Genomic DNA, 55,123 nt, shown 5'->3' on the forward strand with positions numbered 1-55,123 from the left:
ATCCGCACCCGGCGCCGCGGCAGCCGGTGCCCGCACCGCCGCCGTGAGCCTGCTCGGGCCCGCCGAACCGGCCGAAAGTGCTCGCCGCACCGAGGAACGGTCCGAGGCGCCCGCGGCTCCCAAACGCATCCCGGCTCCGGTTCCACTGCGCGGCACCGGAGACCTGGTGGTTCTGGTGGGCCTGGGCGACGACCCGCTCGACACGGCCCTGGACATGTCCATCGCCGCGGGCGGCGCGGACGTGCGCACCGCGGGCGAGCTCAGCGCCTACGGCCACCTGCACCTGGACGGGCGCCAAAGCGCGACGGCGGCCCGCGCCCACGCCGTGGAAACCGAACAAACGGTCATTGCGGCCTTCGGCCTCGGCAAGGGCCGGCACGCGCTGGCGCGGCTCCAGGCCCTCGCGGCCCTTTCCCCGGACCAGGTCTGGGTGGTGGTGGATGCCGGCCGGAAAACCGCGGACACTGCCCGCTGGATCAACCTGGTCCGGTCGCGGCTGGAGATCGACGCCATGGCCGTCGTTGGCGCCGCCTACACTTCCTCGCCGGAGACCGTCGAGGCACTGAACATCCCGGTGGGATGGATCGACGGGAGGCCGGCCGGTCACCCGCTTCCATGGGCCGCCGCAGACGGCAGCGAAGGGTAGATTGAGAGCATGCTGGTACTCACACGCAAGCCGGGCGAACAGATCATGATCGGCGACGGCATCGTCATCACTGTTCTGGAGGGCCGCGGCGACGGCGTCCGGATCGGCATCGAGGCACCCCGCGGTGTCCCGATCCAGCGCCGTGAAGTCATCGAGGCGATCGCCGCGGCGAACCTCGCGGCCGCCCAAGCGGGAGCCGACGACGGGTCCGGCACCGAGGACGCGCTGCGCGGCCTGCTCGCGCCGGCTCCCGCACCCGCCACGGCGGTTCCGTCAGCACCGGTTCCCGCCACACCGGTACAGTCCAACCCAGCCACACCGGCATCCGATGCCGAACCCGTTGCCGGCGCCAACGGCTAGAGCGAGTTCGCGTCGTCCCCGAGGTACTGGGCCATCAGCGGCTGTGCGGCGCGCCGGGTGATGGTCAGGGCACGTTCGATGTTGGCGGCCAGCGTCAGCTGGTCGAGCATCGCCTCGGAGCTCGCGGCCGCCGGCGGTTCAAGCCCCAGGAGAGCAGTTTCGTTAGTGGCGGAGGCAGCGGCGAGCCGCCGGAGCAGGGCCCGCAACCCGTCGAGGTGATCTTGCAGGACCGCGGGCCACGCGCCGGGCGGCGCGGCGGCGATCAGCTCTACTAAGGTGGCCTGCGCCGGGAGGCCCCACTCACCGGCCACGGCCGCGGATTCGACGTTGCGGGCCAGCGCCTCGAAGCGGAGCCGGTCCAGCACGGCTTCGATTTCGGACGAGGTGAAATTCAGCCAGGCGAGGTTGCCGGCGGCCAGATGGAGGCGCTGCGTTTCGAGCCGGAACAACAGCAGCTCAAGCTGCCGGCGTTCCTGCCACAGCGCCGCCGAAAGATCCCCCGCACCCATGGGCCCCATTCCCTTGCCATCCCGGCCGTATGACGGCTTTCCGCATTTTCGGCCAAGCTTTTTCCTGAGGGTACACGCAGATTCCGGATCAGGTGATAGGTTTCGATCTGGGTGCTGCACCCGACCGTCGAAGACCGACTCCCATGGGGGGAGCACGGGGCCGTTTGGGGATGCGGCTTCCGCTGTTTTACAGCTCCTGAACCGGTCTCATGGGGGGACACACTATTGAATCGCGTGGAACGCAACGAGATGGTCACTCAGCACCTTCCGCTGGTTGGCTACCTCGTCTCAGATTTGTGCTCGAAGGCGTCCCACCTCTCGCGCGATGACCTGGCGTCGGCTGGTGCCGTAGCCCTGATTACCTCGGCCGATTCCTTCGACCCCGAGCTCGGGGTTCCCTTCGGCGCGTTCGCCCGCCGCCGCATCCTCGGCGCATTTGCCGACGAGATGCGTGCCTCTGACTGGGCGACGCGCTCGGCACGCCGCCGGATCAAAGAGACCATGTCGGTTCAGGAGACCCTGGCCTCCGCCCTCGGACGGACCCCCACCGTCGACGAGATCGCCGCGGCCCTCGGTGTCCAGCAAAGCGTCGTGGAGGCAGCGCTCGCGGATGCCTCGCGCACCCTCACCCCGCTGGACGACGCCGTCGTCGATACCCTGGCCGCCGAAACGCTGTCCCCGGAGAGCTCGGTCCTGGCCGACGAGCGGCTCCAGTACCTGCGCGCCGCCGTGAAGTCGCTGCCCGAGCGGATGCGCTACGTGGTGGAGGAGATCTACTTCGGCGACCGGACCGTCAAGGACCTCGCCGCGGAACTCGGCTCCACCCACGCCGCCGTCTCCCAGCAGCGCGCCGAAGCCATCCGGCTGATGCGCGACGGTCTCACCGCGCACTACGCCGACGACCCGGACCGCGGCTTCGAGCCCGAATCCCGGATCACGCCTCGGCGCCGCAACGACTACCTGGCCCAGCTGTCCGAGGCCACCGCCGGCGGGATCACGCGGGCGATATTCCCGCAGGGACCCGCGCTGAATCAGGCCGTTTAGACCCCGAATCCAGCTTAGTAAGTTCACTTACTAAGCTAATCGTGAAAACCCTCCCTGCCGTCTCCTGCCTGCGGTAGCGTCTGTGGCATCAGCCCGTCCAGACGCTCCACCAAGGAGGATTCATGAAAGCAACACCCACCCTCGCAGGCAATATGCAGGCCGTGCTCGTGGACCTGATCGAACTGCACGTCCAGGGCAAGCAGGCGCACTGGAACATCGTCGGCACCAACTTCCGCGACCTGCACCTGCAGCTCGACGAGATCATCGACGCCGCCCGCACCTTCGCGGACGAGATGGCCGAGCGCATGCGGGCCCTGCATGCCCTCCCGGACGGCCGCAGCTCGACGGTGTCGAAGACCACCGCCCTGCCCGAGTTTCCCACCGGCCTGATCAACACCAAGGACGCGATCGAGAAGATCGTGGCCGCGCTGGAGGCCGCGGTCGGCACCATGCGCAAGGTGCACGACGAGGTGGACGAGGAGGACCCCACCACCGCGGACCTGCTGCACGCCTTCATCGCCAAGCTCGAGCAGTTCGCCTGGCTGGTCAACGCCGAAACCATGCGGGCCACGGCCTCCGTCACGACGCCGGACGCCGGCAACTAAACCGGAACACACACGGAGCAGCGTCCGGCCCCGGGAGTCCGGCGTCGGACGCTGCCGTTTTTTGGGCTGGCGCCGGGCCGCTGGTGTCCTCTGGGGCGTCCGAGTCAGTGGGCGTGGGTCAATGGGCCCGGTCAGTGCGCCCGCGGCACCCGGCGGAGGACGACGGCGGCTAGCACGGCGGCGCCGGCCATCAGGACCAGCGCAATCGCCGCGGTGATGTGGACACCCGAATCGAACGCCGCGCGCGCGGCGGTCATCACGGCGTCGGCCAGGGGCCCGGGCAGCGTCCCGGCCAGCTCCGCCGCCCCGGCCAGGGTTTCCCGGGCCTGGCCCACGGCGGCCGCGTCGGCCTGGGGGAGGCCGGCCGGCAGGACCAGATTCCGCTGGTAGGACGCGGTCAGGATGGAGCCCAGCACGGCCGTGCCCAGCAGCGACCCGACCTCATACCCGGTCTCCGAGATCGCCGACGCGGCGCCCGACTTTGCGGCCGGGGCGGCGCCGAGGATCAGGTCGTTGGAGATGGTCTCGGCCGCCCCCACACCCAGGCACAGCACCAGGAGTGCCGCCAGCAGCATAGCGGGCCCGGAACTGTGGCCACCGAAGGCCACCAGCGCGTACCCGGCGGCGCTGAACAGCAGGCCGCCGGCGACGACGAACCCGGGCCGGACCTTCCGCACCAGCGGGACCACCAGCAGCCCGGCCGTCACGGTCGCGGCCAGCGCGGGCACCATCGCCAGCCCGGACTCGGACGGTGTCTGTCCCTCCAGGAGCTGGAGGTGCTGGGCAAGGAAGAGGATGAAGCCGTTGTAGGAGAACAACGCCAGGACGTTGGCCGTGATGGCCGTGCTGAACACGGGATTGCCGAACAGGCCCAGATCCAGCAGGGGAGCGGTGGTTGCGCCCGCGGCAAGCCTGCGCTGCCGCCGGACAAAGGCGTACCCCATGACCAGCCCCGCGCCGAGGGCCGCCAGCGGCACCGGGCCCGCACCCTCCACGGCCAGCATCTTGATGCCGTAGACGGTCGGCGCCATGGCCAGCATGGACAGCGCGATGCTGGGCAGATCCACCGGCCCGGGGTTCGGGTCCCGGGATTCGGGGATGAAGGAGGGCCCGAGCAGCAGCAAGGGCACGATGATGGGAACCGCCATCAGCAATACCGCGCCCCACCAGAGGTGCTCCACCAGCCAGCCGCCCAGCACCGGACCCAGGGCCGCGCCGCCGGAGAAGCCCGCTGCCCAGATGGCCACCGCCAGGCGACGCCGGTTCGGTTCCGGGAAGATGTTCCGGATCAGCGACAGCGTGGAGGGCATCAGCATGGCCCCGAAGAACCCCAGAGCCGCACGGCCGGCCACCAGCCACTCGGGGCCGGGGGCGAATGCCGTCGCGGCGGACACTGCCGCGAAGCCGGCTGCGCCGGTGAAAAGCAGCCGCCGGCGGCCGATCCGGTCCCCGAGGCTGCCCATCGCAACCAGCAGGCCTGCGAGCACCAGCGGGTACACATCGACCATCCAGAGCAGCTGGACGCCGGTGGCATTCAGGTCCCGGGCGATCGCGGGCAGGGCAAAGGTCAGTGCGGTGTTGTCGACCGCCACCAGGAGGACCGGGAACATCAGCAGCGACAACGCCAGCCAGTCCCGCCACGGCGCCCGGGAGCGCGTCGCGGGATGCCCGGCATCAGGAAGCAAGGTCTTCATCCGAATAACTGTACCGTCTGGACGGTATAGTTAAGAAATCCGGCGCCCACCGGGCATGATGGGAGCCATGCCCAGGAAACCCGTCGCCCGCGAGGCCGTCCTCGACGCCTTCGAATCTTTGCTCATTGCCGAGGGGGAGCGGGCCGCCACCCTCGACGCGGTGGCAAAGCGGGCCGGGGTCTCCAAGGGCGGCTTGCTGTACCACTTCCCGAACAAGGAGGCCATGATCGCGGTCCTCCTGGAACGGCTGGACCGGCTGCTGGCCGAGGACCTGGCCGCCATGGCCGCGGCGCCGGAGGGCGCCGCCGCCTACTTCATTAGGTCTTCGGTCTGGGCTGATACCGCCCTGGACCGGGTCTTCGTCGCGGCCACCCGGCTCGCCGAGGTGGCGCACGCCGAGACCCTGCGCCGCATGGCCGGTGTGCAGGCCAGTTGGCTGGAACTGCTCGCCGCCGACGTCGGGCCCGGAATGGCCAAGGCTGTGCTCTACATGGGGGACGGGCTGTATTTCAACGCCATGCTGGCCCGCAGTGCGGGTGCCACGCCGCTGGCGGTGGACGACGACGTCGAGAGCCTCCTCGCCGCCGTCGACCGCCTCCGCCCCTAAGGACGCTCCCTCACGTCCGGCACCTCTCCAGTGGACGATCCCTCACGTCCGGCGTCACTCAACGGGACGCTCCCTCACGTCCGGCGGCACTCCAGCGGATGCTCTCTCACGTCCGGCGTCACTCCAGCGGACGCTCCCTCAGATTTGGTGCTTCTCCGGCGGTCGCTCCCTCACGTCCGGCGTCACTCCGGCCGACGCTCCCTCACGTCCGGCGTTCATTTGAGGGACGCACCCGCAAGTCGGGTGAGCGGGCTTTCTGGAATTAACCTCCGAACCTGAGGGAGCGTCGTGGAAATGTAAGCCGGAGGTGAGGGAGGGTCGCGGGAAACCGCGCCGAAAGTGAGGGAGCGTCGGGCGGGGAGAAATGAAGTTTGCGGAGGCGGGCTCCGGCGTAGGACAATGAATGCTGTGACCATGGTCACGAGCAACTGAATATGCCTTTGATCTGCGGCGGGAGAGTCCTGCCAGTAGTACACGCAGGCGCCGTAGGAGCAAATCCTCCCCAGGAATCTCTCAGGCCCATGTACCGCCGCGGCGAGGCCACTCTGGAAAGCAGCGCGCCACAAGTCCCCCGGGATGCCGCGCTCACCGACGGTGCAAGCGGGACCCCGCCAAGGGTCCCGCGGAAACTCTCAGGTCCAATACAGAGCGGGGAGGAACCCGAATCACTGCGGCGTACCCTGCGCCGCCTTAGTTATGGAGTTCCTTGTGACCGTTACCTCAGCCTCCACGTCCTTCGTCGACAGGCATATCGGCGCCCGCCGCCAGGCCGACGTCGAGACCATGCTCAAGGCCGTCGGCTACGACACCGTTGACGCGCTCGTTGACACCGCCGTTCCCAAGGACATCCGTCAGGACTCCGGCCTGGCACTGACCGCCGCGCTGAGCGAGGTGGAGGTCCTGGCCGAGCTGCGCAAGCTCGCCGCCAAGAATAAGACCGCCGTGCAGATGATCGGCCAGGGCTACTACGACACCGTCACCCCGGCCGTCATCCGCCGCAACATCCTCGAAGCCCCGGCCTGGTACACCGCCTACACCCCGTACCAGCCCGAGATCTCCCAGGGCCGGCTCGAGGCCCTGCTGAACTTCCAGACCATGGTCCAGGACCTGGTGGGCCTGCCGATCGCCAACGCCTCGCTGCTGGACGAAGCAACCGCCGTCGCCGAGGCCGTGCTGATGATGCGCCGGGCCAACAAAAATAAGGACGCCCGCGACGGCAAGACCGTCATGGACGCCGACTGCCTGCCCCAGACCATCGCGATCGTCAAGGGCCGCGCCGAGGCCCTCGGCTTCGAGGTTGAGGTCGCCGACCTGTCCAAGGGTCTCCCGGAGGGTGCCATCAACGGCATCGTGCTGCAGCAGCCCGGCGCCTCCGGCCGCGTCCTCGACCACTCCGCCGTGATCGCCGAGGCCAAGGAACGCGGCGCGCTCGTCACCGTCGCCGCTGACCTGCTGTCCCTGACCCTGATCACCCCTCCCGGCGAGCAGGGCGCGGACATCGCCGTCGGCTCCGCCCAGCGCTTCGGCGTACCGCTGTTCTTCGGCGGCCCGCACGCGGCCTACATGGCAGTCCAGAAGGGCCTGGAGCGCTCCATGCCCGGCCGCCTGGTAGGCGTCTCCAAGGACTCCGCCGGCATCCCCGCCTACCGCCTGGCCCTGCAGACCCGCGAACAGCACATCCGCCGCGAGAAGGCCACCTCCAACATCTGCACCGCGCAGGCGCTGCTGGCCATCGTCGCCTCGTTCTACGCCGTCTACCACGGCCCCGACGGGCTCAAGGCCATCGCCGAGACCGTCCACGGCCACGCCCGGACCATCGCCGCATCGCTGAAGGCCGCCGGCCTGGACGTGCTGCAGACCTCGTTCTTCGACACCGTCACCGTCTCGGTGCCGGGGAAGGCCGCCGAGATCATCGCCGCCGCCGACGCCAAGGGCATCAACCTGCGTTCCATCGACGCCGATACTGTCGGCATCTCCGCCGATGAGGCCACGACGACGGCGATCGTCGCCGACGTCGTCGCCGCCTTCGGCGCGAGCGTGGCCGACCCTGCCTCAGGCACGGATACTGCCTTCGCCCTGGACTCCGCCGTCGAACGCAGCTCCGACTACCTCCAGCACCCGGTCTTCAACACCCACCGCTCCGAGACCCAGCTGCTGCGCTACATCCGCCGTCTCTCGGACCGCGACCTGGCCCTGGACCGCACCATGATCCCGCTGGGCTCCTGCACCATGAAGCTGAACGCCACGGCCGAGATGGAAGCCATCTCCTGGCCGGAATTCGCCTCCATCCACCCGTTCGCCCCGGAATCCCAGACCGCCGGCTGGCGCGAACTGATCGATGACCTCGAAGCGCAGCTGACCGAGATCACCGGCTACGACCAGGTCTCCATCCAGCCGAACGCCGGATCCCAGGGCGAGCTCGCCGGCCTGCTGGCCATCCGCGGCTACCACCTCTCCCGCGGCGACGAGCAGCGCAACGTCTGCCTCATCCCGGCCTCCGCGCACGGCACCAACGCCGCCTCCGCGGTGCTCGCCGGCATGAAGGTCATCGTCGTCGCCACCGACTCCGACGGCACCATCGACCACGCCGACCTGCAGGCCAAGATCGAGCAGCACAAGGACGCCCTGTCCTGCATCATGATCACCTACCCGTCCACGCACGGGGTGTACGACGCCGACGTCCGCGAGGTCTGCGACGCGATCCACGCCGCCGGCGGGCAGGTCTACATCGACGGCGCCAACCTCAACGCCCTCGTCGGCCTCGCCCAGCCGGGCCAGTTCGGCGGGGACGTCTCGCACCTGAACCTGCACAAGACCTTCTGCATCCCGCACGGCGGCGGCGGACCCGGCGTCGGCCCGGTCGCCGCCAAGGCCCACCTGGCACCGTTCATGCCCGGCAACGCGGCGGATCCGGCCAACGGCGCTGACAACACCCCGATCTCCGCCTCCCGCTACGGCTCCGCCGGCGTCCTGCCCATCTCCTGGGCCTACGTGAAGCTCATGGGCGGCGAGGGCCTGACCGAGGCCACGAAGTCGGCGCTGCTCGCGGCCAACTACATCGCGGCCCGCCTGAACGACTCCTTCCCGGTGCTCTACACCGGCGAGGGCGGCCTGGTGGCGCACGAGTGCATCCTGGACCTGCGCGAACTCACCGCCAAGACCGGCGTCACCGCCGAGGACGTCGCCAAGCGCCTGATCGACTACGGCTTCCACGCCCCCACCCTGGCGTTCCCCGTGGCCGGCACCCTGATGGTCGAACCCACCGAATCCGAGGATCTCGGCGAGATCGACCGGTTCATCACCGCGATGATCGCGATCCGCGCCGAGATCGACCAGGTCGCCCACGGCGACTTCACCGTCGAGCACAGCCCGCTGCGCAACGCCCCGCACACCGCGGCCGCGACCATCAGCACGGACTGGGACCGTTCCTACTCCCGCGAGCAGGCCGTCTTCCCGGTCCACACGCTCAAGCAGGACAAGTACTTCCCGCCGGTCGGCCGGATCGACGGCGCCGCCGGGGACCGCAACCTGATCTGCTCCTGCCCGCCGCTGTCCGAATTCGAAAACTGAGGCCACCGATGACTGAGAACTACACCGCCCTGTACGAAGAGCACAAGAAGCTCGGCGCCTCCTTCACCGACTTCGGCGGCTGGCAGATGCCGCTGAAGTACGGCTCCGAGCTCGCCGAACACCACGCCGTCCGCGCCTCCGCGGGCCTGTTCGACCTCTCCCACATGGGCGAGGTCTGGGTCACCGGCCCCGAGGCCGCGGCCTTCCTCGACTACGCCCTGGTTGGCAAGATCTCCGCCATGGCCGTCGGCAAGGCAAAGTACTCGCTGATCTGCAACGAAGACGGCGGCATCATCGACGACCTCATCACCTACCGCCGCCCGGCGGGGGCCGACGGTACGGACGCCTTCCTCGTGGTGCCCAACGCCGGCAACGCCAAGGTCGTCGCCGCGGCCCTGGCGGAGCGGGCCGGTTCTGCCCGGGAGGGCGGCTTCGACGTCACGGTCCGGGACGCGTCCGCCGAGATCTCGCTGGTCGCGGTCCAGGGCCCCAAGGCCGAAGCCATCCTGCTCCGCCTGGTTCCCGCCGCCCAGCACGAACTCGTCACCGGCCTGAAGTACTACGCCGCCGTCGAGGTGCCCTTCATGGTTGCCGGCGCCGGCAAGGACCTGCTGCTCGCCCGTACCGGTTACACCGGCGAGGACGGCTTCGAGATCTTCGTGGACAACGACGACGCCGCCGCCCTCTGGCAGGCGTTGATCGCCATCGCCGAGGAGGGGGAACTGACTCCGGCCGGGCTCGCCTCCCGTGACTCCCTGCGGCTGGAGGCCGGCATGCCGCTCTACGGCAACGAACTCTCGCTCCAGGGCGATCCCTTCGCCGCCGGCCTCGGCCCCGTCGTCGCCCTCTCCAAGGAGGCCGACTTCGTCGGCAAGGCCGCGCTCGCCGCCAAGAAGGACGCGGGCGCCGGCACCACCACCGGCCGCCGCCTCGTCGGGCTCAAGGGCCTCGGCCGCCGCGCCGGACGCAGCCACTACCCGGTCCTCAAGGACGGCGCCGTCGTCGGCGAAGTCACCTCCGGCCAGCCCTCACCCACCCTGGGCTACCCGGTGGCCATGGCCTACGTCGACGTCGCTTACACCGAACCCGGCACCGCCCTGGACATCGACCTGCGCGGCAAGCCCGAACCGTTCGAGGTCGTCGCTCTGCCGTTCTACAAGCGCCAGAAGTAACACTCCGTGGGCGCGCCCTCCAGGGGTGCGCCCACACGTTAGGCTTTTTACCCTCTAAACTTAGGAATTTTTCATGGCAAAAGTAGCTCCTGAACTGCAGTACTCCGACGAGCACGAGTGGGTTGCCCGGGAGGACGGCACCGACGTCGTCTCCATCGGCATCTCCGCCGTCGCGACCGACGCCCTCGGCGACATCGTCTACGTCGACCTGCCCGAGGTCGGCTCCACGGTCACCGCCGGGGAGACCTGCGGCGAGGTCGAGTCGACCAAGTCCGTGTCCGACCTGTACGCCCCCGTCACCGGCGAGGTCACCGAGACCAACTCCGCCGTCGTCGACGACCCGGCCCTGATCAACAGCGACCCGTACGGCGCCGGCTGGCTCTTCAAGGTCGCCGCCGTCTCCGACGGACCGCTCCTCTCCGCCCAGGACTACGCCTCCAAGAACGGCGGCGAACTGTGAGCGCGGCCGCAGGCACCCACACCGCAGCGTTTGAACAGGTTGTCTCCCCGTCCCTGGACGCGGACCTCTCGGAGCTGGACCCGGAGATCGCCGCGAAGATCGACGCCGAACTCGCCCGCCAGCGCGACGGCCTGGAGATGATCGCCTCCGAGAACCACACCGCCCGCGCGGTCATGCAGGCGCAGGGCTCGGTCCTGACGAACAAGTACGCCGAAGGCTACCCGGGCAAGCGCTACTACGGCGGCTGCGAGCACGTCGACGTGATCGAGCAGCTCGCCATCGACCGCGTGAAGGCCCTGTTCGGCGCCGAATTCGCGAACGTCCAGCCGCACTCCGGCGCCCAGGCCAACGCCTCCGTCATGCACGCCCTGATCCGTCCGGGCGACACCATCATGGGCCTGAACCTGGCCCACGGCGGCCACCTGACCCACGGCATGAAGATCAACTTCTCCGGCCGGCTTTACAACGTCATCCCGTACCAGGTGCGCGAGGACGACCACCGGATCGACATGGCCGAGGTCGAGCGCCTGGCGCACGAGCACAAGCCGCAGCTGATCGTCGCCGGCTGGTCCGCCTACGCCCGCCAGCTCGACTTCGCGGAATTCCGCCGGATCGCCGACGCCGTCGGCGCCTACCTGATGGTGGACATGGCGCACTTCGCCGGCCTCGTCGCCGCCGGGCTGCACCCCTCCCCGGTGCCGCACGCGCATGTCACGACGTCGACCACGCACAAGACCCTCGCCGGTCCGCGCGGCGGCATCATCCTCTCCAACGACGCCGACATCGCCAAGAAGATCAACTCGGCCGTGTTCCCGGGCCAGCAGGGCGGGCCGCTGGAGCACGTCATCGCCGGCAAAGCCGTCGCCTTCAAGGTCGCCGCGTCCGCCGAGTTCAAGGAGCGCCAGGAACGCGTCCTGGCCGGCGCCCGGATCCTCGCCGACCGTCTCACCCGCGACGACGTCGCCGCCAAGGGCATCTCCGTGGTCTCCGGCGGCACCGACGTGCACCTGGTCCTGGTGGACCTGCGCGACTGCGAACTCAACGGCCAGGAAGCCGAGGACCGGCTCGCCGCGATCGACATCACCGTCAACCGCAACGCCGTACCGTTCGACCCGCGCCCGCCAATGGTCACCTCCGGGCTGCGGATCGGCACCCCGGCCCTGGCCACCCGCGGCTTCGGCGAGGCGGCCTTCACCGAGGTGGCGGACATCATCGCCGAGGCCCTCATGGCCGACGCCGACGCCGACCTCTCCGGGCTCCGCGATCGGGTCCAGGCCCTCGCCGCCGCCCACCCGCTCTACCCGTCGGTCACGAACCTGGGCTAACTCGCCCCTCGTTCTCCGTCCCCCGGTGCAGGCTGCCGTTGCTGGCTCCCGTGCCTGCTTCCGTGGTCGGCTCCGGGGCCGGCGGACCGGACTTTTCACGCGTGCTCGCTCGTACCTCGCTTAGACGCACGCTTTCGAAAAGCCCGGCTCCGCCGCCCCCTCGGGGGACGCTTGCCGTTGGCATCACTCAAATGGGCGTCCGGGACCACAGCGCAAAGGTGACGGGCCAAGGGAGGGTGACGGGCATCCGGCAGCATGCGTCAAAGCGACGAAGGAGCAGCATGCAGAGGATGTCCGGTGCACTCCCACCCAAGCCGGCCCGACGGCGAAGCTCACTTAAGCAGTGTTTAGTTAGGATTTAGTAATGGCTGTAGGCGTCTTTGATCTGTTCTCGATTGGGATCGGGCCCTCGAGTTCGCACACCGTGGGGCCGATGCGGGCCGCTGCGGTGTTTGCCGAGGAGCTGAAGGCGTCGGGCGACCTTGAGCGGGTGGCTTCGCTGCGGGTGGATCTGTACGGTTCGCTGGCCGCGACCGGGCACGGGCACGGCACCATGACCGCCATCCTGCTGGGCCTCGAGGGCTACCACCCCGAGAAGATCCTCCCCGACGAGGTCGAGGAGCGGCTCGCCGCGATCGCCGGGACCGGGACGCTGCAGCTGGCCGGCGCCGTCGACCTTCCCTACGGGGTCAAGGACATGGTCCTCCGCCCCCTCACGGTACTGCCCCGGCACACCAACGGGATGACGTTCACCGTCTCCGACGCCGACGGCGGCGTCCTGCACCAGGCGACCTTCTTCTCCGTCGGCGGCGGCTTCATCGTCCGCGAGGGCGAGGAAGAGGCGGCGCAGCAGGAACTCGACGAATCCAAGAAGGAACTGCCCCTGCCGTTCCGCACCGCCGCGGAACTGCTCGAGCACTGCCGGAACACCTCCCTGCGGATCAGCGACGTGATGCTGGTCAACGAGGAGGACAGCCGCACCGCCGAGGACATCCGCGCCGGCCTGCTGCACATCTACTCTGTCATGGAGGAATGCGTGGCCGTCAGCCTCAAGCGCAAGGGCCTGCTGCCGGGGGGCCTGAACGTCCGTCGTCGCGCCCCGGACTGGCACGAACGGCTGATGAAGGAAAGCTGCGAGGAAGACCCCGACTTCCGGGACCCGAAGTACTGGCAGGAATGGGTGAACCTGATCGCCCTGGCCGTCAACGAGGAAAACGCCTCGGGCGGCCGCGTCGTCACCGCACCCACCAACGGCGCCGCCGGGATCATCCCCGCCGTGCTCTACTACGCGCTACACTTCGCCCCCGGCATGGACAAGGCCACCCAGCAGGACCGGGACGAGACGGTGGTGAAGTTCCTGCTCGCCGCGGGTGCCATCGGTGTCCTCTACAAGGAACAGGCCTCCATTTCCGGGGCCGAGGTCGGCTGCCAGGGCGAGGTCGGGTCGGCGTCGTCGATGGCCGCCGCCGGCCTCGCCGAGGTCATGGGCGGCACCCCGCAGCAGGTGGAGAACGCCGCGGAAATCGCGATGGAACACAACCTCGGCCTGACCTGCGACCCGATCGGCGGACTAGTGCAGATCCCGTGCATCGAACGCAACGCGATCGCGGCCGCCAAGGCCATCAACGCCGCCAAAATGGCGCTCTGGGGCGACGGGTCGCACCGGGTCTCCCTCGACGAGGTAATCGTGACCATGCGCGAGACCGGTAAGGACATGAGCTCCAAATACAAGGAAACCGCCATGGGCGGCCTCGCCGTCAACGTGGTGGAGTGCTGAGGCGCCCGCTCAGTTGGTGACGGCCGCCCACAGGTTCAGCGTCGAGGCGAAGACCACCCACGCCAGGTAGGGGACCAGCAGCAACCCGGCCGGGCGGCTGATCCACCGGAAGCGGACCAGCGTTGCGGCCAGGACCACGGCCAGCGCCACGATGATGGCCAGGGCAATCCACAGCGCCGGCGTGCCCAAGGCCGGGTAGAGGGCGAAGAAGGCCGGCGTCCACAGCAGGTTCAGCACCAGCTGGACGGCGTACAAGGTCAGCGCCCGGCGGGTGCCCTCGGCGCGGGTGCGCCACACCAGCCACGCCGCCACCGCCATGGCGGTGTAGAGCAGCGTCCAGACCGGTCCGAATACCCAGTTCGGCGGCGACCACGGGGCCTTGTCCGCCCCGGCATACCAGCCGTCAACGTTGCTGGCGGAGGCCAGCCCGCCGAGTCCGGCCACCAGCGCGGAAGCGGCGAGCAGAACGAGCAGGCCCAGCACCTGGGCGCCGGCTCCGCGGTGCGCCGACGCGCCCGGGCCGGCCGGGCGGGAGGCGCCTAGTTCCGGCTGTGGTTGCATGCCTTCAGCCTAGCCCGGGCGCCGGTGGCGGCCACAGGGTCGGCGCCCCGGCCACCCGTGACGCCGATAGACTTGGTGGTGCATGCCAGCCATGCCGCCGAAGCTCGTCCCGCAAAGATTGGATACCGCACCCTTGCGAGAATTCACCGCCCGCTTTGCCTCCGCCGAAGAGGTCGCCACCTGGGACGCCCGCGTCACCGCGAATCCCAACGGCGGGAACCTGCTGCAGTCGGAGGCCTTTGCCGAGGTCAAGCAGCACTACGGCTGGAAGCCCCTGCACCTGGTGTACGAGACGGCCGACTACACCAGTTACAACCTGGTCCTGGAGAAGAGCTTCCCCGTGCTGGGCAAGCTCTGGTACATGATCAAGGGACCCGGCGTCGCCTCCGTCGAGGACATTCCGGGGATCGCCAAGGCCAACGCCGACTTCGTCAAGCGCGCCCGGCTGGGCGTCTTCGCGATCAAGATCGAGCCCGACGTCGTCCTTTCCGACGACGCCCGTCGTGTCATCGCGGGCGCGGGCCTGGTCAAGACGCACAACCTGCAGCCCAACGATTCCACCGCCCTGCTGGACATCTCCCCGGAGGAGAACCAGCTGCTGCGCAACCTGCACTCCCGCGGCCGGAACGCCGTCCGCCGCGCCATCCGCGAGGGCGTGGAAGTGCACAACGTCGAGCCCACGGAGGAGAACTTCCGGGCCATGTACGGCCTGATGAGCACCACCGTCGAGGCCAAGTCCCAGGTCCGCGTCCGGGATTTCGGGTACTACCAGCGCTTCTGGACCAACTTCCTCAAGCGCGGCCAGGGCCGGCTCTTGTTCGTCTACGAAAACGGTGTCCCCTCCGTGGGTGCCTTCGTCATCAACTACGGCCGCAAGGGAACGTACAAGGACGGCGGCTCCCTGCAGCAGCGCGGCCAGTACGGCGACTCCCACCTGGTCCAGTGGACCGCCATCAACCAGCTGAAGGAGCTCGGCTGCACCGAGTACGACTTCTGCGGCACCCCGCCGAGCGACAAGCTCAAGGACACGTCCAACCCCTTCCACGGCCTGGGCCTGTTCAAGACCAGCTTCAGTAAGACCGTCACGGACTTCGTCGGCTGCTACGACCAGGTCCTCAGCCCGTTGAAGTACAAGGCCTGGACGGCAGCGGGGGAGCGGGTCGCCCGCCAGCTCTACACGCGCCGCACCGGCCAGCAGTTCTACTAGACCGCCCAGCAAGGTGAAGTGAGATGGCCGGGATGAACAAGACCCCCGAGGGCCGCCGCGGACCGCAGACGGACGGCCTGCCCCGCACCGAACCGATGTCGGCCATGCAGGTGCGGCAGAACGCCGCCGCCCGGCGCATGCTCCGCCGCCTGGTCCAGGGGGAGAACCCGCCGACGGCGCCGTTGAGCATCGTGGATCGGCTCGCCGGCAGCCCGTACGCGAACCCGATGATCCAGGTCGGCGGCGTGGACGCGTCCGCCCGGAAAACCATTGACTTCGCGCTCAAGCTCGCGGAATCGATGTTCCGGTACGGCGCCGGCGCCCTCGAGGTGGAGACCAGCATCATTGCGGTGACCGCCGCCCTGGGGTTGAAGAACATCGAGGTGGACATCACCAACCAGTCGGTGGCAATCAACTACGCCCCGAAGGACCAGACGCCGCTCTCCCTGCTGCGCGTGGTCCGGTCCTGGACCAACAACTACGCCGGCCTCGCCGAGGTGCACCAGCTGGTGACCGACATCGTCGCCGGCGGGGTGGGCCGCGAGGAGGCCGCCCGGCGCCTCGAGGAGATCACTCACAGCGCCAAGCCGTTCCCGCGCTGGATGGTCACCGTGGCCTTCGGCGTCTTCTCCGCCGTCTTCGTGGCGGTACTCGGCGGCGGCATCGCGGCGTCCGGGATCGCGTTCCTGTCCAACCTCCTAGTCAGCCTCCTGGCCCGGCAGCTCGGCCGCTGGCGTACCCCGGACTTCTTCATCACCGCCTCCTGCTCCTTCGTGGTGACCATCATCGCCCTGCTGCTCTGGCGGTTCGGGAGCCCGGTGGGGATCACCATCGCCCCGGCGATCGTGGTGGTGGGCGGCATCCTGCTGCTGCTGCCCACGGGACGGCTCGTGTCCTCGGTGCAGGATGCCATCAACGGCTTCCCCGTCACCGCCGCCGGCCGGTTCCTCTCCACCATGCTGACCTTCGGCGCCTTGGTTTCGGGGATCGCCGTCGGCTTCGTGGTGGGGGCGATGACGGGCATGCAGTCCATCGACGTGACCGAAACATTCCCGCCGAGGTATCCGCTCTGGGTGCTGGTGCCGCTGGTGGCGATCGCCGTCGTCGCAATCGGCGTGACGGAGCAGACTTCCCTGAAGCTGCTGCTGCCGACGGCGGCGGTCGGCGTCGTCGGCCACCTCGTCCTGATCGGCGGCACGGAACTGGGCATCGGGCCGCGCTTCGCCCCGGCCCTCGCCGCCGTCGTCATCGGCCTGCTGGCCCGGGTGGTGGCCCTGAGGATGGGTGCCCCGCAGCTGGTGGTGGCCGTGCCCGCGGCGCTGATCCTGCTGCCCGGCCTGACCATATTCCGGTCCATGTATGTTTTGACCATCGAGGAGCAGGAAATCCTCATGGGCGCGGGCGGGATGCTGAACGCCGGCGCCATCGTGCTGGGCGTCGCCGCGGGAATCGTCCTCGGCGACACCCTGGCCCGGCCGCTGACCCGCAGCCTGGCCAGCAACGAACGGCGCCGGGCCCGCCGCCGCTAGGCCAGCAACGAACGGCGCCGGGCCCGCCGCCGCTAGTCCGTCCCCGCCCGGCGGCAGCGGCCGTCAGCGGGCTGCCGGGCACTCAGATCTTGCCGATGGGGAGTTTCTTCTCGGCTTGGAAGTCGTCCTCCACCCGGCCGCGGGCCCAGTAACCGGAGAGGGAGACCTGCCCGCGTTCCAGCCCCCGCTGGGTGAAGAACACCTCCCGCAGGGCCTTCATGGCACCCCGCTCACCATGCGCGAAGACCGAGGGGCGTCCCTCCGGCCAGTCGGCGGACCCGACGGCGTCGGCCAGGCGGCGCTCGTCGTCGGCCCCCGTGTTGTTTCCGCGGAAAAGCCAGCGCAGTTCGACGCCGGCGGGGGCGGCCAGGGCCAGGACGTCCGCCGCGGAGCCCACCTCCAGGAAGGCCAGACCGCGGGCATCGCGGGGGAGAACCGCCAAGGCCGCGCCGATGGCGGGCAGCGCCGATTCGTCCCCGGCGAAGAGGTGCCAGTCCGCCTGCGGGTCCGGGTTGTAGCCGCCGCCCGGGCCGGTGAAGATCAGGGCGTCCCCCTCCCGCGCGGACGCGGCCCAGGGCCCGGCGAGCCCCTCATCCCCGTGGATCACGAAGTCGATGGCCAGCTCCTGCGCCGCCTCGTCCACCCAGCGGACCGTGTAGGTGCGGGTGTAGGGCCACTGCTCCCGGGGATGGGTCTCGCGGACGGCCCAGAGATCCAGCGGCTGGGGGTAGTCCACGCCGGGCTGCGGGAAGGCGATCTTGACGTAGCGGTCCACGTACACGTTGTTGCGGTAGTCCGTGAAGCCGGGGCCGCCGGCGATGATCCGAACCATGTGCGGTGAAAGCTGCTCGCGCCGCAGCACCGTCAGGGTGGTCTGGGGCCGGGAGTTCCGGTTGGCGGAGGTGGCGGCGGGTACAGAAGTCATGCGGCTAAGCCTAGCCAACCGGACCTCCTTCTTGTCTGTCCAGGGGCGCCGGGACCGCCGTCCCCGGACAGCCGGGAAGCTGGGGTGGCGCCGGGCTCGGGAGGCTCTGGGAAGGCTTAGGGCAGCGGCGGCAGTTCCCAGTCGACGGGTTCCGCGCCCTGGGCGACCAGCAGCTCACTGGCCCGGCTGAACGGCCGGGATCCGAAGAATCCCCGGGCGGCCGAGAGCGGGCTTGGGTGCGGGCTGCTGACGACGGCGGTCCCTCCGAGCAGGGGCCGGACGGACTCCGCGTCCTTGCCCCACAGGATGGCGACCAGCGGGACCGGCCCGCCGTAGGCGTCCGTGCGGGCCGCCACGGCGCGGATGGCGGCGGCCGTGACCTCTTCCCAGCCCTTGTTCCGGTGCGATCCCGCGGCGCCGGCGCGCACGCTGAGCGCCCGGTTCAGCAGGAGCACGCCCTGCCCCGTCCAGCGGCTCAGGTCGCCGTGGATCCGCGGCGGCAGGCCCAGGTCGGCGTGGAGCTCCTTGTAGATGTTGGCCAGGCTGCGGGGGAGGGGACGGGTGTGGCCCTCGACGGCGAAGGACAGCCCGATCGGGTGGCCGGGGGTGGGGTAGGGGTCCTGGCCCACGATCAGCACTTTGACGCTGGCGAGTGGCTGCTGGAAGGCCCGGAGCAGCCGGTCCGGAGCCGGCAGGACCTGGCGGCCTGCCGCGGCCTCGGCGGCGACGAACTCCAAGGCCCGGCGCAGCTGCGGCTCCACGGGTTCCAGGGCGGCAGCCCAGTCCGGGGCCACCAGCTCGCCCAGCGGGCGCTGGACCAGCGCGGCAAAACCGCCGACGCCGCCGTCGTCGGAGCCCTGCGGCGCCCCAACGGTCGGGCCGGAAACGGCATCCAGGGGAAACAGCGCTTCGGCCTGCGGGAATTCGCTCACCCCTTCATTCTGGCAGGCGCGAGCGGTGGCGTTTCGGGCCGGCGATCCGGGCAGACCTCCGGCGCGGCACGGCGCCGGCCGAATGACAGGGCTGTTATTCGCCCGTAGCATTGGGGAGGAATCCACAACAGCGAGCAGGGAGTGAGCCGTGGCCGAAGCAGTGCCGGAGAACGCGACGGCGGACGAGGTTCCGGTCGACGCAGGCCACGGGGAAGCCGGACCGGACGAGTCCGGGCTGAGCAGCCGCGACAAGGAAATGCTGGGCCTCGAACGGCAGTGGTGGAAGTACGCCGGGGCCAAGGAACAGGCCGTCCGGGAACTCTTCGACCTGTCCGCCACGCACTACTACCAGATCCTCAACGCCCTCATCGACACCGAGGCCGCGCTGGCCCATGACCCGATGCTGGTGAAGCGATTGCGTAGACTACGTACGTCACGACAACGTGCCCGCACGGCCCGGCGCCTGGGTTCGGACGCCTGAACCCGCCGGGTACGCCCCGGGCAGAACGCGGCGCCGGAGTCCCGGAATCTGCACCGGTTCCGGCCGCGGACCACTAGAAATCAGCAAGGACAGCGCTTCACCATGACCAGATACCCACGGGATGAATTCGACCGGGTCCCGGAGACCTCCACGCGCCAAGGGGTTCACCGCACCGTCGCGGCCGCCAGGTCCCGCGGACTGGCACCCATCCTGTCGGTAGGAGCGTTCGCCCTGGCCGTCGGCCTGGTTGCCTTCCTGCTGCTGCCCCGGCTGGGCTTTGGTCCCGCCGGCGGAACGGCGATGGCCGCGGATAAGAGCAGCGCCACGGCAGCCGCGTCCGCCACCGCGCAGCCCACCGCGGCCCCGACCGCGCAGCCGACAACGTCGCCCACCAGCGACCCGGGCAGCACGGTGGCTGCCGCTTCCTCCGGCACCACCCCGGCCCCGACGGCAACCGCGGCCGCCGTCGACAAGACGCAGCCGGTGGCGGTCTACAACGGCACGACGACGGCGGGCCTCGCCGGCCGCGTCGGCAGCACGGTCACCTCCGACGGGTGGGTCTTGGGCCCGCTCGGCAACTGGACCGGCCCGCGGCAGCAGACCTCCGTGGTCTACTACAACGGCGCCGCGCAGAAGGCCAATGCCCAGGAACTCGCCGCCCTGCTGGGAATCGCCACCCTGGTCGATTCGGCCGATTTCAAGATGCCCCTGGTCGTCGTCCTGGGCCCCGGCTACCGCTGACCCGGTTGCTGGCCGGGCCGGTTACGCCTGCATAACGTTCCGGCCGACCCCCTGACGCGCGGACCGGCACGCCCGGGACCGGCGGGTACAGTGGCCGGAGTTCATGACCGCTCCGCGGCGCACAGCGAGGTGCACCGCGGCCAAGCTAGCTGAAAGTGTGGAAACGATGGCTCTGGGCACCGTCAAGTGGTTCAATGCGGAGAAGGGCTACGGCTTCATCACCGTGGACGGCTCGGGCATCGACGTCTTCGTCCACTGGTCCGCCATCGCCGGCGAGGGCTACCGTGCGCTGGCCGAGGGCCAGAGGGTGGAACTTGAGGTAGGCGAAGGCGAAAAGGGCCCCCAGGCCGAGAGCGTCAGGCCCGCCTAGTGGCCCGTCCTGACTCAACGCCGACCGCCGCGGCGCGGGCCACAGCCGGCCGACGAACAGCCAGCCGACAAACGGCCGGCGGCGCCGCCGTCGTCCTGTCCGCCCTTCTTGCCTCCGCCCTGGCCCTCACCGGGTGCTCCGGTGCCACCGGCAACGCCCGGACGGACGCCGCCGAGGCCAGCGGGGACGGAACCCTGCGGATCGGTGTGCTGCTGGACAACACCGGGGACCAGAGCTTCCTCAACGCCCCGCAACTGGCCGCGGTGAAACTCGCCGTCAAGGAGATCAACGCCGCCGGCGGCCATAAGGGCAAGCCCGTGGAACTGCTCCCCGAAACCATCAGTGCGGACACCGCCGCCCAGGCCAAGGCCCTCGCGGCGGCCAGGGCCGACGTCGTCATCGGCCCCACGGATTCCAGCCACGCCGCCGCCGCGATCGACGTGCTCTCCAAAGCCAAAATCGCCATGATCTCCCCGGCCACCGCCGCACCGGGACTCAGCAGCTACCGGAGCGGAGGCTACTACTTCCGAACCGCCGCCGCCGACGTCGCCCAAGCCTCCATCCTGGTCAAGCTCGCCAAGGACGGCGGCGCCAAGACGCTCGCCGTCCTGCACGAGGCCGGAAGCTACGGCAAGGAGGTCTCCGTGGCGGTCTCCGCCGCGGCGAAGTCCGCCGGCCTCGGCACGCCCATCGACGCCGAATTCCCGGCCGGCCAGGCACAGCAGGCGGCGACCGCGGCCAAGGCCGCCGCGCCCGACGCCGTGGTCCTCATCGCCCGGCAGGGTGCGCAGGGCGCCATCGCCGAACTCAACAACGCCGGACTCGCGGGGAAAAAGCTGGTGCTCTCCGACGGCGCGGTGGGCCAGTACGGCCAGGGCCTGGGCTCCCACGCCCTGGACGGTGCCCGCGGAGTGCTCCCCGGCACGTTCCCCAGCGCGCAGTTCCAGGCGGGCCTGGTCGGCATCGATCCCGGGCTCAAGGACATGACCTTCGCCGCGGAGGCCTACGACGCCGTCAACCTCGCCGCCATCGCCGCCGCCGCGGCGCAGGACGACGCCGGCACCTCCATCGCCTCCCGGCTCATCGCCGTCTCCGGCGGCACCGCGGGCTCGGGCGGGGCAGTGGCCGGCGAGCCCGCCGACTGCCACAACTACAAGGAGTGCGTCGACGTCCTCCACGCCGGCAAGCGCCCCAACTACGAGGGCCAGTCCGGCCCCGTGAGCTTCGATAGCAATGGCGACGTGACCGCCGCGGCCTACATGGTGTACACCTACGGGCCGGACAACACGGCGAAGATGACCGGCAGTGAAACGGCCCGCAGCGGCGGGTCCTGATCGCCCTCGGCGAAGCGCTCCGCGTGGACAGGCCCCGGAGCGCGAAGCCTTCTTGCACTCTCCCCGGGGGAGTGCTAATTATGGAGTTAGCACTCCCGCTCATCGACTGCTAACGCCGGGCCCCGGTCCGGGCGCAGCATCGGTGCCGCGGGAGCAAAGGAAACACCTGGCTGGGTGAGATCCCGGTCCGGCGGCGTACAGAGGCTGCCGGGCAGGTATCGTCCGTCGCGGGCACCGACGCCAAGGTTCATTCTTTAACGACTGTCCCGAAAGGACTACTGCCGTTATGGCCAAGATCATTGCATTTGATGAAGAGGCACGCCGCGGTCTTGAGCGGGGTCTGAACATCCTCGCCGACGCCGTCAAGGTCACCCTCGGCCCGCGTGGACGCAACGTCGTCCTCGAGAAGAAGTGGGGCGCCCCCACGATCACCAACGATGGTGTTTCCATCGCCAAGGAGATCGAGCTGGACGACCCGTACGAGAAGATCGGCGCCGAGCTGGTCAAGGAAGTTGCCAAGAAGACGGACGATGTCGCCGGCGACGGTACCACCACCGCCACCGTGCTGGCCCAGGCCCTGGTCAAGGAAGGCCTGCGCAACGTCGCGGCCGGCGCTGACCCGCTGTCCCTCAAGCGCGGCATCGAGAAGGCTGTCGACGCCGTCACCGCCGAGCTCCTGGCCTCCGCCAAGGAAATCGAGACCAAGGAAGAGATCGCCGCCACCGCGTCCATCTCCGCCGGCGACAACGAGATCGGTGCCCTCATTGCCGAGGCCCTGGACAAGGTCGGCAAGGAAGGCGTCATCACGGTCGAGGAGTCCAACACCTTCGGCCTCGAGCTGGAGCTCACCGAAGGCATGCGCTTCGACAAGGGCTACATCTCCGCCTACTTCGTCACCGACGCCGAGCGCCAGGAAACGGTCCTCGAGGATCCGTACATCCTGATCGTCAACTCCAAGATCTCCAACGTCAAGGAACTGGTTGCTGTCCTCGAGAAGGTCATGCAGTCCAACAAGCCGCTGCTGATCATCGCCGAAGACATCGAGGGCGAGGCCCTGGCCACCCTGATCGTCAACAAGATCCGCGGCACCTTCAAGTCCGTCGCCGTCAAGGCTCCGGGCTTCGGCGACCGCCGCAAGGCCCAGCTGGCCGACATCGCCATCCTCACCGGTGGCCAGGTCATCTCCGAGGAAGTCGGCCTCAAGCTTGAGACCGCCGGCCTGGAGCTGCTCGGCAAGGCCCGCAAGGTTGTTGTCACCAAGGACGAGACCACCATCGTCGAAGGTGCCGGCGACGCCGACCAGATCGCCGGCCGCGTGTCCCAGATCCGCGCCGAGATCGAGAACTCCGACTCCGACTACGACCGTGAAAAGCTGCAAGAGCGCGTGGCCAAGCTGGCCGGCGGTGTTGCAGTTATCAAGGCCGGTGCCGCAACCGAGGTCGAGCTCAAGGAACGCAAGCACCGCATCGAGGACGCCGTCCGCAACGCGAAGGCTGCCGTTGAAGAGGGCATCGTCGCCGGCGGTGGCGTGGCCCTGATCCAGGCCGGCGCCAAGGCGTTCGCCAACCTGCAGCTCTCGGGCGACGAGGCTACCGGTGCGAACATCGTCCGCGTTGCCATCGACGCTCCGCTGAAGCAGATCGCCTTCAACGCCGGCCTCGAGCCGGGCGTTGTGGTGGACAAGGTCCGCGGCCTCGCCGCCGGCCACGGCCTGAACGCCGCCACCGGCGAATACGTCGACCTGCTGGCTGCCGGCATCAACGACCCGGTGAAGGTCACCCGCTCTGCCCTGCAGAACGCGGCCTCCATCGCCGGCCTGTTCCTCACCACCGAGGCCGTCGTGGCCGACAAGCCGGAGAAGAACGCTCCGGCCATGGGCGGCGGCGACGACATGGGCGGCATGGGCGGTATGGGCGGCTTCTAGCCACCCGGCCACCCGGCCCACCCCGGCCGGTAGTCCGCTGCAGGCCCCGGTACAACGACGACGGCGGTCCCACCTTATGGTGGGGCCGCCGCCGGCGTTTAAGCCGCCCGCGCCGGGGGTGAGGGAGCGGTGGAGGCAGGCAGGTCTGGCAGGATAGTGCAGTGACGATTACAGCTGCGGCCGACGGTTCGGCCCTTGGAAACCCCGGTCCGGCCGGATGGGCCTGGTACGTGAACGACAACTGCTGGCACGCCGGCGGCTGGCCGCACGGCACCAACAACCAGGGCGAGCTGATGGCCGTGCTGGACCTCTTCCGCTCCACGGCCCACCTCGCCGACGAGGAGCTGCACATCCTCTGCGACAGCCAGTACGTCATCAACTCGGTCACCAAGTGGATGCCGGGCTGGAAGCGGAAGGGCTGGAAGAAGTCCGACGGCAAACCTGTGCTCAATGTGGACCTCCTGAAGGACATTGACCGGGCCCTGGTCGGCCGCAAATACCGGTTCGAGTGGGTCCGCGGCCACGCCGGCCACGAACTAAACGAGGCCGCGGATGACCGTGCCCGCGGCGCCGCCATGGCCTACCAGCAGGGTGTCGCCGTCCGGCAAGGCCCCGGCTTCGTCCGGCCCGGCACCCCGGCGGCCCCGCAGGCAGCGCCCTCGCAGGCAACCGCCCCGGCAGCCGCGTCACCCGCGACACCCGTGGCCTTTGACGAGCCCACCCTCTTCGGCGGCCCGGACGGGTACGCGGAACCGGACCTGTTCAGTGAGCTGGCGGACCAGACCGCGGCCGCAGCGACGGCGCAGGAGCCGGAGCGGATCGTGGAGGCCCTGGAGCGGGAACTGCTGCAGCCGGAGACCAGGGCCGACCTGGGCCGGACCGGGGTGTTGCTGCACCCGGAGTTCACCGAGATCGGCAGCTCCGGGCGGCTCTGGACCCGCGACGAGGTCATGATGGCGCTGGAGGAAAACCCCGGCCCCCACGCGGCCCTGGAGACGCTGGCGGCGGAGCGCATCGGCCCGGACACCGTCCTGCTCACCTACCGCAGCCGGACCCGGGCCGGAACGGTGCTGCGCAGCTCGCTCTGGGTCCTCGACGGACACCAGTGGCGGCTGCGGTTCCACCAGGGCACCGCCGAGGCCTGATCCCTAGCCGAAGCGCTGCGCGTTGCTCAGCTCGGTCTGGTCGTAGTTCGCGGCCGCCGAACTGAGGGCGTGGTTGATCGAGGCGAGGGAGGCTTCCACCTTCCCCTGCGTCAGGGACCACTCCACGACCAGCGCCTGGAAGTTGGTGGCGGCGGCGCCGCGCCAGCTGGACTGAAGTTCCTCCAGCCCGCGTTTCATCGCCTGGACGTCGGCGCTGATCCGGTCGACCGTGGCCTGGACGGTGGCGGACTTGAGCTGCAACAGTTCGGTATCGACGGAAAGAATGCTCACGGTGCGGCCTTTCGAGGGGCAGGCAGCCGGGCGCCGGACCGGTAGGGGCGGCCACAGGGAGGGCCGTGCGGCGGGCTCCCGGCTGCCTGCGGTGGAGGGTCCGGGCTTTCCGGACTCCTCGAGCCTACGAAGGCGCCGCCGTCGGCTTCCACGCCGCAAGGTCGCTATGTGGATAACCCGGTTCCCTGGCTGCCGCCCGCGGCGCGGTCCGCACCACCGATTGCAGCAACTTCGTCGGCGGGCCCGTCAGCCGGCGCGGCCCGGTCGGTGCCGTCGCCGAAAGCCGGAAGAACCTCCGCCGTCCCGGGCTCCTCTGACGGCGCCTCGTCCAGGTAGGGCAGGCTTACCACCAGGGTGGCGCCGCCGCCGTCGGTCGGCTGGACCCGGACGCTGCCGGAGTGGGAGGCGACGATGGCGGCGACGATCGCCAGCCCCAGCCCGCTGCCGCCGGTCTCCCGGGTCCGGGAGGTATCGGCGCGGTAGAACCGCTCGAAGATCCTGACGGCCTCCTCCTCGGAGACGCCGGCGCCGTGGTCACGCACCTCGATCACCGAGCGGCGGCCGCCGTCGGCCTCGGTCCGCACCCCCACGGCCAATTCGATCGGGCTGCCCTCCGGCGTGTAGCGCAAAGCGTTGCCCACCAGGTTGCTGATCACCTGCCGCAGCTTCGCCTCGTCGCCCAGCACAGGCGCCGGGGACGCGGCGCCGCCGTCCAGCCCGCGCAGCGAGACGACCCGGCTGCGGTCGGCAACCTGGGTGTCCACCACGGCGTCATGGCCCAGCAGGAGCAGGTCAATGGGTTTCTGCTGCAGCGGCCGTTGCTCGTCGATCCGGGCCAAGAGCAGGAGGTCCTCCACCATGGCGCCCATGCGAATGGCCTCGCTCTCGATCCGTCCCATCGCGGTGGCCACGTCCTCGGGGGTGGCCAGGGCGCCGTGCCGGTACAGCTCGGAGAACCCGCGGATGGTCACCAGTGGGGTGCGCAGCTCGTGGGAGGCGTCGGCGGCGAAGCGGCGCATCTTGGCCTCGGAGGCCATTCGCGCGGCAAACGCGGTTTCGATGTGGGCCAGCATGGCATTGAGGGAGCGGCTAAGCCGGCCTACCTCGGTGTCCGGATTCTCCACGTCCACGCGCCGGGACAGGTCCCCGGCGGCGATCGCGGCCGCGGTCTTCTCCACGCGGGACAGAGGACGGAAGGACCGGCCAACGGTCCAGGTGGCGATGAAGAAGGCCAGCACCAGCGTCAGCAGTCCGACGCCGACCACCACCAGGGTGGCGTGCTCCATGACGGAGTCCACCGGGTAGAGGGGCAGGCCGATGACGACGACGGCGTTGCGCCGGTTGGCGTCCAGGACGTTGACCGCCACCACCCGCCAGTTCCGGCCGTCGGTGCCGCGGACCTGGAACGGAACCTCCGCGCGGCTGCGGGCGTCCTCCGGGCTGATGCTGCCGATGGCAGGCCGGGGACCCTTGCCGCCGAAGATGATGGACGGCTGGCCGGGGGTGAAAAGCAACAGCGAATAGTCGGTGGGGACGTTGGGCCCCTGGTCCTGCAGCTGCTCGAAGGACTGTTGCTGGTGGGCCGTTTCGACGGCGACCTTGAGCCGGTCGTCGACCTGGCCCTGCAGGTAGCTGTGCAGCAGGGCCAGCGTTCCCGCGCCGGTGGCGGTCAACGCCACCAGCATCAGGGCCATCATGATGGCCACCAGCTGCGAGCGCAGCGAGGCCGCCTTCCACCGGCGCAGCAAGGTCAGCGCTTCTCGGCCGTCCGCAGCACGTAGCCGACGCCGCGCTTGGTCTGGATCAGGGCGGCGGCACCGGGGTCGGTGTCCACCTTGCGCCGCAGGTACGAGATGTAGGACTCCACGATCGAGGCGTCGCCATTGAAGTCGTACTCCCAGACGTGGTCCAGGATCTGGGCCTTGGAGAGCACCCGGTTGGGGTTGAGCATCAGGTAGCGGAGCAGCTTGAACTCGGTGGGGGAGAGCTCGATCACCGTGCCGCCGCGGCGCACCTCGTGGGCGTCGTCGTCGAGCTCCAGGTCATCGACGCGGATGACGGCGTCGTCGTCCTGCAGCGGCTGGGTGCGGCGCAGCACCGCGCGGATCCGGGCCACGACCTCGTCGAGGCTGAACGGCTTGGTGACGTAGTCGTCGCCGCCGACGGTGAGCCCGGTGACCTTGTCCTCGGTGTCGTCCTTGGCGGTCAGGAACAGCACGGGGAAGTGCTTCCCGGCGGCGCGCAGGCGCCGTGTGACGGTGAACCCGTCCATGTCCGGGAGCATGACGTCCAGGACGGCCAGGTCGGGGGAGTGCTGGTCGGCGGCTGCCAGGGCATCGCGCCCGGTGCCGGCCGAAACAACCTCGAAGCCTGCGAAGCGCAGCGAGGTGGACAGCAGCTCGCGGATGTTCGGTTCATCATCGACGACGAGCAGCTTGGCTTCGGGACCGTTCTTTTTCATGATTCCCATCTTGCTCCCAGACTCTGTGAGTTTTCTGGACGAATCGTGTGTGTTGCGTGATCATCTCCGGGTGCCCTTCCGGAGAGAACCTTGGCGAAGCCATTCCCGTGCGGCGGGTCCCGGATTAGAGTTGGCTAACGGCCCGGTTCCAGCCGGGAGCGTCACTCTACGACTGGAGTAAACGATGTCTGAAGCGACAATTCCACAGTCCGGCGGGGCGGACTCAGCGGCCAACCGTTCCATCCGGGACTGGGCGGATCTTGCAGAGGAAATGTGGTCCTACCTGACGGGTAAGGGCGCCGCGATCAACTACGAGTTCGTCGACATGACCGTAGAGGTGCCGCGTGACATCGGCCCGGATGCGCCGCGGGCCACGTGGAAGCTCAACGGCAGCCTCCGCGTGACGACCAGCGACCGCGATGCGGCGGGGTCCGACAAGAACAGACGCTGACATGGGACCCCGGTTCAGGGTCGACGCCGACCTGGAGTTCTCCGTGACGGAACCCTCCGGTGGGGGTACTTCCGGCACGCTTCAGGCGGCCGGCACCGAGGTGAAGGTGACGCTGGGCAGCCTCGACGCGTCGTTTGGCCAGCGGATGCCATCCCTGCAGCAGCTGCGCCCGCTGGCTAAGACCTTGGCCGAGCAGGGACTCACCGTAGTGATCGAGGGACCGCAGGGTCTCATCGCATCCCTGGGGTCGGTCCGGACGGGCCGGGCCCAGCGGCTGCTGACCCGGTCCCCGCATATCCGGCTCGGCAACGTGCGCACCGTGGCTCCGCTGGCCCGGCGCGGCGGGCGGACCAAGGACGTCGGGATGTCCCTGCTCCCGCCGGAAACCCCGCTGCCGCTGCTGCCCACGGTCAAGCGGCGGATCGTGCGCAAGGTGACCACGACGCACCACACCAGGGGCAGCGGGCGTCCACGGCTGATCTTCGTCCAGGACTCGGCAACGTGGGACGGCCAGGTGCCGCGCGAGTTCAATCTCTCCGGGGAACGGATGAGCATCGGCAGCGGGCCGGACGCCGACCTGCAGTTGGACGGCCTCGAACCAATCCATGCGGAGATCGTCCACAACGAACGGGACGAGTACGTCCTGGTCCGGCACGGGGTGGTCACCGGAAGCTTCGGCCCCGCGGACAGCTCCATCCTCCGCACCGGAGCACGGCTGCAGATGGGTCCGTGGTGCCTGGCCTACTTCCGGGAGGAGTTCGCCGACCACGGACGCCCCTTCGGTGGGCGAAGCGGCGGGGAGTTCGCCTACCAGAAGCCGCAGCTCGATCCGCGGACCGGGTTGATGGAACAGGACGGCTCCACCGGCGTCACCTAGGCGGCGAGGCAGGCAAGGATAACGGCGGCCCGGGACCGTCCGCTGCGGCGGCGGGACCGGGCCGTTCCGCGTCCGGGAAGTGATGCGGCTAGTGCGACAGGGGAGCGGCGGGGCCTAGTCCCCGGCGCCGACGTCCTTGGCGTCCATGATCCGGTAGGCGTAGCCCTGCTCGGCCAGGAACCGCTGGCGCTTCGCGGCGAAGTCCTGGTCCAGGGTGTCCCGGGCCACCAGGGAGTAGAAGCGGGCGGCGCGGCCGTCCTGCTTGGGCCGCAGCAGCCGGCCCAGCCGCTGCGCCTCCTCCTGACGGGACCCGAAGGACCCGGAGACTTGGATGGCCACGGACGCCTCCGGCAGGTCGATGGAGAAGTTGGCCACCTTGGACACCACCAGGGTGCGGACCTCGCCGGCGCGGAAGGCGTCGAAGAGGCGCTGGCGTTCCTTGACGGAGGTGTCGCCCTTGATCACCGGGGCTTTGAGGCGCCCGCCGATCTCGTCCAGCTGGTCGATGTACTGGCCGATCACCAGCAGCTGCTCGCCCTTGTGCTCGGCAACCAGCCGCTCCACGATCCCGGTCTTGGTCTCGGACGTGGCACAGAGCCGGTACTTGTCGGCGTCGTCGGCCATGGCGTACGCCACCCGCTCGTCCCGCGGCAGGTCCACCCGGACCTCAACACAGTCCGCCGGTGCGATGTAGCCCTGCGCCTCGATGTCCTTCCACGGGGCGTCGTAGCGCTTGGGGCCGATCAGGCTGAAGACCTCGCCCTCGCGGCCGTCCTCGCGGACCAGGGTGGCCGTGAGCCCCAGCCGGCGCCGTGCCTGCAGGTCCGCGGTCATCCGAAAGATCGGCGCCGGCAGCAGGTGGACCTCGTCATAGATGATCAGGCCCCAATCGTTGCCGTCGACCAGTTCCAGGTGCGGGTACAGGCCGCCGCGCTTGGTGGTGAGCACCTGGTAGGTGGCGATGGTCACCGGCCGGACCTCCTTGACGGAGCCGGAGTACTCACCGATCTCCTCCTCGGTCAGGGAGGTGCGCTTGAGCAGCTCGTCCTTCCACTGCCGGGCCGAGACGGTGTTGGTGACCAGGATGAGCGTGGTGGTGGAACTGGTGGCCATCGCGGCGGCGCCCACCAGGGTCTTGCCGGCGCCGCAGGGGAGCACGACGACGCCACTGCCGCCGGCCCAGAAGTTCTCCGTGGCCAGCCGCTGGTAGGGCCGGAGCTTCCAGCCGGTCTCGTCCAGCATGATCGGGTGCGGGGTCCCGTCCACGTAGCCGGCCAGGTCCTCGGCGGGCCAGCCGAGCTTCAGCAACAGCTGCTTGAGCTGCCCGCGCTGGGAGGAGTGGACCACCACGGTGTCCGCGTCGATCCGCGGGCCGAGCAGCGGCGCGATCTTCTTCGCGCGGCTGATTTCCTCGAGGACCGGGTAGTCGGAGGTGCGCATGACCAGGCCGTGCTGGGGGTCCTTCTCCAGCCGCAGCCGGCCGTACCGGGACATGGTCTCCTCGACGTCGATCAGGAGGGCATGCGGCACCGGGAAGCGGGAGTACTTCAGCAGCGTGTCCAGCACTTTTTCGGCGTCCAGGCCCGCGGCCCGCGCGTTCCAGAGCCCCAGCGGCGTCAGGCGGTAGCTGTGCACGTGTTCGGGGGCGCGTTCGAGCTCGGCGAAGGCGGCGATGGCGTGCCGGGCCTCGGTGGCCAGCTCGTGGTCGACCTCCAGCAGGATGGTCTTGTCGCTCTGGACGATCAGTGGTCCGTCATTCACGGGAGCAGTTCCTCGGTGGCCTCGACATCAATGATCCGGTGGACGGACAGGACCCGTTCGGTCTCCCTCGCGGGGTCGAACACACGGACCCGTCCACCACTCACTGCAAGCGGAACAACGCGCTCGCGGGTGGCATTCCCGAGGCCGTCGACCACGTTCATCATCACCGCCTGCTTCAACCGGATCGCCCGGTGCAGGGTCTCCAGCCCCAGCTGGGTGCTGGCCTCGGCCGCCGTCCCCGCGGCGCCGGGACCGCCCGGACCGTGGGCGGAGCCGGGTCCCGCGCCGCCGGCCGGGTGCCCGCCGCGGAGCACCGCGAGCTGGGCGTCGACGTCGGCGTCCTCGGGGGCCGAGCGGGGCGCCGTGTAGACGGGGCGTGCGCTGCCGGGCGCGGCGGCGCTGCGCCGCAGCCGGACGACGGCGGACGCGGCGTCATCGAGGGAGGGCGTCATGCCCAGTCCGCGCATCACCTGGGCCGCGTCCCGGGGAGCGGCCGTGGAGACCAGGACCGTCGGGGCGAGGCGGATGAGGCCCAGTCCCGCGGCGGCGGGGGCGTTGAGTAGTTCCAGGAGCGCCGTCTCGTCCTCGCTCTGGATGAAACTGGACGCCGGGCCCACCCGCAGCCGCGCGTGGCGGGACGCGGTGTCCTCGATCAGGTACTCCAGCGGCTGCGGCACCGCGGTGGCCGAGTGCGTCCGGAGGAATTCCAGCAGGCCCGCGGCGTCTTGGCCGGCGTCGAGGGCGCGCCGGATGGAGCCGACCGAGAACCGGTAGATGGTCGCCGGGCCCTGGCCCTCGGCGTCGGCCATGGCGAGCAGCTTCCCGCTTAGCTCCGGGTCCAGGTAGCCGGGTGCGACGGCGGTCAGGTCGGCCTGAAGCAGCACGTGGTTCACGGCCGCCGGAAGGTGTTCGCCGAGGATGCCGAGCGCCGTCTCCGGATGGTCCAAGGCGATCTCGGCGCCGATCTGGCTCAGCGCCCCGGAACCCACCAGGCCCAGCATCTCCGCCTCCGCCAGCACGCCGCGGATCAGCGAGCTGAAGCGGCGGGCCATGCGCGGCTGCGACCAGTCGGCACGTTCCAGCACCGCCGCGGCGTCCAGTACCGGTGCCTGGCCGTCCGCGGCACCGGCCTCAATGGTGAGCTCCTGCAGGATCTCCAGGATCCGTTTGCGCACCACCGGAGCGTCCGGCCGCTGGGCCTCGGCGGAGAGCGCGTTGATGGTGCCTGCGGCCCCCGCGGCCCGGCCCGACGGGGCGGACGCGCCGCCGGCCGGCTGGCCCACGAGGGAGGGGACGCGTTCGCTGGAGAGCCAGGCGTTGACCAGCCACAGCCACTGCTCCTGCCGCGGCAGGGTCAACCATTCCAGCTGCTCGGGCTGGACCCAGGCCGAGCTGTCCACGTCGAGCCGGAGCAGTCCGGCCAGGGCGCACAGTTCCACCAGCACCCCGGCTTCCGGCAGCCCGATCCGCAGCGTGTCCGCGAGCCGCTTCATTTCCCGGACGCCGACGCCGCCGCTGCGGAGCGTGACAAGCGGCTGGGCCTGGACGGCGTGCAGCAGTTCGCCGGCCAGCCGGAGGGTCTCGGCGATCGCGCCGAGCGCCGCGTTCCGGCGCAGCGCGGCGCTGGTCAGGCCCAGGTTCGGCACCGGCGGGGCCAGGGCGAAGTGGTCGATCACGTACCCGCCGCGCAGGGCCAGCCCCACGCTGTGCGGCAGTTCCACGTGCGCGGCGTCCAGCGGGACCAGCAGGCCGCGGGCCAGCAGCCAGTCGACCGGCCCGGCGTCGACAGTCTCGGTCAGCACGGACACGCGGCGCTGCGCCTGCGGGACCGCGCCCATGGCCCAGTTCCCGAACCGGTCCAGCAGCGCGGCGGTCCGGTCCGGGGCGCGGGAGAGCAGGGCCTGCAGCGCCTCGGGCGAGCCGGTCCAGTGCTGCAGGGCGAGGGCGGCGTCCATCGGGGTGTCCGCCGGCGCGATCCCCGCCCCGGACTGGTGCAGCTCGGCCACCAGCTGGACCACCCGCTGCGCGAACGCCGGCTGCAGGCGCACGAGCTCGGTGTAGCTGCGGCCCAGGCCCGCCGGATAGATGCCGATGACATCCTTCAGGCTGCCGACCGGCAGGTAGTGGCGTTGCCGTGCCGCCGGGGCCCCCGTGCCGTGCGGCGGATCGGCCCGGTGCACGAGGGCCAGGTCCTGGAGCGAGGCCAGCAGCCGCTCCAGCGCCGCCACGGTGGAGCCCTTGATCAGCCGCTTGAGGGTTGCCGCCGAGGCGCTGTGGCCGGTGTCGGCGTTGGTGCACAGGTGCAGCGCCTCCAGCACCTGCATCTGCGGCCGGTTCAGCCGTTCCAAGGCGCGTTGGACGCTGACGCGGCCGCTGGCCCGAGCGGCCAGGGCGGCGAAGTCGGGGACCGCGGGGATCATCAGGTCCGGCCGCGCGGCGAACAGCGCGCGCAACGACTCGTCGCTGCGCGCCTGCAGGTCCTCGCCGAGCGCGCGGATCTGGGACATGGGGTCTCCGTCAGCCCCTGCCGAGGCCGCGGGCACGGCGGCGGGCGATGACGGCGTCGAGCACCAGGAGGGCCATCAGCAAGAACGCGGCCGGCAGGCCGTACAGCGCGGCCGAGGTCAGCCAGACCGGCGCCAAGGCGTTGCCGGCGGCCAGGGCGATCACCGCGCCGAAGGCGGCCAGGGAAAGGACGGCGACGGCGGCGGCGAGGATCAGCAGGGAGCGCCGGAGACGCTGTGGAGTCATGACAGCAACGCTAACAGTCCGCCTGCATCCGCGCCTCAAGCGCTCAAATCTGCCCGGGCACGATAACCTTGAAGGAACAGACCAACACGGTCGGGGCGGTCATACCCTGAACCCGCACATCGGTGCGGATGCGGTGACCGCCGGCCGCGTCCCAGCAGAACGAAGAAGGTTGATTACGTGCCTACCGGCAAGGTCAAGTGGTATGACAAGGAAAAAGGCTTCGGATTCCTCGCGGGCGAGGACGGCCAGGAGGTCTTCTTGCCCAAGTCCGCATTGCCCGAGGGCGTCGTTGAGCTGAAGGCCGGAACCCGGGTTGAGTTCGGCGTGGCCGACGGCCGCAAGGGCGCCCAGGCCCTGGGCCTGCGGGTGCTGGACAAGACTCCGTCGATCGCCAAGGCAAAGCGGCCCAGCGCCAAGGACCTCGCGCCCCTGGTCCAGGACCTGGTGACGGTGCTGGACAACCTCTCCGGCACCCTGTCGGCCGGCAAGTACCCCGAGGGCAACAAGGCGAAGGCTATTGCCGCCGCCCTGCGCAAGGTTGCCGACGAGCTGGACGCGTAGGGTCCGGCCGATGACTGCGGAACCTGAAGAGACCGGCTCCCCGGTGCCCGACTCCGGACGGAAGCCGGCGTCCAAGGCGTCCGCCGCCGGAGCGAAGGGCACGAAGTCGGCGGCCAAACCGCGCTATGGGGTGCCCGTGTGGCGGGTGGGCAAGCCCGACGCCTTCCTGGCCGCGTCCGTAGACGTAGCCCGTGCCGCGGTGGAGGGCATCGCCGAGCCCGGGCAGGTCGGCCGCCACCTGGCCGCCAAGAGCGAGGGTGACCGCCTGGTGACCCACCTGTTCGAGTCCAAGCTTCCCGGCTACGGCGGCTGGCAGTGGTACGCCGTGCTGACCCGCAACTCCCGCTCCAAGGTGGTGACGGTGGACGAGTTGGGGCTGCTGCCCTCGGAGGACTCCATCTTGGCCCCCGAGTGGGTGCCGTGGGCCGAACGCGTCCGGCCCGAGGACGCCCAGCCCGACGACGGTCACGAGGACACCGGGGCTGAGCACCGGAACCAATCCGAAGCCGAGTCCGACAACGCGGGCAGCCCCGACGCCGCCCGGGACGACGCCGTGCGGGACGCCGCCCAGGACGAGTCGGGCCAGGATGACGCTCCCGCGGAGTCCGGGACCGGCGCGACGGACGAGCCCGGGGACGAACCCGACGAACGCGCAGCGGACGCCCGGTCCGTCGCCGGGACCGACTAGCGGTTTGGCGGCGTTCAGGGCGGAGCAGCGGGAGGACCTTCCATGAGGTCCACCTTCAAATCGCTGCACATCCTGAACTACCGCATCTGGTTCCTCGGGGCCCTGGTCTCGAACATCGGCACCTGGATGCAGCGGACCGCCCAGGACTGGCTGGTCTTTGATCACCTCAGCCACCAGGACGCCGGCGCCATGGGCATCACCATGGCCCTCCAGCTGGGACCCCAGCTGTTCCTGGCCCCGGTCGCCGGACTGGTGGCCGACCGCTTCAACCGCAAGACCCTCCTGAACCTCACCCAGTCGTCCATGGCGCTGCTGAGCGCCCTGCTGGGCGCGCTGGTGCTCTCCGGGGCGGCGCAGCTCTGGCACGTGTACATCTTTGCCCTGCTTTTGGGCGTCGTCTCGGCCGTCGACGCCCCGGTCCGCCAGACCTTCGTCTCGGAGCTGGTCAAGGACGACTACCTGCCCAACGCCGTCGCCCTCAACAGCGCCTCCTTCAACGTCGCCCGGATGATCGGGCCCGCGGTCGCCGGTGTCCTGACCGTCGCGATCGGGCCCGGCTGGGTGTTCCTGGTCAACACCCTGACCTTCGTGGCGCTGCTGGCCAGCCTCGCCCGGATCCCGACGGCGTCGCTGCGGAAACTCCCCAAGGCGCGCGGCGGCAAGGGCCGGATCCGGGAGGGACTGCGCTACGTACGGCACCGGCCGGACATTGTGGTGGTCCTCGTGGCGGTCTTCATCGTCGGGACCCTGGGCCTGAACTTCGTGCTCTTCATCGCCGCGATGGTGGGCACCGAGTTCGGCCTCGACGCCGGTGCCTTCGGGCTGATGAACTCGATCATGGCCATCGGCTCGGTCGCCGGGGCCCTGCTCTCGGCCGGCCGCGGCCGCCCGCGGATGCGGATGATCTTCGGGGCCGCCGGGGTTTTCGGCATCACCTCCGGGCTGGCCGCTCTGGCCCCGAACTACTTCTGGTACGGCGTGGCCCTGGTTCCGGTGGGCCTGTGCGCCATCACCATGATGACCAGCGCCAACGGCTACGTGCAGACCACCACGGACCCGGCCATGCGCGGCCGCGTGATGGCCCTGTACATGGCGATCTTCATGGGCGGAACACCCATCGGGGCGCCGTTCGTCGGCTGGGTGGCGAACGTCGCCGGCCCGCGCTGGTCCATGGGCGTCGCCGCTGCAGCCGGCGTGGGCGCGGCCCTGATCGGGATGGCCTGGATCATCCGGGCACGCCACCTGCGGATCGCCTTCAACCGGCGGGCCCGCGGCCTGCGCTTCTTCCGGCTGGTGCCCGGCGGGGCGATCGGCACGGCAGACGACGACGGCGTCGTCCGGGCGGTAAACCCCGACGACGCCGCCAGCCGCTAGGCCGCCCCGGAGGGCGGCCCCGGGCCTACTTCGCCAGCTCTGCCACGACGTAGTCGATGCACTCCAGCAGGGCCGACACATCGTCCGGCTCGATCGCTACGAAGGTCGCGATCCGCAGCTGGTTACGGCCCAGCTTCCGGTACGGCTCGGTGTCGACAATCCCGTTGGCGCGCAGCACCTTGGCGATCGCGGCCGCGTCGACCGACTCGTCGAAGTCGATCGTGGCGATCACGTTGGAGCGGTCGGCCGGGTCCGTAACGAACGGGGTGGCAAAGCTGGACGCCTCGGCCCACCGGTAAATCCGTCCGGCGGAGTCGGCGGTGCGCGCCGCGGCGAAGTCCAGGCCTCCGCTGGCGTTGAGCCAGCGCACCTGCGCGTCCAGGGTCACCAGGGTCGCCAGCGCGGGGGTGTTATAGGTCTGGTTCAGCCGCGAGTTGTCGATGGCGGTCTGCAGGTCCAGGAAGTCCGGGATCCAGCGGCCGGAGGCCTTGACCCGGGCGGCCCGCTCCAGGGCCGCGGGGGAGAACAGGCCAAGCCACAGGCCGCCGTCGGAGGCGAAGTTCTTCTGCGGCGCGAAGTAGTAGACGTCGGACTCCGCGACGTCGACATCCAGGCCGCCGGCGGCGGAGGTCGCGTCGACCAGGACCAGCGAACCCTCCTCCGCACCGGCCACCCGCCGGACCGGGGCGGCCACGCCGGTGGAGGTCTCATTTTGCGGCCAGGCGTAGACGTCCACACCGGCCTCCGCCCGCGCCTCGGGCCGGGTGCCCGGCTCGGCCTTGATGATCGAGGACTCGGCCAGGAAGGGCGCCTTGTTCGTGGCGGCGGCGAACTTGGAGCCGAACTCGCCGAAGGAGAGGTGCTGTGCCTTGTTCTCCACGAGCCCGAAGCTGGCGATATCCCAGAACGCCGTCGAGCCGCCCACCCCCAGGACCACCTCGTAGCCCTCGGGGGCGCGGAAGAAGTCGCTGAGGCCGGAGCGGACCGAGCCCACCAGGTTCTTGACCGGGGCCTGGCGGTGGGAGGTGCCGAGCAGGGTGGTCGAGGCCGACGCCAGGGCCTCCATCTGTTCCGGGCGGACCTTCGAGGGCCCGGCGCCAAACCGGCCGTCCTTGGGAAGAAGGTTCGCGGGAATGGTGATGCTGGTGTCGCTCACAATGGCTCCAATGGTCGGCTGGGTGCGAGAGGTGGCTGGTCGGCCGGTAAGGACCGCTTCCATTCTGCCCGACGGCGGCCCCGGTGCCGGAAAACGGGCTGTCATAGTCCGGTCAGGAAGCCGGCCCTCAAATTATCCGGAGTAATTCACAATAGGCTAGGCTGTCCGGAGCGTATGGCGGATCCCGGGTGGCCGCACCCCGCACGCTGTACGGTGGAATGACGCAAGGACGGCGCTCAAGGAGCTGAGCTGGATGACGGATCTGATCGACACTACGGAGATGTATCTTCGGACCATTTTGGAGCTTGAGGAAGAGAACATCGTCGCGCTCCGGGCCCGCATTGCCGAACGACTCCGCCACTCCGGACCCACCGTCTCCCAGACCGTCGGCCGGATGGAACGCGACGGGCTGGTCGTGGTCTCCGGCGACCGCCACCTGGAACTGACCGAGGTGGGTCGGCGGCGCGCCACCGAGGTGATGCGCAAGCACCGCCTCGCCGAACGGCTGCTGGCCGACGTGATCGGCCTGGACTGGGCCTATGTCCATGAGGAAGCCTGCCGCTGGGAGCACGTGATGAGCGAACGGGTTGAGCGCCGCATCTTCGAGATGCTGGACCACCCCACCGTCTCCCCGTACGGCAACCCCATCCCGGGCCTCGCCGAACTGGGCGGTCTGCCGACGGCGGAACAGGCCGACGGCGTCGTCAACCTCCTGGACGCCATGGCGGGATATGCCGCGGACTCCAGAATCACCGTGAGCCGGCTTGCCGAACCCATCCAGGTGGAACCCGAGCTGCTGGTGCAGCTGGACGAGGGCGGTATCCGGCCCGGGGCCACCGTCTCGCTGGAGCGGGTGGGGGAGTACATCTCCGTCCGCGTCCCCGACATTGAGGGCGCGCTCGAGCTGCCGCCCGAGGTCGCCGCCCACGTTTTCGTTACCCGCGGGTAGGGCGACGCGGAAGCATACCGTAAGTGTGCTGTTTACTAGCCCGTCTAGGAGATAACGAAATTATTACTACGGGTCTTAATCCCCTATAGTTATCGACTAGTACCGAGACTAAAGCGTTACCTGATCCGAAGCCGAGCTCTGCCAGCGGATCAGGGTGCGAATCACCTTCTGGCAGAGGCGGGGGAACCACTACCGGCCGGTAATTCCGGCCTTGGGGTGAAGTCCGCTAGCGGCAAGCGAACTCTCTGAGGACACCATTTCCGGGTGCCTCTCTGCCTGGATGCTTGCATCGGCGGACCGGGTCTATGCACTCTCTGACCCGAATCCGACAGCTAACTTCGCAGGCTTTTCAGAGAGGAACCACTTGAGCACGCAGACCGTCCGCGGGCGCCGCCGCGCCGCCGGCCCGGCTCCGGAGCCGCGCCCCGCCGTCGACGTCACCGCCCCGCGCCCCCGCGACGCGCACCGGGACGAGCGCCGCAGCCGGCGCAGCCCGCTCCGCCAGGTCGCAGACTTCGCCGCCGTCACCGGCATGGGCCAGAAGGCCGGCATGACCCTGGCCGCCGCTGGCATCGCGCTCACCGTGGCCGTCCCCGTTACCGGCCCCGCTCTGGCCGTCGACGCCCCCACCTCGGGATCTGTCTCCGCGGCGGCCCAGCCCGAGGTCAAGGCCGCCGCGGCCCAGATCGACTTCAACCGCACCGCCGTCACCACCAAGGGCGACCCGGACGGCAAGCTCAAGCAGCTGCTCAGCGCGCAATCCGTCGGCTCCATCACCCGCGCCGCATCCGCGGGGACGCTCGGCGCCCCGCTGGACACCATGATCACGGCTTCGCCCTTCGGTTACCGGATCAGCCCCATTACCGGCGCGGTGGGCGAATTCCACCGCGGCCAGGACTACGCCGCCCAGTGCGGGACGGCCGTCCATGCCGCAGCAAGCGGCACCGTAACCTTCTCCGGCTGGCACCCCTACGGGGGCGGCAACCGGATTGTGGTCGACCATGGCAATGGCCTGGAGACCACGTATAACCACTTGTCGTCATCCAGCGTCCACGTCGGCCAGAAGGTCTCCCGTGGCGATGTGATAGCGATGAGCGGAACAACCGGTGCCTCCACCGGCTGCCACCTCCACTTCGAGGTGATGGTCAATGGGGACGTCGTTGATCCGCTGGGCTGGCTCTAGAAGAGCCCTTCGCAATGCTCACACTTCCGTGACACGCCGTGATCTGAATGTGACATTGAGTCCGAACTGTTGTACCGTATGAAGCACGCCAACTTCACCGAAGTTGGCGCTCTTGAGTGGATTGCCTAACTCTGCCACCGCTCAAGGTCCGTTCGCATGACATCGTCTGGCAGGGGCGGGGGAACCAATTTTGGTCTTCGCAAGAAGGCCTAGGGGTTAAGTCGCAAAGCTTCCCAGGAAGCGGAGCGGCCGGGTGACTCCCATCCGAATCCGACAGCTCACCTCGTAGGCATTGGGAGAGGCTACTTTCGTGTCTTCACGCCACAATGCTGCGCGTTTTCGCGCCGGCGAGGCTCAGTCGAGCCCGCTGATTACCATGCACCGCGTTGCCCTTGCCGGCGCCCGGGATGGTTCACGCAATGCAGTTCCTGCTTTTGGCGCGTCTTCGCAGTACACCCTTCGCTAAAGAAACCCGTTTCGGGGCGATCCGGCGTACCCCCAAGATGCCGGAGCGTCCTTAGTCCCGCCTGTTCAAGAGCGCGGACACAAAGGATCACGAAAGAGAGAACTAAATGACTACTCGTGCAACCATTGCACGCCACCGCGCGGAGGTCACCAAGACCAACTCGCTGGCTGTCATTGCCAAGGCCGTCGGCGACAACGCCGGTGGCATGGGTCGCCAGGCCGCGGTTATCGCTGCTGCCTCCGGCCTGGTCCTGACCAGCGGTATCGCGGCCAACGCCGCTGAGACCAACGTTCAGCGCGAATCCACCTCTGCTTCCGCCACCGAGGTTCAGTCCACCGCTCCGGCCACCATCTCGGCGGCCTCCAGCATCGCCATCTCCTACGAGAAGCCTGCTGTGACTACCGCGGCCGCCCCAGTCGTCGAGGCCCCGAAGCCCGTCGTCAAGGTGCAGGAAGCAGACACCACCGCCGCAGCCACCCCGGCCGCCGGCACCGCGGTCAACGCGTCCGTCGCCACCAAGGCTCCGGCCGCCACCAGCGGCATGGGCGCCTCGATCGCCGCCGCCGCTTACGCTCAGATCGGCGTGTCCCAGGACTGCACCATGCTGGCCACCAACGCCCTGGCCGCCGTCGGCATCCACTACCACGGCTGGCCGGCAGGTTACCTGTCCCTGGGCCGCACCGTCAGCGCCGCCGAAGCGCAGCCGGGTGACCTCGCGTACTACCAGAACGGCGGCATGGGCATGGCCCACATCGCCGTCTACGTCGGCAACGGCATGGCCGTCCACGGCGGCTGGAACGGCGGCACCACCGCCCTCTACAGCGTCAACGTCGGTTCCGGCCCGGTCTTCATCCGCGTCGGCGGCTAAGACCGCCGCTTCCCGCGAAGCTTCGAAAAGGACCCCTGCCACCGGCGGGGGTCCTTCTCTGTTAACCGCCTGGATTGGTGCCGGAACCCTCCGGTGCCAGACCGGCCCGGGATCCGCCACGGATGCCCTGGGGCCCGAAATTCGGTAATCCGGGCCACCCGTGTTTACTCTTGTGGTGTCGATCCTTAGCCTGACCATGCAGAGGGCAGCCGGCCCTCGTGCCACTGGCGGGTGCGGCCGTGAAGAGGGATGCGGATGCGCACACTCGTTCTGAATGCTGGATATGAACCGCTGGCGGTAGTGACCTTCCGCCGGGCACTGGTGCTCGTGCTGACGGGCAAGGCCAGTGTCGTGGCCGAGGGGGACGACCCCGTGGTGGGGCCGCAGGACATCCTCGGCCGGCCGAGCGTCATCCTGCTCAACCGCTACATCCGCCCCCGCTACAACACGGTGACCGCGGTCAGCCGCCGCGGAGTGCTCCGCCGGGACGGCCACCGGTGCGCGTACTGCGCCAAACCGGCCCACACCATCGACCACGTCCAGCCCAAGTCCCGGGGCGGCGCCGACTCTTGGGAGAACCTGGTGGCCGCCTGCCTGCGCTGCAACAACGTCAAGGGCGACCACACCCCGGCCGAGATGGGCTGGAAGCTCGGTTTCACTCCCGGTCCGCCGAAGGGCACCATCTGGCAGATCAAGGAGCTGGAGAAGCCTACCCCCGCATGGGACCCGTTCCTGCTGCCGGAATCCGCGCACTAGCACCGTCGGCCGCCCGCAGGCGGCTAGGCTGGGCGGGTGGAATTCGACGCCGTCATCCTCGCCGGGGGCAGGTCCTCCCGGCTGGGCGGAACCCCCAAGGCCGCCCTCCGCTTTCGCGGGGACACCCTGCTGGAGCGGTCGCTGCTCGCGGCGGCCGGGGCACGCAGCGTCGCCGTCGTGGGCCCGGAAGCCGGCAGCCTCCCGGGCGGCATCCTCCTGTGCCGTGAAGACCCGCCCTTCGCCGGACCCGCGGCAGCCCTGGCCGCCGGGCTCGAGGCCCTTGCCGGCGGCGGGGCGGCGGGCCGAAACCCCGCGCCGCTGACGCTGGTCCTGGCCTGCGACATGCCGCTGGTTGCCGACGCCGTCCACGCCCTCTTCGCCGACCGCTCCCGGGCGCAGCCCGGCTCGGAAGGCAGCGTCGCCGTTTCCGCGGACGGCCGGATCCAGCCGTTGGCCGGTCTTTATGACACGGCCGCGCTACAACGATCGGTGGCGGACGCGGCACGGCACGGCACGCTGGTGGGCGGATCGTTGTTCGGCCTGCTTGCTAGTCTGGACCTGCGGACGGTTCCCGTGCCGCCCGGGTCCACCGACGACGTCGACACCTGGGCGGACGCCCAGGCCCTTGGGGTCGCGCGTCCCGGCGTGGCCGGGAACGGAAGCGGCCGCCCGCACACGACATGAAAGGCCCACCGTGAAGAGCCAGGACGAAACCCTCGAGGACTGGTGCCGCGCGCTGCTCCAGGCCCTCGAGCTCGACGGCGTCGACATCGACATCAACGAGGTACTGGGACTCGCCGGGGTTGCCGCGCACTCCGTGATCCGCCCGGCCGCACCGCTGACCACCTTCATCGCCGGTTTCGCCGCCGGGCTGGCCTCCGGCACCGGCCAGGCCACCGACGAGGTCTCCATGCGGGCCGCCATGGGCGTCGCGCGGAAACTCGCCAAGGAATACGCCGCCGAGGCCCCCGGGGAATGACGTCCGAGCCACCCCGCGACGACGCCGACGACGCCCGGACCGAGCCCGCCGCGCACCGGCACCTGGCCCACACGTGGCAGGAAGCCCGGGAGCTCTCGTTCGACTGCGCCAGCCCGATCCCGCCGGCCCCGGTGGCCCTGCGCCGCGCCCTCGGCCGCACCCTCGCCGCCGACGTCACGGCCCTGCACGACATGCCGCACTACGCGTCCTCGGCCATGGACGGCTGGGCGGTGAACGGCAGCGGCCCCTGGATCCTGGCCGAGCCGGGGCAGCGCCTCGCCCCTCACCAGGCCAGTCCCATTGTCACCGGCGGGTTGATCCCGGCCGGTGCGAAGGCCGTGCTCCGCAGCGAGAGCGGTGTGATCGGCCCCGACGAGGACCAGTTGCCGGTGCTCAAGCTTGGCGGCGGCGCGAAGCCGGGGGAGCCCCGCAACGGCGACCACATCCGCAAAGCCGCCGAGGAAGGGGCCGAGGGTGAGGTTCTGATCCCCAAGGGGACCGTGCTCAACCCGGCCCACCTGGCCCTCGCCGCCCTCGCCGGCCACGACGCGCTGCCCGTGCTGGGGAAACCGGTGGTCCGCCTGGTTTTCACCGGCTCCGAGGTGGTCGCCAGCGGCGTGCCACAGCCGGGGGAGGTCCGGGACACCTTCAGTCCTCAACTGTCCGCCGTCGTCGACCTGCTCGGCGGCGTCCCCGCCGGCGAGATCAAGATCGGTGACGGGGACGGCGAATGGCTCGCCGCCCTGGAGGACCCCGAACCCGTGGGCGACGACGAGGACACCCCGCCCGCCGACGTCGTCATCACCACCGGGGGGACCGGCCGGTCCGGAACCGACCACCTCCGCCGCACCGTCGAGCAGTTGGGCGGCAGGCTGCTGATCGACGGCATCGCGATGCGTCCCGGGCACCCCGCGGTCCTGGCCGAACTGCCCGACGGACGCTTCATCATCGGGCTGCCCGGCAACCCGCTCGCAGCCATGATGGCGCTCTCCACCATCGGCGGACCACTCCTGGCCGCGCTGGGTCACCGGCCCCCGCCGCCCGTCACGGAGGTCCCGTGCGGCACGATGATCGACGCCGATCCCGGCCGCACCCGGCTGATGCCCTTCCGCATGGTCTACGGCATGGCCTCCCCGGCCCAGCACACCGGCCCCGGCATGATGCGCGGACTGGCCGCCGCCGACGGGGTCCTGGTGGTCCCGCCGCACGGGGCGCAGCTGGGCGAACCCGTCCCGGCGTTCGCGCTGCCCTGGGGGCGGCCGCTGCCCGAGCCCGACGCCGGCAAGCCCGCACCGAAACCCTCCGCGCGGCGCACCCCGAAGAAACCGGCCGGCAACGGTCCGGTCGACTGGAGCGCCCTGCTTGGCTGACACCGGCCAGACGTGGCCCGGCGTGGCTGGCGCCCGCTTGGCTGGCACCACGGCCGAGTTCAGAATGGATCCAGGGGCGGGAACCGGCCGCAGGCCGGGCCGCCCCACCGCACCGCTGATGAGGAGTACCGAATGGGCCGCGTGACGCAACGCCGCAAAGTGCACAAGTTTGTCCTGGACGGATCCCCGCAGGCGCGTGAGTTCCCGGTCCGGTACCGCGAGGACGTGCTGGCGGTGGAGGAACCACTGGAGGTGCGGCTGGGCAGCACGTCCTTCTCCGTCACCATGCGCACCCCGGGCAACGACTTCGACCTGGTGGCCGGCTTCTTGGTCTCCGAGGGGATCATCTGGTCCGCCGACCAGCTCGTCTCGCTGCGCTTCTGCGCCGGCGAGGACGAAGACGGCGTGCAGACCTTCAACGTGGTGGAAGCCCAGCTCCGGCCCGATGTCGTCCGCCCCGACACCGGACGGAACTTCTTCACCTCAAGCTCCTGCGGGATCTGCGGCACCGATTCGATCGAGGCCGTCGAGAAGTCCTCGCACTTCAGCCCCGCGGGGGACCCGGTGGCCGTGCCCGTCGAGACGTTGGCCGCGCTCCCGGACCGGCTGCGTGAGGCCCAGGCGGTCTTCGACGCGACCGGCGGCGTGCACGCGGCGGGGCTGTTCCGCATCTCCGACGACGGCGGCGCCGAGCTCCTCTGCCTGCGCGAGGACGTCGGCCGCCACAACGCCGTCGACAAGGTGGTGGGCTGGGCACTCCGGGAGGGGCTGCTGCCCCTGCGCGGCACCGTCCTGCAAGTCTCTGGCCGCGCCTCCTTCGAACTCGTGCAAAAGGCCTCGCTCGCCGGAATTCCCGTCCTGTCCGCCGTCAGCGCACCCAGCAGCCTGGCCGTGGAACTCGCCGAAGCCAGCGGGATGACGCTGGCGGGCTTCAGCCGGGGCACCAGCCTGAACGTGTACGCCGGCCACGAACGGATCGGCGTGCCGGCCGCCCTGCCCTCAACCGGACGGCTGGCCTAAGCACCCGTGGCGCCGTAGATTAATCCAACGACTGGATTCAGGCCTGCGCCCGGTTCCTCCGCACCAGAGCAAAAAGAGGTTCACTGTGCACGACGACCGCCGTCTCACGGAAGTCCGGCTGGACCGCTTCGTGCGCGAACGCATCGTTCCGGCCATTTACCCCCGCACCGTCCCGCTGCGCCTGAGCAGCTGGACCGCGCCCGGGGAACCCGTCCCGGCCCTGGAAGCCCTGCAGCAGGAGGACTTCACCCCGCAGGACCCCGGGGCACCCTGGGGCGGCCCGTGGTCCACCACCTGGCTGCGGCTCCAGGGCGAGGTGCCGGAGACCTGGGGCAGCGCGCCGACCGCCGTCGAGGTCCTGGTTGACCTGGGGTTCAGCGCGGACCTGCCGGGCTTCCAGTGTGAGGGCACCGCCTGGCGGCCGGACGGTACCGTGATCAAAGCCATCTCGCCGCGGAACCAGTACATTCCGCTGAAACTCCTCGGCAGCGGCATGACGGTGGACTTCTACGTCGAGGCGGCCGCGAACCCCGACCTCTCACAGGGCTGGACCTTCGCCGCCACGCCGCTGGGGGACAAGGCCACCGCGGGTACCGAGCCCCGCTACCGGCTGGGCCGGATCGTGATCGCCGAACTGGACCAGTGCGTCTGGGAACTGCACCAGGACATCTGGACGCTGCGGGGGCTGATGCACGAACTGCCCACGGAGCTGCCCCGCCGCCACGAGATCCTCCGCGCCCTGGAGCGGATGCTGGACACCATGGACCCGGACGACGTCGCCGGCACGGCCGACGCCGGACGCGCGCAGCTCGCCGAGGTGCTGTCCCGCCCGGCCTACGCCTCGGCCCACCAGCTGCTGGCCACCGGCCACGCGCACATCGACTCGGCCTGGCTCTGGCCGGTCCGGGAGACCATCCGCAAGTGCGCCCGGACCTTCTCCAACGTGGTGGCGCTGATGGACGAGGACCCCGATTTCGTCTTCTCCTGCTCCTCCGCGCAGCAGCTGGCCTGGATGAAGGAGTTCTACCCGGAACTGTTCGAACGCATCCGGGACAAGGTCCGCGCCGGCCAGTTCGTCCCCGTCGGCGGGATGTGGGTCGAGGCGGACAGCAACATTCCCGGCGGCGAGGCCATGGCGCGGCAGTTCCTCGAGGGCAAGAGCTTCTTCCTGGCCGAGTTCGACGTCGAATGCCACGAGGCGTGGCTGCCGGACACCTTTGGCTACTCCGCCGCGCTGCCGCAGATCGTCAAGGCCGCCGGCAGCCGCTGGTTCCTGACCCAGAAGATCTCCTGGAACCAGGTCAACCGGATGCCGCACCACACCTTCGAGTGGGAGGGAATCGACGGCACCCGCCTCTTTACCCACTTCCCGCCGGTGGACAGCTACAGCTCCGAGATCAGCGGCCGCGAACTGGCCCACGCCGAGCGCAACTACCGGGACCACGGTCGCGGCAGCATGTCCCTGCTGCCCTTCGGCTACGGCGACGGCGGCGGCGGACCCACCCGGGAGATGCTGGCGGCCGCGCGGCGCACCGCTGACCTGGAGGGCTCGCCGCGGGTGCGGATAGGCTCCGCGGCGGACTTCTTCAGCGAGGCGGCGGAAGACTATCCGTCCCCGCCGGTGTGGGTGGGGGAGCTGTATCTGGAGCTCCACCGCGGCACCTACACCAGCCAGGCCAACACCAAGCGGGGGAACCGCCGCTGCGAGCACCTGCTCCGGGAGGCGGAGCTCTGGTCCGCCACCGCGGCGGTCCGGGCCGGCGCCGCCTACCCGGCGGCCGAGCTGAAGCGGCTGTGGCGCCTGGTGCTGCTGCAGCAGTTCCACGACATCCTGCCCGGCAGCTCGATCGCCTGGGTGCACCAGGACGCGGAACGGAACTACGACGCCGTCGCCCGTGACCTTGAGGCGATCATCGCGGCCGCGGCCGCCGCCGTCCTCGGGGACGGGGACCGCGATATCCTGCTCAACGCCGCCCCGCACGCCCGCGCCGGGGTCCCCGCGCTCGGCGCGGCCGAACCGGAACCGGCCGGCGCCGCCGTGAACGCGACGGCGGCCGACAGCGGCTTCGTGCTGGACAACGGGATCATCCGTGCCGTAGTGGACGCGAACGGGCTGCTGGTCTCGCTCCGGGACCACGCCAGCGGACGGGAGGCGATCGCCCCCGGCGCCGCCGGCAACCTCCTGGAACTGCACCGGGACACCCCCAACGAATGGGACGCCTGGGACATCGATTCCTTCTACCGGCGCAACGTCACCGCCCTGACCGAGGCCAGGTCCGTGACCCTGGAGCGCGACGGCGGTGATGCCGTCGTCGTGATCGAGCGGATGGCGGGCGGCTCACCCGTGACGCAGCGGCTGAGGCTGGCGCCGGGGTCCGCGTCGCTGGAGATCGCCACGGCCGTGGACTGGCGGGAGCGCGAGAAGCTGCTCAAGCTGGGGTTCCCCTTGGACCTGCGGGCGGACTGTTCCGCCGCGGAGACTCAGTTCGGCCATGTCTTCCGGCCCACGCACGTCAACACGTCCTGGGAGGCGGCGAAGTTTGAGATCTGCGCCCACCGCTGGATCCACGTGGAGGAGCCCGGGTATGGCGTGGCGGTCAGCAACGCGGCCAGCTACGGCCATGACGTCACCCGCCAGGTCAGGGACGACGGGGGAACCACCACCACGGTGCGGGTCTCGCTGCTGCGGGCGCCGAAGTTCCCCGACCCCGGCGCAGACCAGGGGCCGCACGAGCTGACCGTGACGGTGCGGCCCGGTGCGGGCATTGCCGACGCCGTCGAGGAGGGGTACCGCACCAACCTTGCGCCCCGCATGGTCAAGGGGGCGCACGGGGCGGAGCCGCTGGTCGCCGTGAGCAACCCGGCCCTGGTGGTGGAGGCGGTAAAACTGGCCGAGGACGGCTCCGGTGACGTGGTGGTCAGGCTCTATGAGGCCCTCGGCCGACGCTCGCGTGGGGTACTCTCGGCGTACTTTGCTGTGTCCCGGGTCTGGTCTGTGGACCTGCTGGAGCGTCCGGCGGACGCGCCCGGCGTCGAAATCCGCGGGGCCGATGCGGTGCTGGAGCTGCGCCCGTTCCAGCTGGTGACCCTGCGCCTGGCCTGCTGAACCGGGTCTTTCCGGCGGTTCCGGCAACCTGCGGGCGGCCGCGGGGCGGAAAGTGGCCTTAAACCAGGCTGAGTGGGAGCGGTCCTTGCGGACCGCTACCACTCATCCCCCCAATGGCGCTTGGACGACCGCCGGTCCAATCAGACTGAATCCCCATTCAAGGGACCGGGCGGCGTTTTCACACATTCATGATTCTCTCACGGTCTAATGATTTTGTGAATGCATGACGTTATTTTTCCCGGAACGTTGCCGGAGCGTTATCTTGCGGCCGGGACAGGCGCCCCGACAACCAGAAGAGCAGCAGACCCAGCACGTAGCCGAGGACCGCCGCGTAGTTCACCACGATGCGTGCGTCGTCCCAGGCGTCTGGCGCAAAACTAACGGGGACCGTGAGGATGGCGGCGACCGCTCCGGCGGCGGTCAGGCCCGCGCCGCTGCGCACCAGCCGGGGCAACTGTGCCCGCACCGCGGCGAGAAGGGCGGGCAGCAGGACCAGCGAGATGTAAGCAGGGTAGACGCGTCCGAAGCCCGCGTACATCGGCGCGAGTGCGGCGTTGCGCCCACCCCGGTCCGGCAGCGCCTCCAGCCCCGCCGAGGAGCCGCGGGTGTCCATCAGGAAGAACGTCACCGCAAGCGCCACGCACGCCGCTGCCATGGCCAGGCGTCCCCACCGGCCCGTCACCAGTTCCCGGGTACGGGCGCCGCCCAGGGCCCGGGATAGGCGCAGCCCCACCAGCAGGACCATGGCACAGACCAGGAAGCGCAGGACGAGATTGGTCAGGTTGATCCCGCCGAGGGCGCCGTCGACGGCGGCATAGGGGCCCGGGAGGCTGAGCAGGCTGCAGAGGGTGGCCAGGAACAGGATGCCAAAGACGGTCCGGTTCCGGCCGCGGACGGCGTCGGGCACACGGAGCAGCAGAGCCACGCCGCAAACAATCAGGGTTCCCCATCCCAGCAACGTCATGATGCCTCGTTTCTAGGGGGAGAAGCTGCTCTCGGATGAAGGCAGCGGATTTCGGCGCCGGGCCTGCGCCCTGATTTTGTCCGCCCAGACGGCGGCCAGGCCCAGGACGTAGCAGAGCACGGCGGTGTAATTGACGATGAACCGGATGAATCCCATGCCCGGTGGGATGATCGGTGACGACAGACTGAGGACCAACCCCACCGCGCCGACCGACAGGAACACCGCCGCGAGCCGGATCAGCACAGGGAGGCGGCTGCGCACGGTACGGATCATGGTCGGCAACAGGACCACCGCGATGTAGCAGGGGTAAAGCCGGCCGAACGCGCCGTAAACCTCTACCAGTGCGGCGTTACGAGCGTCCTTGGCTGCAATAGCTTTGAGGCCCGCAGAGGACCCTTGGGTGTCCATCAGCAGGAAGGTCACGATGACGGCGGCGCAGGCCAGGGCCAGTGCGGTGACGCCCGGCTTCCCGGCAATCCATGAGAGCGCCCGCCCGGCGCCGAAACCGCGGGCGACGCGCAGCCCGATCAGCAGAATGACCCCGAAGATGACGAACCTGAGCACCAGGTTGGCAATGTTGGTGCCGCCCAGGAGCTGGTCCACCGCGACGTAGGGCGCCTCCATGCTGAGCAGGATGGCGAGCGTCATCAGCAGAAAGATCCCGAACATGAGCCGGTTCTCCCCGCGGAGGGCGCTAGGGATGCGAAACACGGCCAGGAGTGCGCAGACGCCCAGCGTGGTCCATTGCAGGATGTCGATCACCCCAGGTTCTCCCAGATCTTCTCGGTCTGGGCCTGTTCCTGTTCCTGCCGCCGCAGGGTGCGGCCCAGGGCCTGGAGCCGGTCACCGCCGAGGGAAACGAGGTCACCGTCGGACAGGGCGTCGAGGGCTTCCTGCCGGGCTGAGGGGGACCAACCGGCCTCCGCCTCCGTGATCAGGCCGGTAGCCACAAAGCCGGCGCTGAAGCCGACGCCGGCAGCCCGCGATGTGGCAATGGCCAGTTCCGGGGACAACCGGTTGGCGGTCAGCTGCGCCGAGTAATTTTGCGGGGCGACGCCGGAGGCGGCCGACACCCGGTGCCGCAGTTCGCCGTCGTCGACGGCGTCCACCCAGTTCCGCACGGAGGTGGCGTGGGGCGGCGGGCTCAGTGTCAGTCGTCCGCTCCGGCCCGAGGAGCGCGCCACGACAGCCTCCAGGAGGTCCATGGTGGCGATCTGGCTCACGAGTTCCGCGGAGGTGGGAGGCCGCCTCAGCTGCTTGAGCTCGGCGTACTGATCGAAAGAGGACAGGGCCTCGGCGGGGTTGATCCCCAGTGCCCGGCTGATGCTGACCACGGAGGTTTCGGCCACCTTGCCCCGCACCAACTGCTGCGCCAGGGTCGTCCGTTTCAGTCCCGAGATCCTGCAGATGTCAGCGGTGCTTGCCGCGGGCGCAACACCATGGAGCCAGAGTTGGAAGGCTTTGGCGGGTAAGGGCATCTATGACTTTCTGCGGATTCGTACCGGAGCGGGTTGGCAGGGCCTCACAGCACTAACGGTACGCCGCCGACGATGGCCGGCACCCCCCAATGCTGAGAACCATTATAGGTCGCTCTTGCCCGTCTTCGCCGGTCCCGCCATGCGGGATTCGTGGGAATTCTTCAGCCCGGAGCCCACGGACCGCCGGGCGGACAGCCGTCCCAGCCAGATCAGGGCCAGTCCCAGTACCAGCCCCAGGACGGCAGCCGAGCTGATGTAGTACTGGAGGAAAGTCAGGCCGCGGGGGACGAGATCGCTGAACGGCATCACAACCATGGCGATAGAACCCAGCGTCAGGAGCGCCGCCCCTCCCCGAACCAGCCCCGGGAGGCGGGACCGCAGCGCGTGGATGGTTGCCGGCAGGAGGCAGGCGGCCACGTAGGCGGGGTAGAGCCGACCGGCCAGGGTGTAGAGGGCGATGAGCTGGCGGTTGTGCTCGCTTTGGTCCGGCAGCGTGGCCAGTCCTACCGAGGTGCCGGCGGTGTTCGCCAGCAGGAATGGCACGGCGGTGGCCAGGCAGATCAGCGCCAGAGCGGTCAGCCCGACCGGGCCCAGCAGGAGCCGGAGGCTCCGTTTGTTCTCGAAGCCCTTGGCGATCTTGTAGCCGGCCAGCAGCACGGTGCCGTAGATGACGAACCGCAGCAGCAGGTTCGCGTAGTTTTGAGACCCCAGTAGATGGTCGATGGCGTTATAGCTTGCCTGGATGCTGAGCACCATGGCCACGGTGGCCAGCAGGAAAATGCCGAACAGGGATCGGTTTTCGCCGCGCAACGCAGCGGGAATCCTAAGCACCGTGATGACGGCGCAGACCGCCAGGACGCAGACCAGGAGAGTGGTGATCACGGGCTGGTTCCTCTTTCGGCGTGTTCGCACCTGCCCCCGCTGTGCCCTGTCATGAGTCCGGACCCTGACGCCGGCGATTTTGCCGGCGGGCCCGAATCAACTATGCTAGTTGCTCGAACCCGCTGGTCCGTACACCCCCCAAGTCCGGACCAGCGGGTTCTTCTATGCCCGGCCCGCTGCGAGCCGGAACATGCCCCCGCAGCCCCGTCCGGGCGGCCGGTGAGAGGATGGATTCATGACGGCAACCCTCGTTGCGAAAGACCTTTCCGGCGGCCACGACCACCGCACTCTTTTCTCCAAACTCTCCCTCACGGTGGCGCCCGGGGACGTGGTCGGCGTCGTCGGCGCGAACGGTGCCGGCAAGTCCACTCTCCTCCGGCTGCTGGCCGGCGTCGACGAACCCCAGGAGGGAACGGTCAGCCTGGCCCCTGCGGACGCATTTGTTGGCTGGCTGCCCCAGGAACACGAACGGATCCCCGGCGAAACCGTCGCGGGCTACATTGCCCGGCGGACCGGCTGCGCCCAGGCCACGGTAGAGATGGAGTCCACCGCCGAGGCCCTCGGCTCCGGTGCACCCGGCTCCGACGACGCCTACGCGGCCGCCTTCGACCGCTGGATGGCCTCCGGCGCCGCCGACCTGGACGACCGCATCCCAGCCGTACTCGCGGACCTGGGCCTGGAGGTAGGCGAGGACGCGGCCATGACCGGGCTCTCCGGCGGCCAGGCGGCGCGGGTGGCGCTCGCGGCCCTGCTGCTCAGCCGCTTCGACATCGTGCTGCTGGACGAGCCCACCAACGACCTCGACCTGAACGGCCTGGCCCGGCTGGAGGCCTTCGTCCAGGGCCTGCGCGGCGGCGTCGTGCTGGTCTCCCACGACCGCGAGTTCCTGGCCCGCTGCGTGACCACCGTGGTGGAACTGGACCTGGCCCAGAACGCCGTCGCGGTCTACGACGGCGGCTACGAGTCCTACCTCGAGGAACGCGCCGTCGCCCGCCGGCACGCCCGCGAACGTTACGAGGAGTTCGCCGCCACCAAGGCGGACCTGGTTTCACGGGCCCGCACCCAGCGGGAATGGAGCTCCCAGGGCGTCCGGAACGCGATGAAGAAGAGCCCGGACAACGACAAGATCCGCCGCGCCGCGAACACCGAGTCCTCGGAGAAGCAAGGCCAGAAGGTCCGCCAAATGGAGTCCCGGATCGCCCGGCTGGAAGAGGTCGAGGAACCGCGCAAGGAATGGCAGCTGCAGTTCAGCATCGGCGCCGCCCCGCGCTCCAGCGCCGTCGTCGCCACCCTGCGCGACGCCGTCGTCCGCCAGGGCGACTTCACCCTGGGCCCGGTGAACCTGCAGCTCAACGCCGGCGAGCGGATCGGCATCACCGGCCCCAACGGGGCCGGCAAGTCCACCCTGCTGCGCCTGCTGCTTGGCGTGCAACGGCCCGACTCCGGGGACGCCTCGATGGGCGCCTCCGTGGCCGTCGGGGAGATCGACCAGGCCCGCGGGCTGCTGGCCGGACACCTTAAGCTCGCCGACGCCGTCGAGGCCGTCCTGACCGACCAGACGGCGGCCGAGGTCCGGACCCTGCTGGCCAAGTTCGGGCTCAAGGCGGACCACACCTCCCGAACCGTCGACTCCCTCTCGCCCGGGGAACGAACCCGCGCGGCGCTGGCGCTGCTGCAGGCCCGCGGCGTGAACCTGCTGGTCCTGGACGAACCCACCAACCACCTCGACCTGCCCGCGATCGAACAGCTGGAGCAAGCGCTGGAAAGCTACGACGGCGCCCTGCTGCTGGTCACGCACGACCGCCGGCTCCTGGAAAACGTCCGCCTCGACGTCCGCTGGAACGTCGTGGACGGCACCGTCACCGAACTGCTGGGCGCGAGCGCCCCGAAAGGCACCAACACATGAGTATGGACCGGGTCGCCTGGAGCTCCCTCTACAACATCACCCGCGGCGCCGACGGCTCCAGGAGCTTCTCCAAGGCCCTGGTCAAGCGCGTCTTCGGTTTCGCCCGGCCGCACCGCAACCGGCTGATCGCCTTCGTGCTGCTCTCCATCGTGATGGCGGTCCTGGCCGTCGCCACGCCGGTGCTCGCCGGCCAAGTGGTCGACGCGATCATCGCCAAGACGGACGCGGGCACGGTCATCTGGCTGGCCGTCCTGATCGCGATCGTGGCCGTTGCCGAGGCCGGCCTGGGCCTCGTGACGCGGTGGCTGTCCTCGACCATCGGCGAGGGCGTGATCCTGGACCTGCGCACCCGGGTCTTCGACCACGTCCAGAAGATGCCTATCGCATTCTTCACCCGCACCCGCACCGGCGCCCTGGTGAGCCGGCTGAACAACGACGTCATCGGCGCCCAGTCCGCGTTCGCCGGCACCCTCTCCGGCGTGGTCAGCAACGTGGTGGCCCTGGTCCTGACCCTGGCCGTGATGCTGAACAAGTCGTGGCTGGTGACGGTGCTGGCCATGATCCTGCTGCCGATCTTCCTGATCCCGGCCCGGCGGATGGGCTCCCGGCTGGCCGAGCTGCGGCGTGAGGCGGCCGAACACAACGCCACCATGGGCACCCAGATGACCGAGCGCTTCTCGGCGCCCGGCGCCACCCTGGTCAAGCTCTTCGGCCGCCCGGACGAGGAATCCCATGAATTCGCCGTGCGCGCCGGCCGGGTGCGGGATATCGGCGTCCGCACCGCGATGCTGCAGTTCACCTTCGTCACCGCCCTGACCCTGGTCTCCGCGCTGGCACTGGCGCTGGTCTACGGCCTGGGCGGCTGGCTGGCGCTCGGCGGCCAGCTCGCCGCAGGCGACGTCGTCGTGCTGGCCCTGCTGCTCACCCGCCTCTACGCCCCGCTCACCGCGCTTTCCAGCGCCCGGGTGGAGATCATGAGTGCGCTGGTCAGCTTCGAGCGGGTCTTCGAGATCCTGGACCTCAAGCCGCTGATCCAGCAGAAGCCGGACGCCGTGGCATCCCCGCGTGGACCGCTCTCCGTGGAATTCGACAACGTCCGATTCTCCTACCCCTCGGCCGACAAGGTGTCCCTGGCCTCACTCGAGGACGTCTCCACCCTGGACACCCGGGGCGGCGAGGAAGTCCTGCATGGCATCAGCTTCCGGGTCGAACCCGGGCAGACGGTGGCCCTGGTGGGGTCCTCCGGCGCCGGCAAGTCCACCATCGCCCAGCTGCTGTCCCGACTGTACGACGTCGACTCCGGGGCGGTCCGCTTCGGCGGCAGCGAACCGGGCACCGGCGTCGACGTCCGCGACCTGACCTTCGATTCGATGCGCGAGACCCTGGGCATGGTGACCCAGGACGGCCACCTGTTCCACGAGAGCATCGCCTCCAACCTGCGCCTGGCGCGCCCGGACGCGACCGAGGAGCTGATGTGGGACGTGCTGCGCCAGGCCCGGCTCGAGGACATGATCCGCTCGCTGCCGGACGGCCTGGACACCATCGTGGGGGAGCGCGGCTACCGGCTCTCCGGCGGCGAACGCCAGCGCCTCACCATCGCCCGGCTGCTCATCGCCCAGCCGCGGGTGGTCATTCTCGATGAGGCCACCGCCGCGCTGGACTCGACCAACGAGGCCGCGGTCCAGGACGCGCTCGGTGCCGCGCTGGAAGGCCGCACCGCCGTCGTGATCGCCCACCGGCTCTCCACCATCCGCGCCGCGGACGCGATCCTGGTGATCGAGGGCGGCGTGGTTGTCGAGCGGGGGACGCACAGCGAGTTGCTGGCCGCCGAGGGCCGCTACGCGGAGCTGTACCGGACGCAGTTCGCCGAGGCCACCGCGGTCGCGGCCGACGCGCTGCCGGACGCC

General features: G+C 69.8%; 49 protein-coding genes, 1 pseudogene and 3 riboswitches. Of the genes and pseudogenes, 34 read left to right on the forward strand and 16 right to left on the reverse strand.

Annotated elements, in window-relative coordinates:
* Together AB0305_RS10360 and AB0305_RS10365 are read left to right on the forward strand one after the other, a co-directional pair.
* Positions 1-646, forward strand: a pseudogene (locus AB0305_RS10360) (hypothetical protein); the annotation flags it as partial.
* A gap of 9 nt (positions 647-655) precedes the next feature.
* Positions 656-1,006: a carbon storage regulator gene (locus AB0305_RS10365; protein WP_364138783.1), complete on the forward strand. Its 351-nt coding sequence runs from the start codon at positions 656-658 to the stop codon at positions 1,004-1,006.
* Here the strand turns inward: AB0305_RS10365 and flgN are convergent.
* Positions 1,003-1,524, reverse strand: coding sequence for a flagellar export chaperone FlgN (gene flgN, locus AB0305_RS10370; protein ID WP_290258734.1), 522 nt, complete (start codon positions 1,522-1,524; stop codon positions 1,003-1,005). The genes AB0305_RS10365 and flgN overlap by 4 nt on opposite strands.
* A 216-nt stretch (positions 1,525-1,740) precedes the next feature.
* On the opposite strand from flgN, the gene AB0305_RS10375 reads away from it, so the two are divergent.
* Positions 1,741-2,559 carry a sigma-70 family RNA polymerase sigma factor gene (locus tag AB0305_RS10375; protein ID WP_290258733.1) on the forward strand — a complete coding sequence of 273 codons (819 nt, stop codon included), beginning with the start codon at positions 1,741-1,743 and terminating at the stop codon, positions 2,557-2,559.
* 122 nt (positions 2,560-2,681) lie between these two features.
* A complete protein-coding gene (locus AB0305_RS10380) occupies positions 2,682-3,164 on the forward strand; it encodes a DNA starvation/stationary phase protection protein (RefSeq protein WP_364138782.1) in 483 nt (160 codons plus the stop codon).
* A 131-nt stretch (positions 3,165-3,295) separates the two neighbouring features.
* Here the strand turns inward: AB0305_RS10380 and AB0305_RS10385 are convergent, their stop codons facing one another.
* The gene (locus AB0305_RS10385; RefSeq protein WP_364138780.1) at positions 3,296-4,858 is read right to left on the reverse strand and encodes an MFS transporter; all 1,563 of its coding nucleotides are present in this window, start codon (positions 4,856-4,858) and stop codon (positions 3,296-3,298) included.
* 67 nt (positions 4,859-4,925) lie between these two features.
* Here AB0305_RS10385 and AB0305_RS10390 point away from each other — a divergent pair, with 67 nt between their 5' ends.
* The 6 genes from AB0305_RS10390 (at position 4,926) to AB0305_RS10415 (ending at position 13,769) form a co-directional block, all read left to right on the forward strand.
* Positions 4,926-5,465, forward strand: a complete 540-nt coding sequence (locus AB0305_RS10390; RefSeq protein WP_290258729.1) for a TetR/AcrR family transcriptional regulator — start codon at positions 4,926-4,928, stop codon at positions 5,463-5,465.
* A 441-nt stretch (positions 5,466-5,906) separates the two neighbouring features.
* Positions 5,907-6,004: riboswitch (glycine riboswitch) on the forward strand.
* A 169-nt stretch (positions 6,005-6,173) separates the two neighbouring features.
* Positions 6,174-9,035: an aminomethyl-transferring glycine dehydrogenase gene (gene gcvP, locus AB0305_RS10395; protein WP_364138778.1), complete on the forward strand. Its 2,862-nt coding sequence runs from the start codon at positions 6,174-6,176 to the stop codon at positions 9,033-9,035.
* An 8-nt stretch (positions 9,036-9,043) separates the two neighbouring features.
* The gene (gcvT, locus tag AB0305_RS10400) at positions 9,044-10,207 is read left to right on the forward strand and encodes a glycine cleavage system aminomethyltransferase GcvT (protein ID WP_364138776.1); all 1,164 of its coding nucleotides are present in this window, start codon (positions 9,044-9,046) and stop codon (positions 10,205-10,207) included.
* Between the two features lie 73 nt (positions 10,208-10,280).
* Positions 10,281-10,667: a glycine cleavage system protein GcvH gene (gene gcvH / locus AB0305_RS10405; protein ID WP_364138774.1), complete on the forward strand. Its 387-nt coding sequence runs from the start codon at positions 10,281-10,283 to the stop codon at positions 10,665-10,667.
* Positions 10,664-11,992: a serine hydroxymethyltransferase gene (glyA, locus tag AB0305_RS10410; protein WP_364138772.1), complete on the forward strand. Its 1,329-nt coding sequence runs from the start codon at positions 10,664-10,666 to the stop codon at positions 11,990-11,992. The genes gcvH and glyA overlap by 4 nt, the downstream gene beginning before the upstream one ends.
* Positions 11,993-12,356: 364 nt before the next feature.
* A complete protein-coding gene (locus AB0305_RS10415) occupies positions 12,357-13,769 on the forward strand; it encodes an L-serine ammonia-lyase (protein WP_364138770.1) in 1,413 nt (470 codons plus the stop codon).
* 9 nt (positions 13,770-13,778) lie between these two features.
* On the opposite strand, the gene AB0305_RS10420 is transcribed toward AB0305_RS10415, so the two are convergent.
* Positions 13,779-14,330, reverse strand: coding sequence for a TspO/MBR family protein (locus tag AB0305_RS10420; RefSeq protein WP_364138768.1), 552 nt, complete (start codon positions 14,328-14,330; stop codon positions 13,779-13,781).
* An 82-nt stretch (positions 14,331-14,412) separates the two neighbouring features.
* On the opposite strand from AB0305_RS10420, the gene AB0305_RS10425 reads away from it, so the two are divergent.
* Together AB0305_RS10425 and AB0305_RS10430 are read left to right on the forward strand one after the other, a co-directional pair.
* Positions 14,413-15,537 (forward strand): peptidoglycan bridge formation glycyltransferase FemA/FemB family protein, encoded by a 1,125-nt coding sequence (locus tag AB0305_RS10425; protein ID WP_366172821.1) that lies wholly within the window; start codon positions 14,413-14,415, stop codon positions 15,535-15,537.
* A 32-nt stretch (positions 15,538-15,569) separates the two neighbouring features.
* A complete protein-coding gene (locus AB0305_RS10430) occupies positions 15,570-17,066 on the forward strand; it encodes a threonine/serine exporter family protein (protein ID WP_364138764.1) in 1,497 nt (498 codons plus the stop codon).
* Between the two features lie 82 nt (positions 17,067-17,148).
* Here AB0305_RS10430 and AB0305_RS10435 read toward each other — a convergent pair whose 3' ends face one another.
* Together AB0305_RS10435 and AB0305_RS10440 are read right to left on the reverse strand one after the other, a co-directional pair.
* Positions 17,149-17,991 carry a siderophore-interacting protein gene (locus AB0305_RS10435; protein WP_364138763.1) on the reverse strand — a complete coding sequence of 281 codons (843 nt, stop codon included), beginning with the start codon at positions 17,989-17,991 and terminating at the stop codon, positions 17,149-17,151.
* 116 nt (positions 17,992-18,107) lie between these two features.
* Positions 18,108-18,923 carry a uracil-DNA glycosylase gene (locus AB0305_RS10440; protein WP_364138761.1) on the reverse strand — a complete coding sequence of 272 codons (816 nt, stop codon included), beginning with the start codon at positions 18,921-18,923 and terminating at the stop codon, positions 18,108-18,110.
* Positions 18,924-19,158: 235 nt separating this feature from the next.
* On the opposite strand from AB0305_RS10440, the gene AB0305_RS10445 reads away from it, so the two are divergent.
* The 6 genes from AB0305_RS10445 (at position 19,159) to AB0305_RS10470 (ending at position 24,918) form a co-directional block, all read left to right on the forward strand.
* Positions 19,159-19,404 (forward strand): DUF3263 domain-containing protein, encoded by a 246-nt coding sequence (locus tag AB0305_RS10445; RefSeq protein ID WP_364138853.1) that lies wholly within the window; start codon positions 19,159-19,161, stop codon positions 19,402-19,404.
* A 102-nt stretch (positions 19,405-19,506) separates the two neighbouring features.
* Positions 19,507-20,145 carry a LytR C-terminal domain-containing protein gene (locus tag AB0305_RS10450; RefSeq protein WP_364138759.1) on the forward strand — a complete coding sequence of 213 codons (639 nt, stop codon included), beginning with the start codon at positions 19,507-19,509 and terminating at the stop codon, positions 20,143-20,145.
* A 166-nt stretch (positions 20,146-20,311) separates the two neighbouring features.
* Positions 20,312-20,515 carry a cold-shock protein gene (locus AB0305_RS10455; RefSeq protein WP_290258717.1) on the forward strand — a complete coding sequence of 68 codons (204 nt, stop codon included), beginning with the start codon at positions 20,312-20,314 and terminating at the stop codon, positions 20,513-20,515.
* Positions 20,516-20,610: 95 nt separating this feature from the next.
* Entirely contained in the window at positions 20,611-21,849 is a 1,239-nt protein-coding gene (locus AB0305_RS10460) for an ABC transporter substrate-binding protein (RefSeq protein ID WP_364138852.1), read from the forward strand.
* Positions 21,850-22,135: 286 nt separating this feature from the next.
* Entirely contained in the window at positions 22,136-23,773 is a 1,638-nt protein-coding gene (gene groL / locus AB0305_RS10465; protein ID WP_366172825.1) for a chaperonin GroEL, read from the forward strand.
* A gap of 161 nt (positions 23,774-23,934) precedes the next feature.
* Positions 23,935-24,918: a ribonuclease HI family protein gene (locus AB0305_RS10470; RefSeq protein WP_364138757.1), complete on the forward strand. Its 984-nt coding sequence runs from the start codon at positions 23,935-23,937 to the stop codon at positions 24,916-24,918.
* Positions 24,919-24,921: 3 nt separating this feature from the next.
* Here the strand turns inward: AB0305_RS10470 and AB0305_RS10475 are convergent, their stop codons facing one another.
* The 3 genes from AB0305_RS10475 to AB0305_RS10485 form a co-directional block, all read right to left on the reverse strand.
* Positions 24,922-25,209 carry a WXG100 family type VII secretion target gene (locus AB0305_RS10475; RefSeq protein ID WP_290258714.1) on the reverse strand — a complete coding sequence of 96 codons (288 nt, stop codon included), beginning with the start codon at positions 25,207-25,209 and terminating at the stop codon, positions 24,922-24,924.
* Between the two features lie 164 nt (positions 25,210-25,373).
* The gene (locus AB0305_RS10480) at positions 25,374-26,957 is read right to left on the reverse strand and encodes a HAMP domain-containing sensor histidine kinase (RefSeq protein ID WP_364138755.1); all 1,584 of its coding nucleotides are present in this window, start codon (positions 26,955-26,957) and stop codon (positions 25,374-25,376) included.
* Between the two features lie 2 nt (positions 26,958-26,959).
* Positions 26,960-27,670: a response regulator transcription factor gene (locus AB0305_RS10485; protein WP_290258711.1), complete on the reverse strand. Its 711-nt coding sequence runs from the start codon at positions 27,668-27,670 to the stop codon at positions 26,960-26,962.
* Between the two features lie 184 nt (positions 27,671-27,854).
* Here AB0305_RS10485 and AB0305_RS10490 point away from each other — a divergent pair, with 184 nt between their 5' ends.
* On the forward strand, positions 27,855-28,121 hold the full coding sequence (locus tag AB0305_RS10490; RefSeq protein WP_290258710.1) for a hypothetical protein: 267 nt from the start codon (positions 27,855-27,857) through the stop codon (positions 28,119-28,121).
* 1 nt (position 28,122) lies between these two features.
* On the forward strand, positions 28,123-28,998 hold the full coding sequence (locus AB0305_RS10495) for an FHA domain-containing protein (RefSeq protein WP_364138753.1): 876 nt from the start codon (positions 28,123-28,125) through the stop codon (positions 28,996-28,998).
* A gap of 114 nt (positions 28,999-29,112) precedes the next feature.
* On the opposite strand, the gene AB0305_RS10500 is transcribed toward AB0305_RS10495, so the two are convergent.
* Genes AB0305_RS10500 through AB0305_RS10510 form a run of 3 tightly spaced genes read right to left on the reverse strand, consistent with a single transcriptional unit; the run spans position 29,113 to position 33,510 of the window.
* Positions 29,113-30,759 (reverse strand): DNA repair helicase XPB, encoded by a 1,647-nt coding sequence (locus AB0305_RS10500; protein WP_364138751.1) that lies wholly within the window; start codon positions 30,757-30,759, stop codon positions 29,113-29,115.
* A complete protein-coding gene (locus AB0305_RS10505; RefSeq protein WP_364138750.1) occupies positions 30,756-33,266 on the reverse strand; it encodes a helicase-associated domain-containing protein in 2,511 nt (836 codons plus the stop codon). The genes AB0305_RS10500 and AB0305_RS10505 overlap by 4 nt, the downstream gene beginning before the upstream one ends.
* 10 nt (positions 33,267-33,276) lie before the next feature.
* Positions 33,277-33,510 (reverse strand): hypothetical protein, encoded by a 234-nt coding sequence (locus tag AB0305_RS10510; RefSeq protein ID WP_364138748.1) that lies wholly within the window; start codon positions 33,508-33,510, stop codon positions 33,277-33,279.
* Positions 33,511-33,687: 177 nt separating this feature from the next.
* Here AB0305_RS10510 and AB0305_RS10515 point away from each other — a divergent pair, with 177 nt between their 5' ends.
* Genes AB0305_RS10515 through AB0305_RS10525 form a run of 3 tightly spaced genes read left to right on the forward strand, consistent with a single transcriptional unit; the run spans position 33,688 to position 36,133 of the window.
* Positions 33,688-34,071 carry a cold-shock protein gene (locus tag AB0305_RS10515; RefSeq protein ID WP_290258705.1) on the forward strand — a complete coding sequence of 128 codons (384 nt, stop codon included), beginning with the start codon at positions 33,688-33,690 and terminating at the stop codon, positions 34,069-34,071.
* A 10-nt stretch (positions 34,072-34,081) separates the two neighbouring features.
* Positions 34,082-34,759, forward strand: coding sequence for a DUF3027 domain-containing protein (locus tag AB0305_RS10520; RefSeq protein WP_364138746.1), 678 nt, complete (start codon positions 34,082-34,084; stop codon positions 34,757-34,759).
* Between the two features lie 42 nt (positions 34,760-34,801).
* A complete protein-coding gene (locus AB0305_RS10525; RefSeq protein WP_364138745.1) occupies positions 34,802-36,133 on the forward strand; it encodes an MFS transporter in 1,332 nt (443 codons plus the stop codon).
* A gap of 25 nt (positions 36,134-36,158) precedes the next feature.
* On the opposite strand, the gene serC is transcribed toward AB0305_RS10525, so the two are convergent.
* Positions 36,159-37,289 (reverse strand): phosphoserine transaminase, encoded by a 1,131-nt coding sequence (serC, locus tag AB0305_RS10530; RefSeq protein WP_364138743.1) that lies wholly within the window; start codon positions 37,287-37,289, stop codon positions 36,159-36,161.
* Positions 37,290-37,542: 253 nt separating this feature from the next.
* Between serC and AB0305_RS10535 the strand changes: the two genes are divergently transcribed.
* The 9 genes from AB0305_RS10535 (at position 37,543) to AB0305_RS10575 (ending at position 47,986) form a co-directional block, all read left to right on the forward strand.
* Positions 37,543-38,238, forward strand: coding sequence for a metal-dependent transcriptional regulator (locus AB0305_RS10535; protein WP_364138741.1), 696 nt, complete (start codon positions 37,543-37,545; stop codon positions 38,236-38,238).
* A gap of 119 nt (positions 38,239-38,357) precedes the next feature.
* A riboswitch (cyclic di-AMP (ydaO/yuaA leader) is annotated at positions 38,358-38,600 on the forward strand.
* Positions 38,601-38,602: 2 nt separating this feature from the next.
* Positions 38,603-39,421, forward strand: coding sequence for a peptidoglycan DD-metalloendopeptidase family protein (locus tag AB0305_RS10540; RefSeq protein ID WP_290258699.1), 819 nt, complete (start codon positions 38,603-38,605; stop codon positions 39,419-39,421).
* Positions 39,422-39,533: 112 nt separating this feature from the next.
* Positions 39,534-39,727, forward strand: a riboswitch (cyclic di-AMP (ydaO/yuaA leader).
* Positions 39,728-39,993: 266 nt separating this feature from the next.
* On the forward strand, positions 39,994-40,755 hold the full coding sequence (locus AB0305_RS10545) for an NlpC/P60 family protein (protein WP_364138739.1): 762 nt from the start codon (positions 39,994-39,996) through the stop codon (positions 40,753-40,755).
* Positions 40,756-41,010: 255 nt separating this feature from the next.
* A complete protein-coding gene (locus tag AB0305_RS10550) occupies positions 41,011-41,511 on the forward strand; it encodes an HNH endonuclease (RefSeq protein WP_364138737.1) in 501 nt (166 codons plus the stop codon).
* 36 nt (positions 41,512-41,547) lie between these two features.
* Positions 41,548-42,195: an NTP transferase domain-containing protein gene (locus AB0305_RS10555; protein ID WP_364138735.1), complete on the forward strand. Its 648-nt coding sequence runs from the start codon at positions 41,548-41,550 to the stop codon at positions 42,193-42,195.
* A gap of 10 nt (positions 42,196-42,205) precedes the next feature.
* Entirely contained in the window at positions 42,206-42,490 is a 285-nt protein-coding gene (locus AB0305_RS10560) for a DUF6457 domain-containing protein (protein ID WP_364138734.1), read from the forward strand.
* Entirely contained in the window at positions 42,487-43,860 is a 1,374-nt protein-coding gene (locus tag AB0305_RS10565) for a molybdopterin-binding protein (protein WP_364138733.1), read from the forward strand. Before AB0305_RS10560 ends, AB0305_RS10565 begins: the two co-directional genes overlap by 4 nt.
* A gap of 132 nt (positions 43,861-43,992) precedes the next feature.
* On the forward strand, positions 43,993-44,880 hold the full coding sequence (fdhD, locus tag AB0305_RS10570; RefSeq protein WP_290258692.1) for a formate dehydrogenase accessory sulfurtransferase FdhD: 888 nt from the start codon (positions 43,993-43,995) through the stop codon (positions 44,878-44,880).
* A gap of 85 nt (positions 44,881-44,965) precedes the next feature.
* Entirely contained in the window at positions 44,966-47,986 is a 3,021-nt protein-coding gene (locus tag AB0305_RS10575) for a glycoside hydrolase family 38 C-terminal domain-containing protein (RefSeq protein WP_366172834.1), read from the forward strand.
* Positions 47,987-48,215: 229 nt separating this feature from the next.
* On the opposite strand, the gene AB0305_RS10580 is transcribed toward AB0305_RS10575, so the two are convergent.
* From AB0305_RS10580 to AB0305_RS10595, 4 genes are all read right to left on the reverse strand, one after another.
* Positions 48,216-48,950, reverse strand: a complete 735-nt coding sequence (locus AB0305_RS10580) for a hypothetical protein (RefSeq protein WP_364138731.1) — start codon at positions 48,948-48,950, stop codon at positions 48,216-48,218.
* 12 nt (positions 48,951-48,962) lie between these two features.
* Positions 48,963-49,712, reverse strand: coding sequence for a hypothetical protein (locus AB0305_RS10585; RefSeq protein WP_290258689.1), 750 nt, complete (start codon positions 49,710-49,712; stop codon positions 48,963-48,965).
* The gene (locus AB0305_RS10590; RefSeq protein ID WP_364138729.1) at positions 49,709-50,428 is read right to left on the reverse strand and encodes a hypothetical protein; all 720 of its coding nucleotides are present in this window, start codon (positions 50,426-50,428) and stop codon (positions 49,709-49,711) included. The genes AB0305_RS10585 and AB0305_RS10590 overlap by 4 nt, the downstream gene beginning before the upstream one ends.
* A 102-nt stretch (positions 50,429-50,530) precedes the next feature.
* Positions 50,531-51,310, reverse strand: coding sequence for a hypothetical protein (locus AB0305_RS10595; protein ID WP_364138728.1), 780 nt, complete (start codon positions 51,308-51,310; stop codon positions 50,531-50,533).
* 235 nt (positions 51,311-51,545) lie between these two features.
* On the opposite strand from AB0305_RS10595, the gene AB0305_RS10600 reads away from it, so the two are divergent.
* Both AB0305_RS10600 and AB0305_RS10605 read left to right on the forward strand, forming a co-directional pair.
* Positions 51,546-53,216, forward strand: coding sequence for an ABC-F family ATP-binding cassette domain-containing protein (locus AB0305_RS10600; RefSeq protein ID WP_364138726.1), 1,671 nt, complete (start codon positions 51,546-51,548; stop codon positions 53,214-53,216).
* Positions 53,213-55,123 (forward strand): ABC transporter ATP-binding protein (locus tag AB0305_RS10605; protein ID WP_364138725.1); only part of this gene is annotated, 1,911 nt, incomplete at its 3' end. The genes AB0305_RS10600 and AB0305_RS10605, both read left to right, overlap by 4 nt.

This window comes from Arthrobacter sp. NPDC080086 (genome assembly GCF_040702285.1).

Coding starts and splice junctions, on each gene's coding strand:
- AB0305_RS10365 (WP_364138783.1), top strand. CDS start 656: ATGCTGGTACTCACACGCAAGCCGGGCGAACAGATCATGATCGGCGAC.
- flgN (WP_290258734.1), bottom strand. CDS start 1,524: ATGGGGCCCATGGGTGCGGGGGATCTTTCGGCGGCGCTGTGGCAGGAA.
- AB0305_RS10380 (WP_364138782.1), top strand. CDS start 2,682: ATGAAAGCAACACCCACCCTCGCAGGCAATATGCAGGCCGTGCTCGTG.
- AB0305_RS10385 (WP_364138780.1), bottom strand. CDS start 4,858: ATGAAGACCTTGCTTCCTGATGCCGGGCATCCCGCGACGCGCTCCCGG.
- AB0305_RS10390 (WP_290258729.1), top strand. CDS start 4,926: ATGCCCAGGAAACCCGTCGCCCGCGAGGCCGTCCTCGACGCCTTCGAA.
- gcvT (WP_364138776.1), top strand. CDS start 9,044: ATGACTGAGAACTACACCGCCCTGTACGAAGAGCACAAGAAGCTCGGC.
- gcvH (WP_364138774.1), top strand. CDS start 10,281: ATGGCAAAAGTAGCTCCTGAACTGCAGTACTCCGACGAGCACGAGTGG.
- AB0305_RS10415 (WP_364138770.1), top strand. CDS start 12,357: ATGGCTGTAGGCGTCTTTGATCTGTTCTCGATTGGGATCGGGCCCTCG.
- AB0305_RS10420 (WP_364138768.1), bottom strand. CDS start 14,330: ATGCAACCACAGCCGGAACTAGGCGCCTCCCGCCCGGCCGGCCCGGGC.
- AB0305_RS10425 (WP_366172821.1), top strand. CDS start 14,413: ATGCCAGCCATGCCGCCGAAGCTCGTCCCGCAAAGATTGGATACCGCA.
- AB0305_RS10430 (WP_364138764.1), top strand. CDS start 15,570: ATGAACAAGACCCCCGAGGGCCGCCGCGGACCGCAGACGGACGGCCTG.
- AB0305_RS10435 (WP_364138763.1), bottom strand. CDS start 17,991: ATGACTTCTGTACCCGCCGCCACCTCCGCCAACCGGAACTCCCGGCCC.
- AB0305_RS10450 (WP_364138759.1), top strand. CDS start 19,507: ATGACCAGATACCCACGGGATGAATTCGACCGGGTCCCGGAGACCTCC.
- AB0305_RS10455 (WP_290258717.1), top strand. CDS start 20,312: ATGGCTCTGGGCACCGTCAAGTGGTTCAATGCGGAGAAGGGCTACGGC.
- groL (WP_366172825.1), top strand. CDS start 22,136: ATGGCCAAGATCATTGCATTTGATGAAGAGGCACGCCGCGGTCTTGAG.
- AB0305_RS10485 (WP_290258711.1), bottom strand. CDS start 27,670: ATGAAAAAGAACGGTCCCGAAGCCAAGCTGCTCGTCGTCGATGATGAA.
- AB0305_RS10490 (WP_290258710.1), top strand. CDS start 27,855: ATGTCTGAAGCGACAATTCCACAGTCCGGCGGGGCGGACTCAGCGGCC.
- AB0305_RS10495 (WP_364138753.1), top strand. CDS start 28,123: ATGGGACCCCGGTTCAGGGTCGACGCCGACCTGGAGTTCTCCGTGACG.
- AB0305_RS10505 (WP_364138750.1), bottom strand. CDS start 33,266: ATGTCCCAGATCCGCGCGCTCGGCGAGGACCTGCAGGCGCGCAGCGAC.
- AB0305_RS10510 (WP_364138748.1), bottom strand. CDS start 33,510: ATGACTCCACAGCGTCTCCGGCGCTCCCTGCTGATCCTCGCCGCCGCC.
- AB0305_RS10520 (WP_364138746.1), top strand. CDS start 34,082: ATGACTGCGGAACCTGAAGAGACCGGCTCCCCGGTGCCCGACTCCGGA.
- AB0305_RS10525 (WP_364138745.1), top strand. CDS start 34,802: ATGAGGTCCACCTTCAAATCGCTGCACATCCTGAACTACCGCATCTGG.
- AB0305_RS10535 (WP_364138741.1), top strand. CDS start 37,543: ATGACGGATCTGATCGACACTACGGAGATGTATCTTCGGACCATTTTG.
- AB0305_RS10545 (WP_364138739.1), top strand. CDS start 39,994: ATGACTACTCGTGCAACCATTGCACGCCACCGCGCGGAGGTCACCAAG.
- AB0305_RS10550 (WP_364138737.1), top strand. CDS start 41,011: ATGCGCACACTCGTTCTGAATGCTGGATATGAACCGCTGGCGGTAGTG.
- AB0305_RS10565 (WP_364138733.1), top strand. CDS start 42,487: ATGACGTCCGAGCCACCCCGCGACGACGCCGACGACGCCCGGACCGAG.
- fdhD (WP_290258692.1), top strand. CDS start 43,993: ATGGGCCGCGTGACGCAACGCCGCAAAGTGCACAAGTTTGTCCTGGAC.
- AB0305_RS10580 (WP_364138731.1), bottom strand. CDS start 48,950: ATGACGTTGCTGGGATGGGGAACCCTGATTGTTTGCGGCGTGGCTCTG.
- AB0305_RS10590 (WP_364138729.1), bottom strand. CDS start 50,428: ATGCCCTTACCCGCCAAAGCCTTCCAACTCTGGCTCCATGGTGTTGCG.
- AB0305_RS10600 (WP_364138726.1), top strand. CDS start 51,546: ATGACGGCAACCCTCGTTGCGAAAGACCTTTCCGGCGGCCACGACCAC.